Consider the following 57,671-nt stretch of genomic DNA (forward strand, 5'->3'; position numbering starts at 1 on the left):
ATGACCAAACCGTTTGAGATCCGCGAACTACTCGCCCGAGTAAAGGCGCTGATGCGGCGCGTGGAAAAAGCAGCCCATCTCCTGACGATCCTAAGAATCAGGCCATTGTCAATGGAACACTACGCATCCATATCGCTCACCGCACGGTCATGGTGAATGAGGAGAAGCTTGATCTGACACCAAAAGAGTTCGACTTACTCACCATTCTGATGTCCAATCCTGAGCGTGTATATACGCGGGATGATCTGCTGGACCGGGTGTGGGGCATGGAATATGCCGGGGCACACGCACGGTGGATATTCATATTCAGCGCCTGCGCAAAAAAATCGGCGATACCGACCAGCAAAAATTGCAGACGGTATATGGAATTGGCTATAAAGCATCAGCCCCTGATCCAGGCATTTCGGTATGAGAGTCAGTATAAAACTGAAGTTCAGCGTCTTTCTGGCGGCGCTGCTGATCCTGACCGTGGTTGTACTCAGTTCCCTTGTATTACGCGGAATTGAGCGCAACCAGCAGACACAGATTGAGACCATTCTGTCCCAGCAGACCCGTTTGGTCAATCTGAATGTGCGGCAGTCTTATTATACCGAGTCTGTTCGTCTGGAGCAGGAGGTTTTTTTACAGCAAAATGGCCGCAGGCTGGCTCAGGAGCTAGCGAGCTCCACAGGTTTGCCCATCGCGCTTTATGATATGAAGGGGCAGCAGGTCGGTTCATCCATTGCGTCTGAGGAAAGTGCTGATATCAAAGAGACGCTAAGCTATGCGCTGCAAAATAAAATTGCTTATCACGAACAGGGGGATACGCTGCTGTATGCTGCGCCCCTGGATGGACCGGATGGGCAGATGGGTGCTGTGCGTATGCAATATCCGGTTCAGAGCTATCATGAGTTCTATGCTCGTATCCTTCAGCTGTTCATGTGGGCGGGTATTGCCGTGGTTGGGCTTAGCTTCATTCTGGGATACCTCTTCTACAATCGTTTTGCCGTCGCCATAACTCGCTTGAAGAAGTCCGCTGATTCCATCCGTGAGGGACATTATATTGCCGAATCGCCTGTGAGACGCAAGGATGAATTAGGTGAGCTGGGACAGGGCATTTATTATATGAGCACATCCATTCAGCAGAATATTGAAGCCATGCATGATGAGCAGCAGAAGCTCCAGCTCGCGATTGAGAAGCTCCAGGTACTGGAGCAGCAGCAGAAACAATATATCGGGAATATTAGCCATGAGTTCAAAACGCCGCTTACAGCGATCAAGGCGTATGTGGAACTGCTGGACATGTATAAGGATGATCCGCAATTGCTGGATGATGCCACGAACAACATCGGCAAAGAAACCGAGCGGTTATACGAAATGGTTGAAAAGGTTCTTCATCTGTCTGCTCTGGAAAAATATGATTTTGAGAATCAGGCGGAGGATGTGGAGGTACGCGCTTTGCTGGAGGACGCCTGTGGCCGAATGCGGGGCAAAGCCGAGAAGTTTGCGCTCACGATGGAGCTGGACCTGCAGCCTGCGATCATTCGCAGTGATCGGGAGAGCCTGATGCATATTTTCATTAACCTGCTGGATAATGCCATTAAATATAACGTGCCGGGAGGTGTCATCCGTGTACGAAATGAACTGCGAATGCAGGAGCGGCAAGCGGTTATTCGCATCTTTAACTCGGGTACGCCGATCCCGGAAGAGGCGCAGGAGAAAATCTTTGAACCCTTTTACACCGTCAACAAAGACAGGGCCAGAAAAACCGGGGGAACCGGGCTGGGACTATCACTCGTCAAGCAATTTGTAGAGAAGCAGGGCGGTACGATTACATTGCTGTCTAACGATCCGAAGCATAAGGAAGGAACGACGTTCCAGTTGATTTTTCCTCTGGCGGATTCGAGTTTACAAGTTGGAAACAAGTCTGAATAACTTTGGAAGTATGCGTTGTGTATGCTTGGTCTATAGAAAGCAATCAGGAGGGACCATGATGAATTGGAAACAGGCGGCTATGGGCACACTCGGGGCAATCGTCCTATTGTCGGCAACAGCATGCGGGGAACAACGGAGCCAGGGGGCAATATACAGAACGGGAAATCAGGCACGGATATTACGGTGAAGGATAATACAAATACGTCGGTGTACCAGAGCTTTAAGCTGGAGAAAATCGATAAACTGCCGAATATGCGCGGGGTAGCGTGGCTAAGCAATGACTGGATTTTGTCGGATAAAGTAAACGAGTCCATGAAGCCTGTCACTGTAGAGGGTGAGAAACGTTATCCGCATAACTTATACATGTATGATTTGACGAAGGGCACCGATTCACCTGTAAAAGAAAGTGAAGTAAGTCTGGGCTCACCACTCGTGTCCCCGGATAGTCAGTATATTTTCTACAGAGAACCAGAGGAATCGACAGGCAAAGGTTTCATTCTGAATCTGAACAACGGGGAAGTGATACCGGCTGGTCAGGACGACGGTTTTGTATTCGAAGGTGCATGGCTGGATAAGGAGCATGTCGTTTTCCCAAACATGAATGGGGATATCGTATCAGCGAGTGTGGATGGAACGACGAAAGTGCTGGTCAAGACGGGGAACTTCAATGTAAGGAGCGTCCGCGTTTCGGGGAATGTGATTTACTACATCACAGGCACGGACGGGCAGCTGAACGCCTACGATACGAAGACCGGTGAAGAGAAGCAGGTGCTAAAAAGTGTGGAATGGGTGATTCCATCCAATGATGGTTCAAGACTGGCAATTGTGAAAAAAACAGCCGATACCAAACGGGCGCTGGTGCTGACCGATCTCGATGGAAATGAGAAAGCCACACTCGCCAGAGGCACGCAAATTTTCGGTACGAGTTGGTCTGGTGACGATTCCAAAATCGCCTATACAATCAATTCGGAGAGTGATGATGAGAAGGGGCTGTTCGTCTCCAATACGGAATCGGCGGAGCAGTTCCAGATCTCGGCTGATATGGATAACGCATCTGATCCGCTGAGCTGGAGTCCGGAAGGCAACCGGATTTTGCTGTCACAGTCCGTGCAGGAAAATGAATCCTACCACTTTGTTACCTCGGTCATTACGATTTCGCAGTAAACATCATTGAACAGAAGCAGATCAGCAGAGCGAGCCTGACTCATAAGGAGTTGGGCTTTTTCTGTACCTTTAACGCAGGTGTTCTGGGTTATACTGAGGAGACGAGAAGTGAAGGGGGACATGATCATGGATGAAAAAGACTGCCGTTTGCTGTTGAGCATTTCGGAAGAGAGTAGTCTGACCAAGGCTGCGGAGCGCATGTTTATGACCCAGCCGGCTTTGACATACCGTTTGCAGCAATTGGAGAAGGCATTTGGCGTACCACTCATCGATAAAACGTTAAAAGGTGCCAGATTTACTCCCGAAGGAGAGCATCTTGCAAGCTATGCTCGTAAAATGCTCCATGAGCTTAATCAAGTCAAGGAACAGCTGTCGAACATTCGTAATGAGGTTAAGGGAACGCTGCGCCTCGGGATTGCCAATCATTATTCATTGTACAAGCTTCCTCCGTTGTTAAAGCAGTTCAAGGAGCTGTACCCTGAGGTTCAGTTTGCGGTAACCTGTGCTCTGAGTGTAGAGGTTATGGAATTGTTGATGCGGGATGAAATTCAGGTGGGTGTCATTCGGGGGAGCATCCATGGTATGAAGGGAAACATCTGCTGCACGATGAACCAGTCTGCATTGTATCCCGTGAACCCATTGACTTGGACCAGCTTCCAGAGCTTCCGCAAATTGCATTTCAGGAACCCTTGACGAAAACAGGCGGTTCTCCCGTGAGCCCATTCCGAGAAGGCGTAGCGGCCTGGTGGTATGAGCGCTATGAATGTGCACCAACCGTAGCGATGCGTGTAGACAGCTATGAGACCTGCAAGGAGATGGTGCGGTATGGCCTTGGCTATGCGATTATCCCGGGCATCTTCGTGTCAGCTTCGGATGGCCTCCATCAGCAGGAACTGATCCGTCGAAACGGACAGGCAGTGAGGCGGAATACGTGGCTTGTGTATAAGGAAGGTGTGCTGCAGCAGGCAACGGTGGGCCGCTTTGTAGACTTGATGAGAACGGCAGGGACACAGCATGTTGTGGAGGGTGGTTAGATACAGGCATAGTTAGTAGATGCATTGATTTATGCATAATTATCCGTTATTTTCTCCTCGCAAAAGGCACCTTACTGTTCTTGGACAGTATCAATCTCGTGACGAATACCCATTTGGACGATGTACATATATTCAAAATGTTTAAATACGTAGTCTTATTTTATGTGCAAATAAACCAGTGATTTACTGACATCTGATGATATCCATATGTTAATTTCAAGCAAGCCCATAAAATTTTTTATGGGCTATTCCTTAATTTTTTTGAATTTACTTATGGCTCGGTCACACATACAATATATCCAATCTGATTGTATATTTATTCGATTAAGTTGAATATAGAAATGCTGTATTTGAAGAAAGGCGGCAAAATAATATGTATCCTGACCCTGCTCATATGAAGCAAAAGATCAAAGAAACCGTAGATCGGCTGGACCCGACTTGCGGGAATTATCCCTGCGTATTCACGCTAACCCTGAGCTTAGCTTTCAGGAAGTCCAAGCCCAACAATGGTTAACCGAGCCGCTGGAAGCAGCCGGATTTCAGGTGGAAAAAGGTATATCCGGCCTTGATACCTCGTTCCGCGCTGTATGGGAAGGCCAACCTGGCGGACCCACGATTGCACTGCTCGCCGAGTATGATGCGCTGCCTCGCATCGGACATGCCTGCGGACACAATCTGATCGGAGCCTCTGCTGTAGGTGCAGCACTGGCGCTCAAGGAAGCATGCCCTGATCTTCCGGGACGTATCATCGTTCTTGGCACACCGGCAGAGGAAGAAGGCGGCGGCAAAATCATTATGGTGAACGATGGCGTATTCGATGAGATCGATGCCGTCATGATGTGTCACCCGCAGCAAAAAACGATGGTACTGAGAGGTGCGCTGGCTTGTGTGGATGCAACCTTTACGTTCCACGGTAAACAGGCTCATGCAGCCTCGTCTCCTGAGAAAGGCATTAGTGCACTGGATGCCTTGGTCAATGCGTATGCGGGAATTAACTCGCTGCGTCCGTATTTAAAGGATGATGTTCGGGTGAACGGGATTATCACCAAGGGTGGGGATGCGCCAAATGTGGTGCCTGAGCTGGCTGAAGCTGTATATATCATCCGGGCGAAGACCGTCGAAGAGCTGAAAGTCGTCATGGACAAAGTATATCGTGTCGTACGCCATGCTGCGGAAGGTGTTGGAGCTGCGGTAGATATTACGGAAGGCCTCATCTATGCTGAGCGAAATAATAACAAGGCTCTGGCAGGTCTGTTCCAGCAAAATTTGGAGGACATGGGCATTGAAGTGCATGATCCACCGCAAACGGGCGGTGTCGGTTCATCGGATATTGGTAACGTAAGCCAAATCACTGCCGCGATCCATCCGTATATTCGTTTAGGTGACGCGACAACACACACGCCTGAATTTGCCCGGCTTGCCGGAGCAGAGGAAGGCATGATCGAGCTGAACCGTGCTGCGAAGGCACTTGCACTTACGGCGTTCGATCTGTACGCAGACAAGGCAGCATTGCAGCAGGTACGGGATGAGTTTGAAGCGTGGAAACAACAGAAGGGCGAGGGATGATGAATTGGAAAACATAACAAAACAACCACAACAACGGCGCAAATGGTTCAAGATGCCTCACACCTTCGTCATTTTGTTCATTTTGGTACTGGTCGCTACGGTTCTTACCTACATCATTCCCGCCGGAGAATTCGATCGTGTGAAGGATGAAACCACAGGCAAATCATTGCTTGTCCCGGGTTCGTACCATCATGTAGAAGCCAATCCAACGGGATTATGGGATATTCCCAAGTCCATTGTTCGCGGACTGGTGGATTCCGCTGACGTTGTATTCTTTATTTTTATCATCGGCGGAGCGTTTCAGATCATTACGAGCACCGGCACGATTGAAGCTCTAACAGGCCGGGTAGCCCGTTCGTTCTCGAATAAGGGGTTATGGGTCATCCCGGTGTTTATTACCTTGTTCTCTGTGGGCGGGTTCACGATGGGCATGTCCACAGAGGTGATGGTCTTTGTACCGATAGGTATCGCCATCGCGCGTGCGCTGGGGTATGACGCTCTGACCGGTACGGCGATGATCTCATTGGGAGCCTCATGTGGTTTTACCGCCGGACTGCTTAATCCGTTCAACGTAGGACTGGCTCAGGCTATTGCAGAAGTTCCGATTTTCTCGGGCATGTGGCTGCGCGCAATTATTCTGGTGTGTCTTATCGCCGTTACCAGTATCTATATTATGCGTTATGCGTCCAAAGTGAAATCTGATCCCACCCGCGGTTTGGTGCACGAACTGGAGCAGGAGCAGGCAGCAGATGCGCCTGCGGTAGATCTGAACAAGCTGCCAACGATTCGCATCACACATATTCTGACCATCATTACCATTGTAGCCGGATTTGCCCTGTTGATCTGGGGTGTATCGAAAGAAGGCTGGTGGATGGAGGAGCTGGCGGCTCTATTCCTGAGCATGGGTGTGATCGCTGGTCTTGTCTCCGGGTTCGGTCCTAGTCGGATTGCAAGTGAATTCGTCAAGGGGGCAAGCGGCATTGCCTATGGAGCCTTTATCATCGGTCTGGCAAGAGGCATTATGGTTGTACTTGACCAGGGGAACGTGATTGATTCCGTTGTATACGGAATGTCTACGCTGGTTGGCGAGCTGCCATCATCCGTTCAGGTGCTGGGCATGTACTTCTTCCAAAATGTGATGAACGTGTTCATCACATCGGGTACAGGCATGGCCGTGACTACGATGCCAATTATGGTTCCATTATCGGATCTGCTCGGGGTTACCCGTCAGACTGCCGTACTGGCTTTCCAGTTCGGAGACGGATTCACCAACATGATTCTGCCAACGTCTTCTGCCTTGATGGGAAGTCTCGCGGTATCTGGCATTCCGTATCAGAAATGGGTTAGATTTTTCTGGCCGTTGATGGTGATGTGGATTGCTATGGGAATCGTATTTATGCTTATCGCCAATGCCATTCAGTATTCTTAAAAAGCAAAAAGCCTGTGTTCTTGCGCAGCTCCCTCAAACTGCTATGTACAGTTTCGAGAGGCTGCTGTTAGAACACAGGCTCTTTTATTTTATAATTGGTTATTTTGGCATACTCAGCAATAACTTTACCGCTTCTGCACGCGTAGTGTTATCTCTAGGAGCAAAGGTATTCAGTTCTTTGCCGTTTAGTAGCCCGGACTTTTGCAAGCCAGCGACTGCTGCTCTGGCCCACACCGGAATCTCTTGATTATCTGCAAAGATGGATTCGGTGCCGGATTCTGCTTCTAACTGCAAAGCGTGGGCGACCATAACAGCCATTTCTGCACGGGTTACCGCTTCATTGGGACGAAAAGCCCCACCCGTGTCTCCTTGAATGAATCCCGCTTGTACAGCACGCGCTATAGCAGACTGTGCCCATGCTCCTATTTGTGAATAGTCGGTAAAAGATAACGTCGCTTCCGTGTAATCGGTTTGCAATGTATTCATCAGCATTACCGTAAATTCTGCACGTGTAATGGATGCGTCCGGCTTAAATGATCCATCGACATACCCTTTCACAATACCTTCACGGACAGCTTGCTGAATAACTTCTTTCGCCCAGTGATCCTCAATATCGCTAAACATAATCTCGGCTGGGGAAAGGGGTTGATCTACTGCAAATACGGCATATTTGGTGAAATGGTCCACGTCCACCCGAATTTGCTTCCCATCCACAGAAGATTCACCCGCGGAGAGCCAAACCTGTTCTTGTTCATCAAAATAAAATAGCTCAGCCTGCTGATTACTCTGTAACCCTGATGAATCAAATGTCAGTGATAAGGTTACGGGGACATTGAAGTTTTGCGGAACATTTTTGAGCAATTCATATACCGGGCTGAGTAGTTGGGTCTGATTGGTCAGCAGGGCAGAAGAATCTGTAAGCTGATCAATGGTGACCGTCAGTTTCTGATTCATCGCTCCGGTAGGGATGTTTACAGCAATGGCATTACCCAAGCTCACTTGGCCTGCCTGACCCGCTGCAAGTGTTAAGCGTCCATTGTTGGACGAATTTGATGTATTAGGTGGCGTAGGGTTAACGTTGGAGCTGTTGTTGTTCTGGTTGTCCGAGCCACTATTGCCATTATTACCTGACGGTGGCGTGGAATGAACAGTCCATTTGGCATATAAGGTCAGATCGGCTGTAATCTCCGTTTGATCAAAGTTGAATGGAGTCTTCAACTCGGGGTCCGTATACCAACCTGCAAACGTATAGCCGGAACGGCTTGGTGAAGCAGGTGCTGAAAGTTTCTTCCCATACTCAACAGCTACATCGGTAACTGCCGATCCTCCAAGTGTATTGAAAGCTACCGTATATGTGTATGGTGTCCATTTTGCAAACAGAGTGAGATTGTTGGTTATGGTTGTGTTATTGAAATCAAAAGCTTGGCTCAAAGCTGAATCCGTATACCAGCCAGCGAAAGTGTGACCTGTTTTGGTAGGATCAGAAGGTGCTGTTACCAGCTCACCATAATCAACCGCCTGATCAGCGACCTCTGTGCCACCACTAGATTCGAAATTAACGTTAAAGGAATCGATTGCCCATTTTGCAAACAGAGTGAGATTGCTGGTTATGATTGTGTTATTGAAATCAAAAGCCTGACTCAAAGCTGAATCCGTATACCAGCCGACGAAAGTATGGCCTGCTTTGGTTGGATCAGTTGGAGCAATAGCTTTTTCACCGTAATTCACCGTTTGTTGCGTTACTTCAGAACCGCCGTTACTGTTAAATGTCAGAGTCCGTGGCGCATAAAAGCTGAATTGAATGGTTGTCGTATTGCCTGCCGCATCGGTAACGACGAGTACATGTTCACCTTCCACACTGAATGTCTCTCCACTGAGGAACGGAGAGCCATCAAGGGTGGCTGTTCCCTCATTAAAGGTGATTATCCGGCTCGCACTGTATATTCCATTATTGATGACCCCCGTTACAACAGGGGGGACCTTATCAATGGAAAAGTGAACTGTTGTACTGCCAATGTGGTTGGTTACCACCAATATATAATCTCCATCTTCCGTAACTGCAGTGCCGCTCGTGAATGCAGCATCATTCAGGAGTGCCGTACCGCTATTAAATGTCGGCGTGACCGTTTGATTATACACACTCTCGTCGATTACCCCGCTGACAATCGGCGCCAAGTCCTGCTCAACTGTTATGGTAACAAACGCTGGTTCACTCGAGCCCGTTGCATTGATTGCAGCATAAGTAAAGCTGTCATTACCCACATAATTGTTATTCGGCGTGTATACAAACGAACCGTTAGCATTAAGGGTCAGTTGACCGTTCATGGGCGCACTTCTCTGTATGGCAGCAGAAGCATCACTATCATTGATTAGCACACCCGGAGAGTTGATGGTCAGCGGGGTGTTCTGCTTGGTGATATAGTTGTCTGTCACTGCATTTGGCAGTGGCATATCTACAATGTGAGGGATTTGTCCAGAGTTCGAAACGTAATACACCAGAAGCGGTTGATTGCTGTTCAGATTAGGCAATCTAAAATCAGTTGACCCATTGCCGCCAAATCTGTTGCCTATTAGGCTAAACAAGGATTGATTATTGGTGGTGGAAAGTAAGGAGCCATCAGCCAATATCCAGTTACTCAAAGGAAGTTGTACTAGAAGGGGAATGAGTTCTCCTACGTATTCGGAATCCGTCCCCCACTCCCGGCACGGTAAGACGGATCAATAGATATGGCATAATGGATGATATCACCCTTGATTTTGGGTAACTTGGGCAATTGGAATGTCTCCAGACCGTCTCCACCAAAGGTTGTACCAATCATTTGATACAAATCGTTGTATTGAGAGATAAGGAGATTTTGACCATTTGCCTCTAGCCAGCCCTTGGGGGTAAAGTAATACGGGAACAGGCGAACCTCACCAAGCACAGCATTATCGGCGCCGTACGTACCCTCTTCACGAGAGGGGAAGTCTCCATTTATGGATATGTAGTAGCCCATTCCCTCTGGTGCGGCATCTGAAAGATCGGGCACCGCAAATGTGTTTTTGCCGTCACCTCCAAAGTTGGTGCCCAGCAGGGAGAAAAGAGCGGAATTCTGAGCGATCGGCATGGTCTGTCCGGCAGCATACACCCAACCGGAGGGAGCTTTCGTGTAGGGGAATAATTGAATTTCACCCATATAGGGTTTTGCTCCTGCGGCATTGGCTTTTTGGACAAAGTGAGAATTGGTTCCCAACCCACTCAGCCCAATAAGAACTATTAACCATATGATGCTTACTTTCCTAAATAGTGTTAAACTCACGTTCTCATCCCCATTTTCCTCCTAATATATTCACAGTATGCTTTTTCAAATCCACATCTTTTGCTAGTCGGTGTGGGTAAGCCATATAATGATGAGCATAGTGTAATGGATACGAAAGCAAAAATGAATACGATTTTCGTTTGAATTTAAAATAAATTAAGATATTTTCCAGCTTCACATCATTTATGGTTCAATTGTTCCATAACTTTCATCCCTTTCTATACATTTATATTGACTAAGCTATTCCGCTTCCGATAAACTAGAATGCAGGAATAAAAGTCGAATGTTCAAAGCAGCAGTTCGAGACATTGTTTCGGACGGCTGTTTCTTTTCTTTTCATAAGCAAGGTTGCAACGTTGTAGTCTTGTCGGATGATCCGGCCAATAACAACATGGAATAGGAACAGGTGATACACATGTGTAACAGCGCGTACCGCGTGCTTTTATATTATAAGTTCGTGAAGATTGAAGACCCTGAGACGTTTACGCAAGAACATCTGCAATATTGCAAAGACTTGGGTGTGAAAGGCCGTATTCTGATTGCATCGGAAGGCATTAACGGCACTGTATCCGGTACGCCGGAGCAAACGGAGCAATACATGAAGGATATGCACGCCAATCCGCTGTTCAGCGATATGGTGTTCAAGATTGATGATGTCGAAGAGCATGCGTTCAAAAAAATATTTGTTCGTCACAAAGCTGAGCTGGTTACGTTCCGCGTGGAGGACGATTTGGACCCTAACGTCATTAGCGGTAAACGGTTGTCGCCAAAAGAATTTTACGAGCATCTTCAACAGGAGGATGTCATTGTAATTGACGGGCGTAATGACTACGAGTACGAGATTGGTCATTTCAGGGGAGCGATCCGTCCTGACGTGGAATCGTTCCGTGAATTCCCAGAGTGGATTCGGGAGAACCTGGGTGACATGAAGGACAAAAAGATCATCACCTACTGTACTGGCGGTATCCGTTGTGAGAAGCTGACCGGGTTCATGATTAACGAAGGTTTCCAAGACGTGGCACAACTTGAGGGCGGAATCGTGACCTACGGCAAGGATGATGAGGTACAAGGTCGTCTGTTTGATGGCAAATGTTATGTATTTGACGAGCGTATTTCCGTGCCGATTAACCGGACGGATGAAGATATCGTGATTGCCAGCTGTTATCACTGTGGCACGACGCATGACCGTTACATTAACTGTCCAACCTGCAACCTGCAGCATGTATGCTGTGAGGATTGCGAAGAGACGCATAACCGCTTTTGCTCGGATGCCTGCCGGGAGGCAGCACCGGTAACCGCATAAGCAGGGAGAGCAGGTGCTGATCGTGAAGCGCGAAGAGGAACGAACGACGCGTGAACGGATTTTGTTCATGCTGAAGCAGCAAGGCACAATGACCGCAAGGGAAATGACAGCCGAGCTTGGTCTGACCGGCATGGCGATTCGCCGTCATCTGACGGCACTGGAGCAGGATGGATGGATTGAGGTTCGGGAAGCAAGAGCCACAGCCGGACGCCCATCTTCCGTATACCATTTGACGGTACGCGGGGATAATTTTTTTCCAAAATCATATTCATCACTGACCCTGGAACTTCTGGAGGAACTGTCCGATTCAGCGGGTAGCGGTGTCGTGGATGCGTTGTTCGAGAGCCGCCGGGACAAGCTGCTTCGTAGTGGACAGCCACAGATGGAAGGTCAGGATCTGGCCGGACGTGTCGAGGAACTCGCGCGCATTCAGAATGCAAACGGATATATGGCCGATGCTTCCACGGAAGAGGATGGCACCTATGTACTGACCGAGCTGAACTGCCCCATTGTGCAGGTAGCGAGTGTTTATAAACAGGCTTGCCGCTGTGAGCTGGAGCTGTTCCGTTCATTGCTGCAGGCGGATGTGGAGCGCACTGAATGCTATGCGGACGGTGGTAAGAAATGTACGTATCAGATTCGCGAGGCGGCTGGGAATTGATAGGTTTGAGAGAAAAAGGGATTGTTTCGATTCGTCGAAGCAGTCTTTTTTTGTTTAAAAATGACGTAATAACGTTATCAATAGTATTAGACACGTGTTATAATTGAATTTAACATCCGGTGCATCTACATCCTTATATTTGTTTGGAAATTCAACAAATATATATTGTTAATTTTGCGCATAGGAGTGAACAATGATGAATGAACTGCTTGATCCCAAGAACGATTATGTGTTCAAACGAATTTTTGGAAGTGAAGAGAACAAGGATGTGCTTCTGGCTTTTCTGAATCACACCTTCAAAAATGCAGGTGAATCCTTACTGACCGAGATTGTGTTGATCAACCCTTACCTGGACAAGGATACCCCGAGAGATAAACAGTCCATTCTTGACATACGGGCCAAAACAGATCAAGGTGAGCTAATTAATGTTGAAATGCAGTTGTTTAATCAGTATGATTTAGAGAAGAGGACTTTGTTCTATTGGGGTAAACAATACTCCGGACAATTACTTGAGGGACAGAGATATAGCCAACTCAAAAAATGTGTTGCGATTAATATTGTTAATTTCAAAATGCTCGATAATGACCAGTACCACAACGTATTTCATTTAAGAGAAGATCATACCGATATTCCACTGACGGATGTTATAGAGATTCATTTTATGGAAATACCAAAGCTGAATGATGAAAATATTCAAATGAAGGATGGACTGGTGCGTTGGCTGTTATTTCTGAAAGGAATGACTAAATCAAGCTGGGAGGCGTTAATGATGCACGAACCGGAACCGGCTTTGAAAAAAGCCATGAGTGTATTGGAGTTTCTGAGCCAGGATGAGCAAGCACGTCAACGATACATCGACCGTCAGAAATTTCTATGGGATGAAGCTTCCATGATTGAGGGCGCACGAGAAGAAGGTCTCAAGAAAGGCCTGGAGGAAGGCATCCAAAAAGGAATTCAAAAAGGAATCGAAAAAGGCATCAAAGAAGGCATCAAAGAAGGCATCAAAGAAGGAGAAGCAGAGAGTAAACGAAAAATTGCACTCAATATGCTGTCTCTGGGCATTGAGTTGGATCTCATCATCAAAGCTACCGGGTTAACACCTGTTGAAATTGAAGAATTACAGACAGAACAAAAATAAGCTGAGGCCAGTATTCATCGGGAGAGATGGACAGTGGCCGTTCCCCTAAGACTTTCCGCTTGATTTGCGGAGGTCTTTTTTTGTTTTATGTAATGTTTTCTCTCACGCATCTGCAATGAAACCAAATTGGAAGCGGTTCAACCATTGACGGGAAACAGGTCGCACCTTAATATTAGGGAAACAATGAAATATCAACACGGGTCATGGACTTCAGTCGCATGAGGAAAGTCTATATTTGTCTGCTTTTGTCGGTCAAAGCAACAATGCGTTGAAGCGTTCGTTTTGTCCCGCCCTATCGTGTCACTTGGATAACGATGAGAGTATCAATATTTTAGAAGATGGAGAGGGGTTTCACACATGAAAAAGAAATTCTGGATGTCCTTAATGATGGTTGCATCAATGATCGTAGCGGCTGGTTGCGGAAATAACAGCGGCGGTAGCACAACGACCGAGGGATCAGGCAGCACAACAAGTGAAGGCACTGCGGAGAAATCGTATCGCATCGCGATCTCGCAGATCGTTGAGCATCCATCGCTGGATGCCACACGTGAAGGATTTATTGCAGCGCTGAAGGATGCAGGCCTTGAAGAGAACAAAAACCTGACGATTGATTACAATAACGCGCAAGGGGATTCAACGAACAACCTGTCCATTGCCCAGAAGATTGCGGGAGATTCCAAAAATGACCTGGTCCTTGGGATTGCAACACCATCCGCATTGGCTTTGGCTCAACAAGTAAAGGACAAGCCATTGCTGTTCGCAGCGGTGACGGACCCGCTGGGTGCCAAGCTGGTGAGTGACATGGACAAGCCAGGTGGTAACGTAACGGGTGCATCGGATACGAATCCAGAGGCCATCGTGCAGTTGGCTGATTTTATCGCCAAATATTTGCCGGATGTGAAGACGGTAGGTCTGGTTATCAACGAGGGCGAACCGAATGCGGTTGTAATGGCGAACAATGCGGAGAAAGCGCTGGCGACACACAATATCAAGCTAGTCAAGGCACCCGTAACGAACACATCCGAAGTTAAACAGGCAACCGATTCTCTGGTTGGAAAAGTAGATGCCTTCTATATCACGTTGGATAACTCGGTGGTTAGTGCAGTGGATACAATCATCCAGACAGCGAACAAAAATAAAATTCCGTTCTTCTCCAGTGACCGCGATACCGTGGAAAAGGGGCTTTCGCAACCGTAGGCTTCAAATACTACGATCACGGATATCAGGTTGGTGAAATGGCTGCGGACATTTTGAAAAATGGTACAAAACCAGGTGACATGAAAGTCACTGTACCGGACAAGCTGGATCTGATCCTGAACCTGAAGGCTGCTGAAGCTCAAGGCATCACCGTTACTGATGAGATGAAGGCAGAAGTGAAGGATCAGGACAACAACATTATTCAATAACCTGACCGGACGATCCTCCGGCAGTACGGATGCGAGGCGGACGTGAAACGGGTTCGCCTCATTCTTTTCGATAGACAGGGAGGAAGCAATGTGAATTTGACTTGGGGTTCAATTGAAGGGGCAATCGAGCTTGGATTGTTGTATGCACTGATGGCACTGGGTGTATATATTACATTCCGTATACTGGACTTCCCCGATCTCACCGTAGACGGAAGTTTTACAACAGGAGGCGCAATCGCGGCGGTCATGATATCCAACGACTTCTCTCCTTGGCTCGCTTGCTTGGCAGCAATGGCTGGAGGTATGTTGGCTGGAGCTTGTACAGGTCTGCTGCACACCAAAGGCAAAATTAACGGGCTGTTATCCGGTATTTTGATGATGATTGCCTTATATTCGATTAATATGCGTATTCTTGGCGCACCGAACAAATCCATTATGGGTATGGACAACCCCTTCTCGGGTGAGCATGTCATGATCATCATTATTGTGGTTGTGCTGGTGTTCAAAATCATGCTGGATCTGTTCATGAAAACAGATATTGGTCTGGCCCTGCGCGCAACAGGTGACAACAAACGCATGATCCGCAGCTTTGGTGCAAATACGGATGTCACCACCATTGTTGGTGTTAGTCTGTCCAACGGACTTGTTGCCCTGTCTGGAGCATTTATTGCGCAGCAATCCGGTTTTGCAGACATTACGATGGGGATTGGGATGATTGTCATCGGACTGGCCTCCGTTATTATCGGGGAAGCCATTCTGGGTGCAAGAACCGTATTTTGGGCCACACTGGCGGCCGTCGTCGGTTCAATTATTTACCGGATTGTGGTCGCGATTGCACTCCAGGTCGAATGGTTCGACACATCCGATCTGAAGCTGATTACCGCGGTGATCGTTATTATCGCACTTGTTTTCCCAACTATGCAGCGCTCCATGAAGCAGAAAAGTTTGGCTCGCAAACGAACTGAAGAGCTTATGGGCTCGTCGGGCCAACAGGCGAAGGGAGGCATGTGATCATGCTTGAGATTACACAAGTGACCAAGCTCTTTAATCCGGGAACTACGGACGAGAAAACGGCGCTGGTCGGCGTGAACCTGACGATGAATCCGGGAGACTTTGTGACGGTGATTGGCAGTAACGGCGCGGGCAAATCAACGTTAATGAACATTATCTCAGGCGTTATGAAACCCGACATGGGTGATGTGCTGATTAATGACCGTTCCATCAAAAGCCTGCCGGAGCATAAGCGCAGCAGCTGGATTGGCCGCGTCTTTCAGGACCCGATGGCGGGTACGGCACCGCATATGTCTATTGAGGAGAACATGGCGATGGCGTACAAACGAGGCAAAGGCCGCGGACTGGGCTTCGGAGTTACCCGCGCCAGACGGGAGATTTTCAACGCCCAGTTGGAGAAGCTCGGTATTGGGCTAGACAAACGCCCCAATGCCAAGGTTGGTCTGCTATCCGGTGGTGAACGCCAGGCGCTCAGCCTGCTGATGGCGACATTCACTCAGCCGCAGATTCTGCTGTTGGATGAGCACACGGCTGCGCTTGACCCCTCCCGTGCGGAGCTGATTACTGAATTGACCGAAACGCTTGTACGTGAGATGAGACTCACCACCCTGATGGTCACTCACAATATGGAACAGGCCATTCGTCTGGGCAATCGTCTAATTATGATGGATAAAGGCCGGATTATTCTGGACGTTAGCGAGGAGCGAAAGCGCACGCTGACTGTACCGGAGCTGTTGGGTGAATTTGAACGTATCAGCGGCAAAAAAATGGCGGATGATCGCGTAGTGCTGGGTTAAATTCTGGGGTCACCTTGCTTGCGATCAGCGAAGAGAGCCCGTCCATCTCAATACAAAACCTTTTGCGTTCTCGCAAAGGGTTTTTGTGGTATGTTGAAACAGAATAAGGACTACAATTAGTTAGCATACATAGGAGGGCCAAGCATGTCGTTACAATTCGATGAAGGAACATACACCGTAACCCGGCGTACCGATTCCATTCGCCTGCTCGCGAAGGAATTTGCGCTGCTGCATTTTCTGTATGAGAACAAGGAAAAAGCCTTTACTCGCAGTCAACTCCTGGACCGGGTATGGCCCTTGGAATATCCGGTCGAACGCACTGTGGATGATCACGTGTACCGTCTGCGCAAGAAACTGAAGCGTTGGGAAGAAATTGCAGTGGAGACCGTGCGGGGCTATGGTTACAGGCTTAATATTCGAGCTAATATGGCAATACTGCCCTCTAACCCTTCCGCACAAGATCAGGAGATGCGAGAAGCGATTCATGGATTGTTCCGCAAATATCATCTGTACGGGCAGGGTAAATCGATGCTCACGCTGCTGGATCAGCAAGAAGCGCTGGGCATTGAGGTTGATTCATTCTATCAGCTGTACATCCATTTTATTGTGGGAGATCTGGAATGGCTGATTACAACGACGGAAATTCCTTTGGAAGAACGTTTGTATTGGCTGCTGATTTTTACACATGCCCTGATTGAACCCTCGGAGAGTTTGCTATTGTACGAAAAGGCTCTGAATTCATCCGCATTGTCTGCGGATCAGCATCGTGAACTTCGTATTCTGAACATTGTTGAAGTCTACGCAGAGGTGGGTCAGTATGAACGAGCCAAAGCCCGACTCATGGAAACATATCATGTAATGGAGAAAGATGAATTGATCCATTTCAGACTTCCGGTCAAGCTCTCAGCGTTGTATGTGGAACTGTGGGGTGGCAGCGGCGAAGCGGTAGAGGATCAGATGGCTGTCCTGCATTCCGGGTTGAAAGATGCGCCATACTTGCGGGAAATCGGACGTTTTCAGATTATGGAAGGCCTATGGCTGCTCAGACAGGGTCGAATCCGTGAGGCAGAGCCAAGAATGGACGATGGTCTCGACGTATTGAAAATGACACTGAACGCACCGCTATATCTTAATTCCGCTTACCAGATATTGTTGTTCATGGCACATCACCGGATAGAGGGGCGCCTTCAAAGCAAATACCGTCAAGTCCATGCGGAAATCTCCAAAAGTTACGGTGTGCCTGCTTATGGGCAGCAAATTTTGACCGAAATCTCCACTTTTTTATCCCCCTTTCCTCCAGCCTCTGATCTTCCTCTGATATAACGCCCTTATGATTACAGCCAAGGAACATACAAGCCAGCTAACAAGGCTGTAATCAAGGGAGGAAGCATAACGTATGACCGTCATTTCAAATGACCCCAATTCATCATCCATTCCGTCCAATGGTTCATCCAAAAGCCTATGGGCCAACTTCCGCTTCATGCGGATGTTTATTGCGTATGCGCTCGCGACCTTTGGCGATTGGTTTGATGCACTGGCGATCCAAGTAATGGTCGCTTATCGTTGGGGTGCTGATCCGCTGATCATTGCCCTTATTCCGGTATGTATGGCTGTTCCGGGTATATTGTTGGGTTCTGTTGCAGGGGCACTCGCCGATCGGCTGCATAAGGTGAAAATCATGATGATATGTGATGTGATCACCGTTCTGCTTACGATTGCTATTCTCTTTGCGCCAAGTGCGGGCTGGCTGCTCCCGCTGCTTGCTCTTCGGGCCATGATGGGCGTATTCCATGTGCCAGCCCAGCAGGCGTTGACACGTCAGGTAGTGGCAGAGGAACATCTGTTTCAGGCATCGTCGCTGAATGGTTTTGTGAACCAATGCTCCAAAGTGGCGGGACCGCTGCTGGGCGCAGTCATTCTGGCCGTATTTTCACCACAAGTCTGTATTTTAATCAATGCTTGTACGCGCCTGTTGTCCGGAGCCGTGTTATGGCCTTTACGGCGTTTAACCGAGGAATCGGAACCATCTGCATCGGACGGAATTCCTTTGGGGGCGGCCGAGACCACGGAATCCCTATTCACCCAATGGCAGAAAGGCTGGCATTTTATCCATAAGAGTCGTACCCTTCTGAGTACAATTCTGTTTGGTTGTTTTGGATTAATGGCGATCCTCATGATCGATTATCAGTTTACAACACTATTTCGGGAGATCAAGCCGGGCAATGAAGCTCTGATCGGCTGGCTGGGATCATCTGCGGGAGCCGGCGCGGTTCTGGTTATTTTGCTATTGAATCGGCTTCCTCGAATCGGGTATGGCTGGGGGCTCGGTGGAGGATATGTGCTGATTGGTGCCGGAATTGGTGCGCTGGGCTGGATCGGTCCACAGACGTCTGAGATCTGGGTTATCATATGGGGGCTCTGCATCGGGCTGGGCAATGGCCTGTTTATGGTGACGTTGAATTACCTGCTGCAAAAGAAACCCCTCCTGCCTATGTAGGCCGTGTATTCGGTATTCAAAACTCGCTTTCCAGTGTCGTGCTGGTCGCTGCTCCACTTGCTGGCGGTGCCTTGATTCGGAGTGTGGGACCCAGTCCCACATTTCAATATATCGGCATGGCGACACTGGCCATTGGTGTGGCAGGCATGCTGCTGCAACGGATCTTATGGGAGGGGAACAGCCGCATCCAGCAGAGTCGACTGGAGGAGAGCTTGGACAAAAATCCATCAGACAGCCGTGATATCATTGTTGCGGTAAAAGAAGAGGAACGAGGAGCAGCCGCTTCGGTTACTTAACCGAAAGCGGCTGTTTCCATGGAATAGGTCAGTATATCATGCTTCCCACCAAGAGAAATAAGAAGTGGAGGCCATGAGTCCCCCACAGTAAGAGAGCCGCTGACGGATAAATTAATGGACTGGCCTGGAGGAACCACGTAACGTCCTAACTCATTAGATAGAAATGGACCTACATGCGGCTAGTTGCTGTGCCGTGATTTGGGCCCATTCGAATCATTCCTTACGAATAACAGCACGAAAACAACGAATCGCCGGGCCATACATGTCAGACCAGATGGCATCCTCGGGTTCATTCACACTTAGCTTGCCCTCGATTGTCAGCCCGGTGACAGCCATAATCGTCTCCAGCAGATCCGGGCGCATCTCGGGCACATCAAACGTGGCAATCAACCGTCCGTCTGGCTTCAGCACCCTGGCGAATTCGCGAAAGGCCCGCAGCATCGTGCCTGTATCCAGATGCTCCAACACGGAGATGCAGAATACGCTGTCAAATTTCTCGGATTCATACGGAAGCTGGGCCAGATTGGCCTGTGCAAGATGTAATCTGTCCAGGCTCGATTCTGGCAGGTCACGTGCTGCCTGCTCGCCAAAATCAGAAGCGATATCCAGCCTGATTGCTTCTCTGGACATAATACGCTCATCCCAATCACAGGCATGAACTTCCCGGCAGTACTCTGCCAGCCAAAATTTGAAGGGATGGGATATACCACAGGCGGCGTCGAGTACGACGTCCTCCTGACGTGCAAACTGGCGCGCCCATTCGTATTCATACGGACGGCTCCACCACGCTGGATGCAGTGGAAAGACCAATGTATCCGTTTTGGGGTCACCCTCCCGAATGTATCTTGATTCCATGAAATCCGTTGCATTTGGCGTATCCATCATCCCCGAATTCCCTCCTTTAATCCTGCTTCTGCCAGAAAAGATTCCAATACCGTACTCCACCTGCTCCGCCAATGGGATATGTCGTAGGACAGTGCCGTCTCACGAGCATAGATACCCAATCGCTCCCGCTCTGCCCTGTCCTGAACGAGACGCACCAGCGCGGCGGTCAGCGCTTCTTCACCTGGAGGTATCAGCAGGCCGTTGAAGCCATCCTGAATCAGATCATTCAGCCCGCCAACATTGGAAGCAACGACCGGAAGCCCGCAGCTCATCGCCTCCAGACAAGCGTAGGACGTTCCTTCCGAGAAAACGGTAGGAATCACAGCGATGTCTGCCTGATGGTAGGCCTCGCGGATATCCCGAAAATCATACGTGCGATGTTTGATTCGGTCTGCATGAGGGTGCGTGCGATGCCAATAACGGAAGGAACTACCTACCGTGCTGCCTTCGACCAGTTCTCCGGCAAATTCGACCTCCAGGTCGGGAAAAGCACCGAGTAGTCGGTCAGCTGCCAGCATCATTGGAATAATGCCCCGTTCCATGCTGATGCGGCGCGGATACAGGATGCGCAGGGGACGCGGAGGGTTCCCATGAATTGCAGCGGTTGTAACTTCGGCCTGCTTCTTCAAATATTCATCCGTCAGCTCATTTGGCTGCCAGCCAGCCACATTCTGTCTGATATCCCCGAGTCCAGTTCCTCAGCGATTACGGTCACCTCGGATCGATCCGTCCGTAACACGCCGTCTCCATCGTTTCTTTTCCTGACGAGTGATGCAGCATTCAACCCGGAGATGATGGCTCCAGCATGATCTTCATAGCTCGCAAGATCTTTCTTCCATGCAGCCAGCCATTCCTCTTCCTGTTCATGCTCGAACGTACGCCTTGGCGGAGCAGGCGTGAAGTAGGAGGTATCCACTGCATTGGGAATGAGTACAACCTGACCAGGATCGGTAAACGTACAAGCAGCACGGCAAAAGGTCTGAAAATGCGAATCTACCGACACAATGCGTACAAGTCCATCCAGTGCCAGCTGGATATGTTCAGCAACTTGCTGCTTGGTTTCGAGCGGCAACGCAGGACGATCCCAGTTAATCCCGTGGCAGATGCCGAGACTGCCCGGCTTGTAAGCAATGGGCTGCCACAGGCAGCTTGCATAGATTACAGGTCCCCGTGCTGCTGCGGCCATTCGGGCAAAAGCTTCAGGCACATCATTCATATCGTAGGCATATCCATATACATCAATCTGTTCCGTACGAGTCTGAAATGCTTCAAAATAGGACAACTGGTGCACCTCGGGAATGTGTCCCAATCCGCGGATTACGCTGCACAAATCAAGGACGTATCGCTCCAGCCCGCCCCCGAACACCCGGCTGAATTCGCGGTTATATCCATCGGTGAAGCTGTGTGTCAATATGCTGACCACGCCCATCTCACTGCTCCTCCTTCCACGGAATCAGTCGGGGCTCCGGATCAAGAATCGATTCATAGTGCTCCAGGCTGCCCCACTCGCCGTGTGGATCAATTCGTTTGTAACGCAAGTATTTCCGAACCCGATCCTCCAGACTTCCTGCCCAGCCAAGATGCTGAACCTTCAACTCCGTGCTGATTCCGGGCAATACGGTGCAGGGCAAGGGAAGGCGAGGCACATGATGATTTTGCTGCGGATAAAAGTAGGGATAACCCGGCATATAACGGACCAAGGAAGCGGTATGCCGTCGGTGAAGCCCCCAAAGATCATCTTCCCGATAGTGGGTTCGGCCGCCCCACATATCGTAGAAACGGAAAGCAATCCAGTCCGAATGATCCTGGTTAATCAGAGCGCGTATCGCTTTCTTGGCTTCCGCACTGTACAGCTCATCGGCATCGACCGAGAGCAACCAGTCCGGCGAGGTTCCTGCCGCTGCCTGCCACAGAGCGTTACGTAAGCGCCATTCCTCCGCAAATAACGGCTTTTCCAACACTTCCAGGCGAACGACCTTTGGATAGGCCCTGCATATATCTGGTGTTCCATCTGTGCTGGCATCATCCACAATGACAATTTCATCCACGAATTCACTCAGATCGTCCAGCACTTCCTCCAGATATCGTCCGCGCTCGTTACGCACCTGTAGCATGGCGGTCAGTTTATTGTCCTGACTTTTACGAACCCGACGAATCGAGAACGGCTCTCTGAATACGCCTGTATCCTTGTGCTTTACAGCATCCTGATTTCCTGGGTGCTCTGTGCTATATCTTTGATGGGTTTCACTTCGGATATCCAACGGACTCAGCGCATTTTCCAGATGGCTATCGCCAGTTTCCAGTGGCTCAGCGTGCGGTGATTGCGGCGCTTCCGTTAGAGTACGAGTTGTCTCGGATCGTATATCCCTATGCACAATTGGTCCATTCACATGTTGTCTGCGTTTCTTCGGGTCCAGCATCATTATGGCACCTCCCCCAGCAATTGCTGGACGGCATGATCCAGCAGCTCCATCTCGACGATCTGGGCAAGAGCATCTTCATCCTCCAGCGCCATCTCCAAAAATTGTCTCACCGCTCCGTGCCGTTCTCCTCGCAGAGCCAGGGTTAGACCCGATAACTGCCGATAGTCCTGTCGGCTGGCATTATCCTGAATATCCACTGTGTGCACCAAATCCAATGCATCTTCCACACGCCCAGTCTCCTGATAGATACGAAATTTCCAATGTCGTGCCGTTTCGCCGCCGAGTTCATCCAAAATGTGCAATGCGTTTCCGTAATCATCATTCAGACGCAGCAGTTCAGCCTGGACGAGCTGGTTCTCCCCGGCCTCCAGCCAGCGGCAGAGCTGTTCATAATGGTGTCGTTCCTGCTCGTTGCCAGCGCTGATTCCATACACCTGCAACGCATTCTCGATTTCCCCGGTCCTCGCATGAATAGCGGATAGGAATCGATAGTGGGAGCTCACACAATCATTGCGGCCGTTTAATACTGCGTGGGAGAAGGCCTCCTTGAGCGAAGCGACCGCTCTGGAATCTTCGAGCATATATTCATAGGCGGCCAGCAAAAAGGAAATCGTCTCATGCGCTCCTGCTTTGGAGCGAAGCTGACGATAGAAGTCGGCGCGCACACTGCATTGCAGCTGGGTAACCGTATCCTGAACACCCGAGAGGGTCTGTCGCAGCGCATGCAGGAATAGCAGTTCATAGTCCCGGAGAGGCACTTCGAGATCATCCTTTTGCATGACACCAGCAGGAGAGGTATCTTCTCCATTTAGCCAGATGGCACGTACACCCTGGAATACCAGCTTCATATAGCGTGTTTCTGAAGTGGTGCCCACCAGATCGGCGATTCCGACCAGTCTTGAAATGCAGCTTTCCCACAAGGGGGACTCCGCTTCTTCACCAACCGGCTCGGGAAGAAGTACAATACAAAGCTCCGGATTGAGTGAGGCTGAGGCGGTCAGCCAGTAGGGATGAGCAACCACTGCAACCGTTCGGGGCTCCTGCAACAATTGTTCAGCTTCGGGAAGTGTGATGACAGTGATATTCGCAGGCATTTCCTCGGAGCGCTCCAGGCAGCTGACATAGTAGACAGGCCCTTCCGCGACCATCAGAGCAGCGATGTCTGGATAGGGAAAAGCAGACCACCCTCCCTTTCGGGGGAAAAGAACATAACGAAAGGCAGGCAGAGCCGTACCTGATTCTGCAACTACCCCGTAATACGGCTCCGCGTCCGGGATTGGGGACAACTCTTCCATCAATAAATCACCTCACTTGATTTGCATTTTTGTCCGTTCAAGAATTGAAGCAACGTCATCGCAGATTTTTGGATCGTCGTTGCTTTGAATGATATCAATGAAACCAATGGTTCAATATGTAATGCCTTTTTTGCACAGTGTATTTTATGCCTGACACTAACATATGGGCGTTCCGTCCCAAACATGAGCATCTTCCGCGAATAGAGGAAGCTGGCAAGCCCAAAGAATAGGCTTAATTTTTTCTATTGTGTGACCATCGTCACTTTTTTTGTTGTCATGGCAGGGTTTGTGATAATTGTCACATGTATAAAATAGTCTATCTGGCACAATACGTTCATCAATACGTGTTTGGCTGACAGAAACTGAAGAAGGGGCTTCAATGCCAAATACGAAAACTGCGAAGGAACAGAAAGAAGGGGTAACGGTATGGATCCGATCATGTTATCGCGTATCCAATATGCGCTCACAACGATTTTCCATTTCTTTTTGTGCCGCTGTCCATCGGTCTTGTGCTGCTGGTAGCGATTATGGAGACGTTGTACGTAGTGAAGGGTAAGGAAGTTTACAAAACGATGGCCAAATTCTGGGCAAATTGTTTCTGATTAACTTTGCTGTCGGTGTGGTCACAGGCATTCTGCAAGAATTCCAGTTCGGCATGAACTGGTCGGAGTACTCCCGCTTTGTTGGGGACGTATTTGGTGCGCCACTGGCTGTGGAAGCCCTGCTGGCGTTTTTTATGGAGTCTACCTTTATTGGCCTCTGGATTTTCGGATGGGATCGCTTGTCCAAGAAAGTGCACTTGGCCTGTATCTGGCTGGTATTTGTCGGCACATTTCTGTCTGCGCTCTGGATTCTGGCAGCCAATTCATTCATGCAGCACCCGGTAGGCTTCGAGATTAATAATGGCCGTGCCGAGATGAATGATTTCTTTGCACTGATTACCAATGGTCAACTGCTGGTGGAGTTCCCGCACACGATTTTTGGTGCCTTGATGACAGGGGCATTTGTCGTAACCGGCATTAGTGCTTACAAGCTGATGAAGAAGCAGGATGTGGAGATTTTCCGCAAATCATTTAACATTGCCATCATTATTGGCCTGGTTTCCTCGTTGGGGGTTGCTTTCTCGGGTCACTTCCAGGCGCAATATCTGGTGGAGACGCAGCCGATGAAAATGGCCGCCAGTGAAGGAACATGGACGACGACGGAAGACCCTGCACCATGGACGGTGGTGGCTTTTATCGATCCGAACAAACAGGAGAATTCCGGCGAGATCAAGATCCCTGGATTACTCAGTTATCTGTCCTATAGCAAGTTCTCCGGCAGTGTCAAAGGCATGAAAGAACTGCAAGCGGAGTACGAGCAAACGTATGGACCAGGCGACTATATTCCACCAGTCCGGACGACATTCTGGAGCTTCCGCATCATGATTGCTGCGGGTGGATTGATGATTTTGCTGGCTATATACGGTACATTCCTGACGATGCGCCGGAGGTTAGAGGGAGCAGGCAAGTGGTTTATGCGTCTGATGGTGTTCGCCATCTCCCTGCCGTTTATCGCCAATACGTCAGGCTGGATTATGACTGAGGTAGGAAGGCAGCCTTGGACGGTATTCGGCTACATGACGACTGCAGCCGGGGTATCCCCGAACGTAAGCGCAGGACAGATATTGTTCTCCACCATTGCGTTTACAGCAGCTTATACGGTTCTCGGCATTGTGATGGTTTATCTGTTCGTTCGTGAAATCAAGGCCGGGCCATATGCAGTCGAAAAGCCGGAGGAGCATGATGAATCGGCCGATCCGTTCGGCGTGGATGGGGGTTATTCTGTTGTCACTAAGTGAGTTGTGGTTTTTGCTGATTGCCGTCTTGTTTGTTGGTTTTTTCTTTCTGGAAGGTTTTGATTTTGGTGTGGGCATGTCCACTGCAATCATCGGCAAAACGGATCGTGAACGTCGTACGCTGATCAACTCGATCGGTCCGTTCTGGGATGGCAATGAGGTTTGGCTGATTACGGCGGGGGGTGCAATGTTTGCTGCCTTCCCGCACTGGTACGCCACGCTGTTCAGCGGTTTTTATCTGCCGCTGGTGGTGGTGCTGCTGGCCTTGATCGGCCGCGGAGTTGCCTTTGAGTTCCGCAGCAAGATGAGACATGAACGCTGGCGCAAAACTTGGGACATCATCATCGTAGTCTCCAGTGCGTTACTGCCGTTCTTGTTCGGGGTTGTTTTCGCTACCTTGATGAAAGGCCTACCTATTGATGCGCAGATGCAGCTTCGCCCCGGCTTCCTGGACATCGTCAATCCGTATACGGTGGTAGGTGGGTTGAGCGTGACGTTGTTATGTCTGGTCCATGGTCTGCTGTTTGCTTCCTTGCGGACCGTCGGAGATCTTAGAGAACGTGCCCTGAATATGGCCAAAAAGCTGATGCTACCGCTGGCCGCGATCCTCGCGATCTACGCTGTGATGACATACTTCATGACCGATGTGTTCGCCGTACGCGGCTGGGCACTCTGGATTATGGTTGTCCTGGGTGCTGCTGCATTGGGTTTGGCGGCTTACTTCGTGCGTCAGAAGCGTGAAGCATGGGCCTTCGGCATGACAGGAGCCGTGATTGCGATCGCGTTTGCCTCCGTATTCATCGGTCTGTTCCCAAGGGTCATGGTGAGTTCAATGGGTTCGGCGTTTGACCTGACGGTCTATAATGCTTCATCCGGTGCATATTCGCTGAAAGTGATGACAATTGTGGCTTGTACGCTGCTTCCGTTTGTACTCGGCTATCAGATCTGGAGTTATTACATTTTCCGCAAACGTCTGAACGATCAGCATCACCTGGAGTACTGAGATGGGACGGGGGCTGCTGAAGCTGCCGGGCATCCGTCCGGTACTCGCGCTGGCCTCAGCGCTGGTGCTGTTGCAGGCGATGACGATTATCATGCAGGCCAAATGGCTGGCACAGTCCATTACGGCATTGTTTGAAGGTTCAACCGTAACGGAGCAGTACCCGGTGCTGCTGTGGTTCCTGGCTGCTTTTGCCGCCCGCTATGCCATCTCCTTCTGGTTGCAGCTCATTGCTTCAAGATTTGCGGAGAAGACAGGAAACGATCTGCGCCAGCAGATGGTGCTTCAGTGGTTTCGGCTGGGGCCGCGTTATGCCAAAACGGAGGGAACAGGGCACCTGGTAACGTTGGCGCGCGAAGGAACAGCCCAGTATAAGACGTATCTGGAACTGTTTATTCCTCGAATGCTGGGGATGGGATTCACGCCAATCGTTATTCTGTTGTACGTCTTCAAGCTGGATATGATGTCCGGGGTGATTTTGACGCTGACGCTGCCTATCCTGATCGTGTTTATGATTCTGGTGGGTTTGGCTGCACAGCGAAAGATCGACGGACAGTTCAAGTCCTACAAAGCGTTGGCGAACCATTTCGTGGATACGCTGCGAGGATTGGAGACATTGAAAACACTGGGACAGAGCAGCAGACATGGCGAGACAATTATTCGGGTCAGCCAGCGTTATCGTAAGGCTACGATGTCTACCCTGCGCATGGCTTTTCTGTCCTCATTCGCACTCGATTTCTTCACCATGCTGTCGGTGGCTTCGGTGGCGGTTGGTTTGGGGCTGCGGCTGACGGAAGGGCATATGCTGATTGGGCCGGCGCTGACTGTACTCATTCTCGCACCCGAATACTTCCTGCCTGTACGAATGGTAGGCGCAGATTACCACGCCACATTGGATGGCAAGGAGGCCGGGGAAACGATCAGTCAGATGATTGAACGAGGGAAATTGGCCGAACGTAAGCAAAAGGAAGAATACACGAGTGCTGTTCTGCATGATGTGTCAGAAAAGAACGGGGAATCCTCTTCGCCTGAGCCTTTTTCTGGCCCATGCGATGTGCCTCCATCCACTATAAGGGTGGTTTTGGGTAAGGTAAGTGATCGGAGTGGCGTCGCTGCTTCCTCATCGAAACCGTTCTGGGAGGCGACCTGTAGAGTAGCGCTCACCAACGTACAGGTGCGGCATGAGGAAGATGGGCCATGCTCGCTGAATGATGTGACGTTTCAGGTTTCCGGTCTTGGCAAAGTAGGCATTATTGGAGCCAGCGGAGCAGGGAAATCAACCTTGATTGATGTATTGGCAGGCTTCCAGCCACTTACTTCAGGCCAATTCTTATACAACGGCCAGCCCTTATCTCCAGAGATGATGGAGGATTGGCGCAAACAAACGGCTGCTATCCCGCAGCATCCATACATTTTCAGTGGCAGTCTGGCGGATAACATTCGATTTTATAAGCCGGAAGCTTCGGATGCGGAGGTGGCAGAAGCCATTCGCGCAGCTGGTTTGCACAAGCTTGCTTCCTCATTGCCGAATGGGTTGCAGGAGCTGATTGGGGCCGGGGAAGGCAGCTCAGCGGCGGGCAGGAACAGCGGGTGGCTTTGGCGAGAGCCCTGCTTAGTGCGCGCCCGATTCTCCTACTGGATGAGCCGACCGCTCATCTGGATGTGGAGACCGAGTATGAACTGAAACAGACGATGCTGCCGCTGTTTGAGGGCAAGCTGGTGTTTCTGGCAACACATCGACTGCACTGGATGCCCCATATGGACAGGATAATCGTAATGGATGGCGGCACGGTTGCAGAGACAGGAACACATGAGGAATTGTTGGCACGACAAGGCGTATATTACCAGATGATTCAGGCCCAGATGGAGGCGGTATGAGATGAAAGCCGGATACGAGCAGACAGAAACAGCCCATAGCGGGAGCGAAAAGAATAGTTGGATCACTCCGTACGTGGCACAGTACCGCTGGAGATTGGTGGCAGTCATTGCGCTGGGGTTATGCGCTACGCTATGTGCTGTCATGCTGCTCTTCACCTCCGGGTTTCTGATCTCCAAGTCAGCGCTCCGTCCTGAAAATATTTTGATGGTATATGTACCGATTGTGGGTGTTCGTGCATTTGGGATTTTCCGTGCCGTATTCCGGTATGTCGAACGTCTGGCCGGACATGATGCCGTTTTGCGTGTGCTTGCGGATCAGCGCGTGAAGCTGTATCGGATTTTGGAGCCGCAAGCACTGTTTCTGCGCTCCCGCATGCAGACAGGAGACGTACTTGGTGCTCTCGCAGAGGACGTGGAACGACTGCAGGATATTTACCTGCGTACGGTGTTTCCGGCGGTTACGGCGCTCGTGATGTACGGTGGAGCTGTTGTAGCTTTTGGCAGCGTTGATCTGGGGTTTGCACTGTGGATGGGTTTATATATGCTTTTTCTGGTGGCCGTGCTGCCTGACATCTCACTCCGTGTGACGTGGAAATTGCGGGTGCGACTGAAGCGGGAGAATGCTAAATTGTACACTCGGCTGACAGATGGTGTGCTTGGCCTTGGGGATTGGGTAGCGAGTGGACGAGCCGCTGAATTTGTACGTCGGCAGGGAGAGGCAGAAGGACAGGCAGATATTATTCAGCTCCGATTACGGCAATGGACGCGCTGGCGTGATCTGTTAGCTCAGTGCGTGATTGGATTAATGGTCGTATCCGTGACGTTATGGGCGGGAAGTTCGGCTTCTGCCGGGCAGCTGCCTGCGGTCATGATTGCTGCATTTGTGTTGGTGCTGTTTCCACTCACGGAAGCATTGCTGCCCGTAGGCGATGCCGTAGAGCATATCCCGCAGTATCGTGAATCGCTGGAACGATTGCAGCACTTGGAAGGTGAAGAGCATACGTCAGAACAGTCTGGAATTGAAGAATTGAATGCAGCAGCCAGAGTGAAAGAGGATATGACCTCAGGTGTATCAGGCAGCAATTCGGTAGCTGGACAGCAGCCGGGTTCCCTGGAGCGCACAGAGAGTGCATCGGATCGACGTATTCGCTTGCGCATTCCGCCCAGGCTGCGAGCTGATATTCAGATCGATCAGGTGAGTTATCGTTATACGCCAGATGCTCCATTTGCAGTGCAGGATGTATCCCTTCATCTTCCTCAGGGCAAACGTTTGGCTATTCTCGGTCGCAGTGGCGGAGGAAAGTCGACCCTTCTGAAGCTGATTCAGGGCGCGTTGCTTCCATCCGCCGGGAACGTGTTAATCAATGATCTTCCAGTACAAACGCTAGGCGAGAATGTACCGGATGTTATTGCCGTGCTGAATCAAAGCCCGCATTTATTTGATACGACGGTAGCCAACAACTTGCGAATTGGCCGTCCGCATGCAACAGACGAGGAGATCCAGCGAGTGGCCGCGCAAGTAGGTCTATCCGATCTCATTGAATCTTTACCACAGGGGTACGATACTCCGATGCTGGAGACCGGTCTTCGTTTCTCTGGTGGAGAAAGACAGCGGATTGCGCTGGCCCGGGTGCTGCTTCGCGAAACGCCTGTCGTTATTTTCGATGAGCCGACGGTAGGACTTGATCCTGTGACGGAACGAGCGCTCATGCGAACGATTCTGGACAGCATGCAGGGCAAAACGATGATCTGGGTCACCCATCACCTGATGGGAGCGGAACGGATGGATGAAGTTATTTTTATGGAAAATGGACAGATCACCATGCAGGGTTCTCACGAACAATTGCTGGCTCGGGAAGAGCGTTATCGCCGTCTGATCGAACTCGATCGACCGGGATGGGTAGATGGGCAGAAACCTGCGGTTCCACTGTCATCTGTAGCTCCAAGATAAGAGCGAATATAAGGTCCAGATGCAGGCAGGGGCGGGTATCGGATAGGGTAGAGTGCGTAGACAGAGGTTTGTGCACGACAAGATAGCTACTCCGTTAGAAGGTTAATTCGCTTCGTTAGTGACATAGCAAGAGACGAGCCACAAAATTATTGGGCTCGTCTCTTTTTTACAACCTTATGTTGTAACGTTTGTTTCTAACATTTACATCTCCACCAGCATCAAAATAATGGACGAGAGGCAAAGGCAGGTACTGATGAGGTACAGGACCCCAACTACCTGTTTGTGATTCAGACCAGCACGCAGCAAGCGATAATGTGCTTGACTCGCATCTGCCTGATAGATGGCTTTGCCTTGGATAAAACGTTTGATGACCACAAAAATGTTGTCGAAGATCGGCACACCGAGCGCCAAAATAGGGATAAAAATGGACAGCATGGTCGCTTGTTTGAATGCACCGTCCAAGGCGATTACCGCCAGAATAAAGCCGAGAAACGTAGCTCCTGCATCGCCCATGAACACCTTAGCGGGAGCTTTGTTATATTTCAGATAACCAAGGGTTACACCAACCAGCGTAATGGCCATGAGGGCAGAATCCGTTTGTCCTTTGGTCATTGCAACGATGAACAATGTAATGGCCGAGATAGCGGACAAACCGCCTGCCAGCCCATCCATGCCATCCGTGAAGTTAATGACTGTCGTCACACCGAAGATCCACAGGATCGTCAGAATGAATTGCAGCCAGATCGGGAGCATGATGTATTCGGAGTTGAAGGGATTCACGAATCCCGTGAAAGCAATGCCGGAAGCAAATACGAGCACGGCCGCCGAGACCTGAATAATCATCTTGGGCAGGGCAGGGAAGTCTTTGCCTTTGGTTTTGTACCAGTCATCGACTGTGCCAATCGTTAACAGCAGCATACCGCCAGCGACCAGGGCCGCCGTTTCCCATGAGATTTCTTTCGTCAGAACAATGTATGTCAGGAAGAATCCAGTAAATATCGCGTAACTCGCCGTCAGTGGAATGGGCTGCCTGTGCAGCTTGCGCTCCACGTCTTGCCGGGGCTTGTCCACAAAATCGAGCCGATGTGCCAGTCGACCAAGCGGCGGAATAAGCAGAACCACGACAGCAAAAGACAGCATAAAAGCCAGTATGTATACCATAAATTCGCTTGATTCACTCCTATCTAGCAATTTCCCCCTATTATACGAGCTAAACAGGAAATCTGTCGATGTCATTATTGTAACCTAAGCTTGATTCAAACTTGTACGAGAGCCAAATTTAGCTTAGAGTCTCTGTGGCAGATAGGAGCCGAAGATAGCAATTGTGGTATCATTCCTCGGTGGTATTCAGAATCAGTTCAACAAGACCGGGAAAACGGGTGTTCAAATCGTCCTTACGCAAAGAGTAAAAATGTTGTTTGCCTTCAATGCGAGGCTGGATAAGGCCTGCTTCACGCAGGATTTTAATGTGATGAGACAACGTTGATTTGGAAATATGGTCTACTTCGAAGGCGGAACAGTTTTTCTCACCAGAGCTGGCCAGACAGTGTGCAATTTTCATCCGTACCGGATCACCGAGTGCGTTGCAGACCGTAGTCAGATTCAATTCCGAAGCCATAGGTATCGTTGGAGTTTTCATATCTATGACGGTAGCATATTCGACAATCTCTTTCAATGTTTGATTTTTTTCGAACTGAGGGTTGTCCTGGGAATGGAAAGTGTGATACATTTCATCTCAGTTGTTAGTTTGAAATTTTTCGAACTATATAATGCAAAAGCGGATTGTATAATTTTAGGAGGAATATGAATGAGCACAACAAGCAATACGACAATGTTAAACAACTATTTCCGTTTATTTGACGCTTCCCGTACGGACGAACGTGCAATGCAGGATCTGTTATCCCTGTTTACACCGGATGCAGAGATTGTTCTGAACGGCACCAGCAGAACAGGTTTCGATGGTTTTATGAATGCATTTTACGAATACAATAGCGATGTGAAACACATGTGGGATCGTTGGGAGCTTCAACCGGACGGCAGCTATCAGACGAACTGGGCCTTATGTGGGCTAGCGACAGATGGTACCGTATATGCCAAAACAGGCATCGATATTGCTCGTGTGAATGAGGCGGGGCAGATTGCATATTTGGAAAACGTGCAGTCCGATAAGGATGCATTCAGCAAATATAACCAGTAATTTTCATGTACCTGTAGACAACCTAAAACTTCACAGCAGCTTCATGCTGTGGAGTTTTGTTATGCCCATATGTCAATCATTTTATATTCAGCATGCTGATTGCCACTATTTTGCTTAACATACTCATCAGCACGTTATTAAGTGTGAGGTGAGCGGAGGAGTAACGAGGAACATTCTTATTATATTTTGTGGAAAAAAAGCCTGCATGAAAAAGGCCGTCCCCATTGCACTAGGGGACGGCCCTCATGAAATTGCATCTGACTGGTCATCGGGGTGTCATATGTTATTACGAACCGGGCGCAGCCCCCAGCGACCATCCATAGCATGGATAGGGTGAACGGCTACTTCCAACGAATCTCACACACGCTATTGGAGGGTATTCGGCATAATCAAATTTTTAACGAATCTCAGGCACGCTATTGCCCTGTATTTTCAACTTATAGGCAGATATATGCTGCAATTACCCGGTATAAGGTGGCTGAAGTTCGTTAGAATACTAAACCAAGCTTTAAACCTCTAATAAGGTGCGTACGGTTCGTTAGCGTATGGCGTTTGGCAGAAGGAAGGCGGTCCTGTAATGAACTCGCCGACTTGCCTGCTTACTCACTCACCATTCACCCAATCCACTCACTTCTGCATCGTTTTGTTCTGAAAAGCAGCGATATCGGCATACTCCTCTTCAAACTTACGGGAGATGCGGATGAAGATCGGCAGCAGTTCGCGATAGACGCGCACGCTATCCAGGTCTGGCTGATGCCGATGGGTCGATCCAATCATGCCGGAGACGGCACTGAGGGAATCGATGCGGCCAAGGGCATACAGCCCCAGTACGGCTGCCCCGAGGCAGGAACTCTCGATGCTTTCGGGAATGATGACATCCTGATCGAAAATATCAGCCATCATCTGGCGCCATAGTTCAGAGCGGGCGAAGCCGCCTGTGGCCTGGATCTTTTTCGGACGACCGATTTTCTCTTCAATTGCCAACATGACGGTGTACAGATTAAACAAGACACCTTCCAGAGCAGCGCGGATCATGTGCTCCTTCTTGTGATGCAGCGTCAGGCCAAAGAACGAGCCGCGAGCATTAGGGTTCCACAGTGGAGCCCGCTCACCCGTCATGTATGGATGGAACAACAGGCCTTCTGAGCCTGGCGGTACATTTTCGGCAACACGTGTCAATACTTCATATGGATCAATCCCAAGGCGTTTCGCGGTCTCTACCTCGGATGCTGCAAACTCATCCCGAATCCAGCGGAATATAACCCCGCCATTATTCACTGGACCTCCAATCACCCACGCATCCTCGGTGAGCGCATAACAGAAGAAGCGTCCTTTCGGATCGGTGACCGGCTTGTCCACAACGGTACGAATCGCTCCGCTGGTCCCGATGGTAACGGCCACGACGCCTGGATCAATGGCGTTTACGCCCAGATTGGAGAGCACGCCGTCACTTGCTCCGATGACAAATGGCGTCGTGTCCGCAACACCCATCTCTTTGGCATACTCAGGATTTAAGCCTTTCTTGAGCAGATGAGTCGTCGGCACAAGGCGGGACAGGTGATTCGGAGTGATGCCTGCGACATGTAGTGCTTCCTCGTCCCAGTCAAGCTTTTCGAGATTCATCAGTCCGGTGGCGGAGGCCATGGAATGGTCAATCACATACTCGGAGAACAATTTATAAAAAACATATTCTTTCATTGAAATGAACTTGTGCGTCTGTTTGGACAGTTCCGGTTGATCTCGGGTCAACCACATGATTTTGGTCAGGGGTGACATGGGATGAATCGGTGTGCCTGTTCTTAAATAAATTTCGTGACCGTTCATTTCGGTTTTGAGTGCTTCCGTCCACTCGGCACTGCGATTGTCTGCCCATGTCATCGCCCGCATCAGCGGTTTGCCATGTTCATCGACGGGCAGAATGCTGTGCATGGCTGAACTGAACGAGACAAACAGAATTTCATCCGGTTTGATGCCCGCCTTGGAGGTCGCCTGTTTAACCGATTCTACGACGGCTTTAAAAATATCTTCCGCATCCTGCTCTGCAATCGCAGGAGTAGGGGTATACAGCGGGTAATCGGCACCGCCTTGAGCCACGATGGTTCCGTTCTCTTCAAACAGGACGGCCTTCGTGGAGGTGGTGCCGATATCTACGCCGATCATATAGGGTGAAGAAGCCATTTTGTCATCCCTCTTTCTTGAATATATAAGTTAAATGAATACTGTTACACGTTTACACTCCGGGTACAGAAAGCCTTCCGATCGCCGTTATCCCCAAATTTCTTTGATCCCTCTTCAAAGGGAGAAATTTAGTTATAAATGCGAACATTTCATTTCTCCAGGCCCTTTCTGTCCCCTCCGTCCACGTGGCGCTATTCACCCAACTTATATGGCATCTGTTATTTATCTATAGATAAGAATATCAGACTTGAGGGATGGATCAAAATGCAGCTGTCCCTAATCCTTTACCGCCCCTGCGGCAATATCGGAGATAAACTGGCGGCTGATGAACAGGAACATCACGATCAGCGGAATAACGGCCAGCAGTGTACCTGCGATAACCATTGCATAATCCGTATTGTACAATCCGTTTAATTGAGACAGCGCAATCTGCAGTGTATACTTTCGCACATCCGTCAAGACAATCAGGGGCCAGAGATAATCATTCCATACGCCAATAAATGTGAACGCCCCGAGGAAGGCGAAGGCAGGCCGCAGAATGGGCAATGCCACGTTCCAATAGAGCCGGAAGAAATTACAGCCATCGATGCGTCCGGCATCCAGCAGGTCATTCGGAATAGACTCCGTGGCATACTGGCGAATCCAGAAGATGCCGAAGGCGTTCACCATGCCCGGAATAATGAGGGCTTTGAAGGAACCGACCCATCCGAACGTCGCCATGAGCACGAAGGAAGGCACCAGCGACAGCTGGGAAGGCACCATCATGGTGGCGAGCAGCAGGACGAAGAGCCATTTTTTGCCCGGAAATTCAAACTTCGCAAACGCAAACCCTGCCAGTGAATCAAAAAACAGCACCAGTATCGTCACCAAACCCGCCACAAACAACGTATTCATGAATGCGCCCAGAAGTCAATCTGCTGAAGCACCCGACTAACATTGTTCCACAGTTCGCCCCCAAACCAGAGCTGAGGTGGGAACTTATAGATATCGGACGTCGTCCGGGTGGACATTACAATCAGCCAATAGAACGGGAACATGGAAATGAGCATGCCCCCGATAAGACCGGTATACAACACCAGCGATTTGAGAGATTTGGACGTCATGAGCGCTCCCCCTTGTCACATCAGGATGACTTGCCTTGAACGAGCTTCCAGTTCACGATCGAGAACAGGGCGATGATGAGGAACATGCCCAGCCAACCGCAGCACCATAGCCGAAGTAGTTGTTAATGAACGATTCGCGGTAAAGGTACAATACAATGGTCATCCCGGCTGCACCTGCGCCGCCATCGTTGCCCACGAGAATTTGTGGTTCGGTGAACAGCTGCATGCCGCCGATCGTCGATGTGATTACAGTGAACAGAATGACGGGTCGCAGCATCGGAATTGTAATGCGGAAAAAGGACTGTATTCCGGATGCGCCGTCAATCTTGGCAGCCTCGTACAATGTCTGGGGGATGCTCTGAAGTCCGGCCAGATAGATGACCGCGTTGTATCCCGTCCAGCGCCAGACGACCATGGAGGAGATCGCTACCTTAATGCCCCATGGCGCATTAAGCCATTCCACTACCGGAAGTCCGACGGACTGTAACAGGTAGTTAAGAAACCCATAGTTGTTGGCAAACAGGGCACCGAAGATAATGGCGACGGCCACGATGGACGTCACGTTCGGCAGGAAATAGCCCACGCGAAACAGGGTACGGAATTTTACAAAAGGTGCATGCAGCAAAAATGCCACAATTAGGGCAAAGAACAGCATCGGAATGGTGGAGTAAATCCAGATCATGAACGTGTTGCCCACCGCTTGCCAGAATTCTGCATCAGTCAGCATATATTTAAAGTTGTTTAGTCCGTTATAGGTCATTACGCCAATGCCATCCCATTTGTGGAAGGCCAGATATAAGGAAAACCCGATCGGAAACAGTCCAAATACGGCAAACAGAATGTAAAACGGGGAGATCGCCACATAGAGTGCGCGATGTTCCCACATCCGGGACAAGAGTGATTTCTGCCGATCCAAATCCGGACGTACCTTTCCGGGATCCGGGGTGAGGCGAGGTTCCGTTACAGCCATATGAATTCCTCCTTTGCGGATTGCCATCTCGTAAGAGTGTCTGAATTAACGCTGTAACTCCCGCTCAACACGGTGGACCGTATCGGGCCAGACCTGCTCCGGGTTGGCATTTTGCTTCGCAATATCATTCAGCCGCCGAGTTATGATGTTGTGTACCGAAGGGTATCGTTCGCCAAAGAATGCTTCTGGCACATGCTGTGCCGATTCGGCAAATACAGGCCCTGTCGCCTGTCCGCCGAAGAAGGGTTCTTCTTCTTTCATCGCCGGTGTATCAAACACACCCGGTGCCGATGGAAACAGGTTCAACGTTGTATACTGTTCAAGCTGGTTTTCCGGGCTTTGCAGCCACTGGATGACTTCGAACGCTTCTTTTGGATGTTTGCTCGATTTCAAAATGGACAGGAATGACCCGCCGTTATTGCCGTCTCCCCCAGGAGCGCGAGTGACTCGCCACTGGCCTGATGTATCCGGCGCGGCTTCCTGCAATACCTGCTTCATCCAGACCGCTCCCACAAAGGAGGCAATCTCACCATTATTCATCGCTGCGTTCCAGCCCGGGTCCAGCCGTCTGCATTGGCGAGCAGCCCTTTTTGTTTGAAGGATACGGCGATATCCCAGCTCTGCTTGACGAGTGGCGAATCCATGCCGATAAACGAGCCGTCCGGACGGAAATACCGTTCGGTTCCTTGCGACAATACTTGATTGTAAACGGTTCCAATATTATCGGTTAGAAATACCTTGCCTCCGAACTTCTCTTTGATCTTTTCTCCGGCAGCAGAATAGGCATCCCAGTTGTTGATCTGACGAGCCACTTCTTCAGGCTCGGAAGGCAATCCGGCCTCCTTAAACAGATCTGCACGGTAGAAGAGAGCTGTCGGTCCCGTATCCATGGGGAAGCCGATCATCTGCCCGTCTGGCGTAACACCTTGCTTCCATTTCCAATCCAGATATTGGTCTTCGACGTCACCTGCGCCGAGATCATACAGATTATAGAAACGGTCCTCGCTGGGAAAAAGCTCCATGATCCAATCGTTCAATGCGACAATGTCGGGCTCACCTGAGCGCGCAGCGAGTGTCGTTTTGAGTTTTGCCTTGAAATCACCGCCGATTTTCTGGGCGGTCAGTTCAATATTGGGGAACTTTTCCTTGGCCTTGGCAATTAGCTTATCATCGATGGAACGGTTCCAGTACCATAATGTAAGCGCTACCTTTTTGTTGCTCGTTGAATCGTTCTGTCCCGGCCAGATGGAGCATCCGCTCACCAGCATGACACAGACTAGCAGAATGGCTGTCCAGCATGTTCTTTTCCGGCGGATCATGTGATAACCCCCTCATCGTTAAGTTCGAGGCATGAAGTGCGATGGACTACAACATAAGTGTATGAGCAGTTTATAAACTCATACCCAATATTCCTGAAATGAAACACAAATTTGTGTCGGTTACGTATCATGAATTTAGTAGTTACTTTAGAAACAAAAGTTACTTGACACAACATAATTTTTATTTTAAACTTGCTTACATAAAGTAACTAATGATGATGACAATAATATAGATGCGTACGATATGCCGTTCAGTGATCCATTTTCCGTCAAAATGCGAATCCATTCCTAACCAAAGATGGCTTAACAGGAGGAACTTACTAATGATTAATTCACATATTATTCAACTGCTTGCCCCAAAATTCAGACTTTTCCTAGTGGAAAAGAATTCATATACCTCGTGGGTCCGATTAAGCTCCCGGTGAATCTTGATGGAGAGACACATACCTTCCAGTGGTACAGCTGGATGAAATCGGAGAAGGCCATGGAAAGCGGTGAGCTGATTGAATCGCTCGCTACTGCCGAACTGGCTGAACGCCAGCAATCCAGTGTATTGGTATACGGTGACTTTGCCGAAGCACAGGAAGCGCTGATTCGGATGCACAGCATCTGTCATACAGGCGACATTTTTGGCAGCAAACGTTGTGACTGCGGCTTCCAGCTGGAGCAATCGATGAAGATGATTGCTGCCCACGGAGCAGGCGCGCTGTTCTACTTGGCGAATCATGAAGGCCGCGGTATAGGTCTGTTCAGCAAAGCGATGGCATACCTGCTGCAAGAGGAAGGTTTGGATACCGTTGATGCGAACCTGCAACTTGGATTCACAGATGATGCGCGTAATTATGATGATGCCATTGCTGTATTGCGTGCATTGCGTTCAGCACCCGTTACATTGATCACCAACAATCCACGTAAGCTCGCTGCTTTGCAGGAAGCGGGATTGAATGTGGGTGGACGTGTTCCACTGTGGGGAGATCGGTCGGCCTTCAACGAAAAATATTTGCAGACCAAAGTGAGCCGTTCCGGCCACTTGGCAGAGAAGGATGGCTGGGCTGGAGAAGAAACCTTGCTTCCGCATGCCCAGGCTTAAAAGGATGATCCTGATGGAACATTCAGCATAATTTGCCATGAAGTCGATTTGTTCTACTGTTCAATAGACAGGATAATTTAAGCTGTTCGTGTATGCTCCTTCCGGGGTTACATGAACAGCTTTTTTGAGTTTAGACAACGAAATAGTCCATTCTTACGTCAAGAAATGTTCTTTCGACCCTGACTTCCCTTGCCGTTCCACCATGTGAACTATACAATATAGGCATCTGATTTATGCGGGAGGAACGAGGGTGCCATTTGAGGGACAGTATGTGTTACCGGCTGCCAAGAGCATGAAGCAGTTCGAAGCAATGATTGAAGGCCCTTACACCTATGGGGTTGTACTGGATACACACATCGCGCAGCTTCACAGTGTGATGGAGGAAGCGCGGCGGCGTGACAAGAAAATATTACTGCATGCCGATCTGGTGCAGGGGCTGAAGAACGATGAATATGCCGCAGAGTATTTATGCCAGCATATTCGCCCGGCAGGACTGATCTCAACGCGAGCCAGTGTAATTCAGAAGGCAAAACAGAAAGGGATTACAGCCATTCAGCGCATTTTTTTGCTGGATACCAATGCGCTGGAGAAAAGTTATCTTTTGCTGTCCAAGACCCAGCCGGATTATATTGAAGTACTGCCTGGTGTTATCTCGCATATTATTGCAGAAGTATCCATACGGACAGGTATCCCCATCATTGCAGGCGGGTTGATCCGCTCACCGGAAGAGGTTGAACTGGCTTTGGAAGCCGGAGCTACCGCCGTAACCACTTCCAACGTGGACCTGATTCGGCACTACAAGAAATCGCATACAGCGTAAAAGCAGTAATCCCACAACAGGAGGTTGTCTGTATGGAAAAATATATATTGGCCCTTGATCAGGGAACGACGAGTTCCCGGGCTATTCTGTTTAACCAAAGCGGGGAGATTGTGCATATTGCACAGCAGGAATTTCCGCAATACTTTCCCAAGCCGGGATGGGTGGAGCAGAACGCCAATGAAATCTGGAGTTCCATTCTGGCAGTGATGGCTTCATGTCTGGCCGAAAGTGGAATCAAGCCGGTTCAGATTGCCGGCATCGGTATTACGAACCAGCGGGAAACGGTTGTGGTATGGGACAAAGAAACAGGCCGACCCATCTATAATGCTGTAGTTTGGCAGTCCAGACAAACGGCTGGAATTTGTGATGAGTTGAAGGCGAAGGGACTGGGTGATCTTTTTCATCGCAAAACGGGACTGCTCATTGACCCTTACTTCTCGGGAACCAAGGTAAAGTGGATTCTGGATCATGTGCCTGGTGCCCAGGAGCGTGCAGAGAAGGGTGAGCTTCTATTTGGTACGATCGATAGCTGGCTAATCTGGAAGCTGAGCGGCGGTACACATGTCACCGATGTATCCAATGCTTCCCGAACCTTAATGTACAACATCTATGATCTGCAATGGGATGACGAATTGCTGCAGATTCTGGACATTCCCAAAGCGATGCTGCCGGAAGTACGCGGTTCATCCGAGGTGTATGCACATACAGTTGACTATCACTTCTTCGGTCATCGGATTCCGATTGCCGGAGCAGCAGGAGATCAGCAGTCGGCCTTATTCGGTCAAGGCTGTTACACAAAGGGAAGCATGAAAAATACGTACGGAACCGGATGTTTCATGCTCATGAATACCGGAGATCAGCCAGTGCAGTCCGATCACGGGCTGATTACAACCATTGCCTGGGGAATGAATGGTAAAATCGAGTATGCATTGGAAGGTAGCATTTTTGTCGCGGGTTCGGCGGTACAGTGGCTGCGTGACGGTTTAAGGATGCTTCGTTCCTCCAAAGATAGTGAGGACTATGCGGCACGCGTACCCTCTACAGACGGCGTTTATATGGTGCCAGCATTTGTCGGTCTGGGAAGCCCTTATTGGGACAGTGAGGTTAAGGGAGCGGTATTTGGCTTGACGCGAGGAACGACCAAAGAACATTTTATCCGTGCAACACTGGAAGCACTGGCGTACCAAACCAAGGATGTATTGGCGGCTATGGAATCCGATTCAGGTATTTCGGTCAATGCCTTGCGCGTGGATGGGGGAGCGGCGGCCAATGATTTTCTGATGCAATTCCAGAGTGACATTCTGAATATCCCTGTTGAGCGTCCCACTGTGAACGAAACGACGGCATTAGGTGCGGCTTATTTGGCAGGACTTGCAGTCGGATATTGGAATAGTGCGGATGAATTGATGGATCACGAGAATACGGAACGTGTCTTCCATCCGGTTATGGCTGAAGAAGAGCGATCAGAACTGTATGCAGGGTGGCAACGTGCCGTGAAGGCAGCGATGGTTTTCAAATGAGTAGAGAATACGTGAAATGGGCATTTGTACTTTTTCGTTAAACTTATACAATAAATGATATTTATTGGTGGAAAATGATGCATAACTTACAGGGGTTATTTTCCTGGAGAAGAGAAAACAACTATCCACTTTAAGGGAAAATAAATGATTAATGGATCAGCTTGAAATTCCCTCCGCAGGCAGAACAACTTTTTGAAATTTTTTTGAATAATGTGTCATTTCAGGCCTTCACGCCGCCGGAAATGTGTGATAGGATTAACTCACAAGTTAAAAAATGATGTCTGGAGATCGGGAGAGACCACGTACCGCTCAGCAATTGCTGCAGCGAATGACGTGGTCTTTTTTTTGTGCTTTTGTGAGTAAAACAAAGGTAAGGAAAGGGAGGAATCGGGATGACAGCATCGTTCTCGGCAGAAAAACGTACCGAATATTTGGATTGTATGGCGAATGCACATTTTGACATATTGATTATTGGCGGAGGAATCACGGGTGCTGGTATTGCACTGGATGCAGCATCCCGTGGATTAAAGACAGCGCTGGTGGAAATGCAGGATTTTGCAGCAGGAACCTCAAGTCGATCCACCAAGCTGGTGCATGGCGGTCTGCGGTATCTGAAGCAGCTTGAAGTGAAGATGGTTGCTGAGGTGGGACGGGAGCGAGCAGTGGTGTACGAAAATGGGCCGCATGTGACGACACCCGAACCGATGCTGCTTCCCATCTATACTGCAGGTACATTTGGCCGCTTCAGCACATCCATTGGCCTGATGGTGTACGACTGGCTTGCCGGAGTAAAGCGTAGTGAACGACGTAAAATGTTAAATGCCGGAGCTGTCTTGGACAATGAGCCTTTGCTGCGCAAAGATGGGCTGCTCGGTGGTGGACGCTATGTGGAGTACCGGACGGACGATGCCCGGCTTACCATTGAAGTAATGAAGGAAGCGGTACGGCGCGGCGTTCAGGCCGTCAACTATGTAAAGGCAGCCGCATTCCTGAAGGAGAATGGGGTGGTTACAGGCATTCAGGCGGTGGATCAGATTAGCGGTCAATCGTATGATCTGCGGGCAACCAAAGTGATTAATTCCTCCGGTCCATGGGTGGATGAGCTGCGCAAGATCGATGGGTCCCGTCAAGGAAAAACATTGCAGATGACGAAAGGTATTCATCTGGTATTCGACGGCACACGTTTCCCGTTAAGGCAGGCTGTATATTTTGATACACCGGATGGACGAATGGTCTTTGCTGTCCCGCGGGAGGGTAAAACCTATGTAGGAACCACAGATACCGTCTTTGAAGATGATCCCGCACACCCGTTAATCTCCCAGGCAGATCGGGATTATGTCATCGATGCCGTCAACGGGATGTTCCCGGACGTACGGATTCGTGTTGAGGATGTGGAGTCCGGTTGGGCGGGTGTGCGTCCGCTGATTCATGAAGAAGGCAAGGGGCCTTCTGAAATTTCACGCAAGGACGAAGTCTGGGTAGCCCCGTCGGGGTTAATTACGATTGCCGGGGGCAAATTAACAGGGTATCGCAAAATGGCCGAGATGGTTGTTGATCTGGCTGCCCGCCAGTTAGAACAGGAGACAGGAAGATCCGTTGGGCCATGTATAACGAAAGAAATGCCAATCTCAGGGGAGATGTCGGAGGTTCTGCTAACTTTGGTGCGTATGCTGAACGCAAGATTAAGGACGGCGTTGCACTTGGACTTGATCGATCTGCTGCGGAGCGATTAGCCCGAGTATATGGTTCCAATGTGGATGCACTGTACGAGCGGATGCCTGAACCGCGGGCTAAGGCCGAGCTGCATGGTCTGCCTCAGGAGCTGCTGCTGATGCTGAGTTATGCGATCGACGAGGAGATGTCTGTAACACCGGCGGACTTTTTTGTGAGACGTACCGGGACCTGTTTTTCCGCATTGACGAAGTACGTCAGTATAAAGCAGCGGTAATTCAGTATATAGCTGAACGCATGGATTGGCTTGAGGAGCAAGTAACATGGTATACGCAGGAGCTGGATCAGTTGCTCTTGGAGGCATCGGGCCAAAATTAATGCAGGAATTCGCATCCGGGGTCGAATGGAACATGTAAGCGTGTAACAGGAGAGGGGATTACATCTATGACTTTACAGATCGGAATCATTGGAACAGGTTGGTTCAGCAAGGTACATGCGGATATTCTGGCACGAATGGAAGGCGTTCGTGTAGCAGCTGTCTGTGGAACAGCGCTGGAGAAGGCGGAGGCCATGGCTTCCGTCTATGATGCTGCTGGCTACGGTGAACTTGAACATATGTTAGATGGTGAGAAGCTGGATGCAGTCTATATCTGTGTTCCTCCGATGTCTCACGGAACGATTGAAACCGAATTAATTCGTCGGGGTATCCCGTTCCTGGTAGAGAAACCGCTGAGTACAGGCATGGATATTCCCCGTCAGGTGCTGGACCAGGTACAGAAGTCCGGATTGTTGACGTCTGTAGGTTATCATTTCCGTTATCAGGAGGCCGCACAGGTGCTGCAACAAGCGATGAAGGAGCAGACCATCGGTATGGCGCTTGGTCGCTGGATGGGCGGGATGCCAGGAGTCGCCTGGTGGCGTCGTCAGGAAGGCTCCGGGGACAGTTTGTGGAACAGACGACTCATATCGTGGATCTGCTGCGGTACTGTGCTGGCGAAGTAACAGAGGTATACGCAGTAGCGGCCCAGCGCAGCATGCATGAGAAGCATGAACATGTCACGGTAGCTGATGTAGCGAATGTAACGCTTAAGCTGGAGAGTGGGGCCATCGCAAGCATTGCCAACACTTGCCTGCTGCCAGACGGTGAGGGCGGCGCAGGGCTCCAGTTCTACACGGATGCCGGAGTCTGGGATTGGACGCCTGAACGTCTTCTTCTGCCAAGTGCTGCCCCTCATGCGATGGCAGGTCTGGAGATTCCAGCAGGACATAACCCGTATGAGCGGGAAAATGAAGCGTTTATTCACGCCCTTCGTACCGGCGATCGCTCACGGATTTTGTCCGATTATGCAGATGCCTGTCGCACACAAGAGATTACAACGGCGGCATTGGTTTCGGCAGATTCGGGTTTGCCGGTACAGCTTCAGCACTCCAAACATCTCTCTCATTAATCCTTGTATAACGTAACAAGAACTATAAATCCATGACAAAGACGCCTGAATCTGGACTGATCCGAAGATCAGTTCAATTCAGGCGTCCTTGTGTTGAGCATGAATCAGCATATAGCTACTTAGTAGACTGCTGCTGTTTCAACCAGTCGGAGGACCAGTTGTATATCTGATTAATGACAGGTTCAATGGCTCTGCCTTTGGGCGTCAATTCATACTCTACGCGGGGTGGAATTTCAGGATACATATGCCGGGTTACGATACCTTCCATTTCCATTTCCTTCAGGCGCTCAGACAACAAACGACCGCTAATCGCCATTTCTGCTTCCAGCTCTGTGAATCGTTTGGGTCCGGATAACAGTTGGTACATAATAAGCAGCACCCACTTCTTACCAATGATATCCATGGCTTGAGTAATCATACAGGGACTTGGCGATTTTACTTTTCTCAGTTTCAACGTGTTCACCTCGATTCAAGTATTAAGGTTTTTTTCGTATATATAAAAGTGCGTGGCTTTCTGCCGCTCTGACCAAAGTAAGGGACAATGAAGTCAACCTGTTACTACAAATTGTACTGTAACATACCTTTTGTAATGTATTATACACTATTCGTCAAAAAATTACTTGAATAAATAATGTTATTATTATATACTCACTTCATAAAAGTAAGTTAATGATTATTAATATGAATAATATCAGCACATACTAATTTCGCAGTGCAAAACGGCTATTTTTTAAAAATAGAGTTACGTTGTAACTTTTACATAGATTGCTTTTTAAATACAACAGATGGATATGGACATTCATTTTCAGGAGGATTATACATATGAACAAAGGTTTAAGAATTTTGGGGTATATTGCGTTGGTTGTGCTTGCAGGTGTGTTCGTAATGGCAGGGTTTAACAAGGTTAGTGGAGCAGAGATGATGATACAGACTTTCGAAGGGTTCTCCTATCCTACATGGACGATGTATCTCATTGGTGCAGTGGAGCTGCTCAGTGCGGTGGGATTGTTGATTCCGCGTACTCGTCTTCTGGCTTCAGGAGTACTGACGTTCATTCTGATTGGGGCTGTGGGAAGTCATCTGATTTATGGACAATATACGGCTGTTCCTTTCCCGGCGATGCTATTGGTTGCTAACATTGTCGTTCTGATTATGGGCATGCGTAAACTGGAAGCAGAAGAATTGGATATGGATCTCGTGCAGGTCTAAGGGCAGAACTCTGTGGAGTACAGATATTGAAAAAGATGACCATTGTGATGTAGCGATAGTCATCTTTTTTTCGTCTTTCAAATTGCCGGGGGAGTGTCCTGTATAAGGATTACTTAAAGATTAAAGGCTTCGTTGACCACGTTCGACGATCCGCAGTGTATGCTTGGTATCCGATTGCTGAATCCAGGTGTCACACACCTGACGAACCCACTCCGGGTTGGTTTTGCCTGCGTCGTTCAGCCAGTTGCTGACAGAGTCCTGCACATATTTATGAGCATCGGATTTCACATGATCGAGCAGGGGAGGAGCGATGGCTGGATTTTCTTTTAACTCCTGAATATGCTTGGCCCACACACCGTGCGGTCTTGTTGATTCTATAGCAAACCGACGGATCAGCGGGTCAGGATCTATCGTCCATTCCACCAGAAGCGCTACAGCGTCTGATAGCTCAGCCGTAATTGGCTCACGAACAGCCATCCAGGCGATCTCTCTTACACCAAAGTGATGATCTGCTGCGAAAGGTCTGATCCAATTCAACTTTTCACTCAGATTCAAGCGGGAATCCAATCCGATCATATAGGCTGCCCAGCAGCGTACACTATCTGATCTATGATCTGCAAGGAATCGGAAATGATGCATTCGCTCATTGTCTCCCAGGCGCTCCAGAAGTGCGAGCCACTGATTGGCGATAGCGGGGATGATTTTCATAATTCGCTGTTCATTCATCTGTGTTAACTGCTCCGTAATCTCGCGGGTTTCGGCATCCATTCGAAGTTCCTGGGCGACCTGCTGAAAAAGGAGAATGTGGTCCACAGCGAGCCATTCCGTCAGATTCACCGATTCGATATGTCCGGCTTGAAGAAGGCTGCGTATCTGATCCGGAATGTCAGCTGCTTTGCGGGCGCCTTTGCGTAGAAGAACGTCCTCGGATATATCTAGGTCTGTCTTTGCATCCATTACCGTACTCCTCCTTGTTTATCAGCATTTTGCATAATTCTTTGGGATTGTGAAAAATGCTGATATTATGTAGATTCATTCATCTACACGATACAATTAGCAGCAGAAACAAGATGTAATGCACCTTACAACTGACCGTTTAACCTGTTTGATACGAACATTTCATCGTGATGCAGGGATACTGACTTGAATCCAGTGCGAATGCGTCCGGTTCTCGTAAGCACTTGCAAAGCAGCACTAACGGATTCTCGTGTTGCTCCAGCCATCCAGGCAATCTCCTGATGGGTGAGCGCAAGATTGATTCGACAATACTCTTCCTCTTCCAACCATCCAATCTGATTGGCCAGTCGAACGAGATTATGCATAATTTTGTCATGCAGGTTGCCGAGTGCCAGCTTCTGTGTCAACTCACTCATTCCCATGATTCGCTCACTCAGCACTCTCATCAGATTCATCATAAACTGGGGATGTTCAATCAGAAACTGTTCAAAACGCTGCCTGTCCATCAGACAAATGTCGCATTCTTCCATGGTATCGATATAAACGGTACGTGTGCCGAGTGAAATGCCGTTCATTTCGCCAAACACATTCCCTTCTCCCAAAATATCAAATGTAAACTGTTTTCCCTCTTCATTTAACGTATACAGACGGACTCTTCCCTTTTTGACAAAATAGAAGCCTTCTGCAAATGTATCGGGTGTCTGGATGATTGTATTCTTCGGCATGGTTGTAATGGACGTCATGCTGTCCATTTCCGCTAGGTCTGCTTCTGACAGGCAGGACATGAGGTTAAATTGTGACAAATACCGGATTTTATCCATAGAACTCCTTTCCATTATTAACGTATGAATATAAAAAAAAGAAGAACCCACAGTGATCAAAGGGTTCTCTTGCAGTAGGACTTCCTTCGTTCGGAAGGTCTCCTGATTATAAATAATCAAAAAAGTCACTCGAAAGACGTTTTTCTTATAGCAATTTTTTTAATTGGGAGACGCGTCCTTGGCTAATACCAAGCTTTTCCGCAATTTGCTGTTGAGCCAAACCGGGATTCTGTTCAACAATTTCCTTCATCTGTTGCAACATTCGTGCCGTTTTCGGCCGCAGGTCCGGGTACTCTTGGTTGGCAGCTGTAGCCCCTTCTTCCAATACGGGAGACGAGACTGTGGCGGATTCAGTAGCAGGACGCTCCACGGGTGCAGGAGCCTGTTTGTTCTGAGGAACGAACCATTCGGGAGTGTCATCCGGGTGTTTTAATTGATTTGCACAAGTCCGGCAGATGAATTGCTCTTTGAAATACATTTCCGTATCCACATCACCGCAAAACACACACAACGTTGATTTGTACTTTCTCAAAATCAACTCTTTCCCTTCAATGAAAAACTCAAGCGGATCGCCGATATGGATTTCCATCGTATCCCGCATTTCTTTGGGAAGGACAATTCGTCCAAGGCGGTCCAGAGATCTCTTCATTCCGGTTCTTTTCATCGCATCTCCCCCGCAGTATTCTCAATTAAAACCTGTCCTTATTGTAAGGAAGAAAGGGCTTTAATACAACAATAATATTTCAAATAAAAGGGATCTTTCCAGCTATTATGGGAAAATAAGTTTAGAAAGTATAGGTGCAACTGCTAAAGTGAACAACGCAGCTAGCACCATGGAGATGCTGGAGATCGTTCCCGTCAGCGAACTGAGCTCAAATGCCTTGGATGTGCCTGTTCCGTGGGCACCGGTTCCAAACAGCGTTCCACGTGCGATCTCGCCATCAATACGCAGCATTTTCACAATGGACGGCCCCATAATTGCCCCCAGCAGACCAGTCATGATGACAAAAACCGCTGTAATAGCCGGAATGCCGCCAATCGTAGCCGATACGTTCATCGCAATTGGAGTCGTAATCGATCTCGGGATCAGACTATGAATGAGTCCTGAATCCAGGCGCAGCCATTTGGCGAGCAGGGCAGAAGAGAGGACCGCCACCACAGAGCCTGTCATTACACTAAAGACGATCTCGGAAATATGTTTTTTGAGTACATGGAAAAACGTATAAAGCGGTATGGCAAAGGCTACCGTAGCCGGTTGAAGCAGAAGACTTAGCCATTTGCCGCCACTGCTGTAGGCTGCGTAATCCGTACCTGTTGCGAGCAGCACGCCAACGACAAGCAGCGGCGTAATCAGCAGCGGAGAGAGATAAACTTTGGGCAGGTTACGATACATGCGTTTGGCGACCCAATATATACCGACGGTTAACAAGAGACAGAGAAATCCAATCATCCGGTGTGACGCTCCTTTCGTTTGGCGATTCGGGTGGCAACAAGTCCCGTGCAGGCCATGACCAAAAATGTGCTGAGCAGAACAATAAACAGAATTTGCAATCCGTCTTGCTCCAACATGGGCATGTAGTTCATAATACCGACGGCTGAGGGGATAAAAAACAGCAATAGCTCACCGAGCAGCCAGGCAGCTCCAATTTCAATCCAACGCAGCTTCACGACCCCGGTCTGAAGCAAAATGAACAGCACGACCATGCCAAGTATGGAACCGGGTATAGGTAGATGGAGAGCACGGGCCAACTGGTCCATGAGCAGTGAAAAGGCCATTAAGAGTGCAACTTGCAAAATGCCAAGGCCCCATTTCTTCACTTTAATCCCTCCTTGTATAATTAACGTGATGATTTTGAAATGTTTATGAAAATGAATGGAAACATTGTTTGATATCACAAATTTTACATCGCATTCTTTCATGAGTAAAATGCATATTAAGAATGTTTACCATTCCATTTATCTATGAAGGATGGGGATCAGACGATGGATATCCGCCATTTGCAATATTTTCTCGAAGTTGCCCGGCAGCAAAGCTTCACCAAAGCAGCCGAAGTGTTGTTCATTACACAACCGACGATTAGCAAAACGGTCAAAAGTCTTGAAGATGAATTGGGCGTAACTCTGTTGGATCGTTATGGCAAGAAGGTTGCGCTGACGGATGCGGGGCATGTCTTTTCCGGCAGGCGCTGGAGATTGAAAAATCATTTCGCAGTCTGTCGTCCGAGCTGGACGATCTGATGAATCTGAAGAAGGGACATCTTCGAATTGGTCTGCCACCGATGGTGGGATCCAGCTTTTTTCCGATGATTATCGGTGAATTCCATAAAGCTTACCCTCAGGTAACCATTCAGCTATTTGAGGATGGTGCCAAAAAAGTGGAGGCTGATGTCATCAGCGGTGCACTGGATATTGGTGTTGCTGTACTGCCAACAGTGGATGAACTGGTGGATCATTTTGTTTTTGTAAAAGAGAAGCTGAATCTGCTCGTACACCCTTCGCACCCGCTTGCGGGTAAAGAGTCGGTCGCTCTGCGTGAACTGGAGCATGATGCGTTTGTGCTGTTTCGAGAAGATTTTGCACTACATGACCGGATTATTGCAGCCTGCCAGCATGTGGGATTTCAACCCCGGGTAGTGTATGAGAGCTCCCAGTGGGATCTGCTCAGTGCGATGGTAGCGGCCAATTTGGGTGTGGCGTTGCTGCCAGAGACAATCTGCCGTGAGGTGGATCATATGCGTGTACGCATTATACCCGTGATGGAGCCCGTAATTCCGTGGCAGCTCGGCATGATCTGGCGGAGGGATCGATACTTATCCTTCGCAACCCGCGAGTGGATCAGTTTTACACAGTCCATGCTGAGTGAATAAGAATTCCGATCTTAACTCCAACTTAAAGCTATGGAAGCTATAGAAAAAGACCCTCAACACGTGTTGAGGGTCTTTTTACTGTCTATTTATAGAACTTGTAATATTAATGCTCCTATATATGAACACTAAAGTAGGGTGCTGTGTACAAGCTAATGCTGTTCCTGAAGTTCGGGTTGTGTTTTCTTCAAATATGCACGCCAAGTAATACACCACTGCTTCGGATCGTCCAAAGATGATTCATCATTGCGATGCACCGTGCTGCTGTGCGGAGCCGATTTGACGATATCTGGCTGTGTATAAGCTTCATTCGAGATATGCTCCAGCGCATGGATATATTCGTCGAGATCTTCCTTGGAATAGGATTCGGTTGGCTCCAGTGTGAAAGGCTGTGGAACAATATATGGGTGATGTGAGGTCCAGTAATGCAGGCCGAAGTCGCACATTCTCCGCGTAATATCCTCGGTCGTCACTCCGGTCTCATCGGTTAGCTGCTTCCAGCTGTAGCGGACCTGCTCTAAACGACGTCCTTGAACATACGGGGCACTCGCTCCGCGTATTTGAACAATTTTATGATATAAATAGTTGTTATTCAGCACCGCAACCTGGGCGACATCCTTCAGACCATCGGGTCCCAGACTCATAATCCAGGCGTAGGAGCGGAGTACGGTTTGGGCTACACCGTGAAAACTACGCACCTTACCAATGCTGACTTCAGTCTGATCTTTCAAGAGATACCGTCCGCCCGCTTCCTTATCCACCAATGGCCCAGGCATGAAACTCTTAAGGGCGTCTGTCACCCCGAGAGCACCTGTCGCAGGACCGCCGCACATATGGGGCGCAGCAAAGGTTTTGTGGAGATTGAAGAAGCACATATCAAAACCCGCTTCCTTCGCTCGTGTTATCCCGAGTAGACCATTCGCGTTAGCCTGATCATAATAGCAGACGCCACCCGCTGCGTGCACCACATCCGTAAACTCGCGGATACGATGGTTATAGATGCCTGTGTCCTCTGGATTAGCCACGACGAATCCGGCTGTCCGCTCGGAGACAACGCTCTTCAGCTTCTCAAGGTCCGGGAATCCATCCTCGTCGGGATGCAACGTAATGATCTTATATCCCTTAACGGCAGCTGTAGCGGCCTGAGAAGGATGAGAGAAGATCGTTGTAATGATCTCATCACGCTGCTCACCTTCACCACGCGAATCATGATAGGCGCGGACGATAGAGGCCATAGCCAGAAGTGCCTGGGTTCCGCTACTCGGCTGAAAGGAGAATGCATCCATACCGGAAATCTCTCGCATTGCCAGATCAAGATTATGGAATATTTCGAGCATGCCCTGAACAGAATCCACATCCTGTAGTGGATGAAGCTCAGTCATACGTGGATTGCGGATAAGCATTTCGTTAATCCGGGAATATATTTCATCGTGCAGGTTCCCTGCCCGATTTCCACGTTCATATCTGATCCCAGCGTTTCCTGGGATAATCTCAGATAATGCCGCAGTACCTTGGCCTGCCCGATTTCTGGCAAAGCCGGTGTATTGCGCCGCCACATGGACGCCGGTATGCTGTCTTCCGCGCTACCTACATCAGCGGCTACAGCTGCTTCCGTTCCCGGCGGGATGACGCCCCGCTCTCCTGGCCGATGAAGTTCAAAGATAACGGGCTCATCCCATTTCGCTTGGTGAAACTTACGAACTTTATGATCTCTGCGAATCCGTTTCATGGCGTTCAGTCCTCCTCTATATAATCATTATGATGTGCTGACAATGGAACGAAGAGCATCGACAAGTCGGTCCAAATCCGCCTGGGTATGCGTTTCCGTGACGCAGTAGAGTGCACATTGACCCCACGCAGGGTAGGATGAAGATAAATCCTTGCCTCCAAAAATCCCTGTCTTCATTAGTCTCTGGTTGATCTCGTCAACGGTTAGACCTGTATCATTAAAATCAACAACAAACTCTTTGAAAAAGGTGCCGTTTTCGAAGCGAAGAGACACACCTGGAATTCGTGATATCTGTTTCGCAGCGTAATGCGATTTCTGGATAATGGTACTGCCGACCTCCTGCATACCGTTGGGACCGAGGAGGGCTAGATATACTCCTGCCGTAATACCCCATAAAGCGGTCTGAGTTCCTACCGATTCCTTGCCTTTCTCCCGAAGAGCGAATGAGGTACGTTCATAGGCAACATCCCCGAAGCCATATTCGCCTTCCACCTCGGTTGGCACGATGCCAAATAGTCGCGAAGGGTATTCCATTACGTATTTTTCCTCATCACGTGTTGCGATAAAGCCAGCCTGCCCACCGCCAAAGTTCATATGCATACCCAGCGGCTGCAAATCTCCGCAAATGATATCCGCTCCGTAACGGCTTGGTGGCTCCAGAACTCCAAGTGAAATGGGATCAACACCTACAATAGATACCGCATTTATTTTATGAGCAAGCTCAGATATTTCAGCTCCCTGATCCTCAATGATTCCAAGGTAACCGGGATTTTCAAAATATATCGCTGCCGTATCGTCACTTAATTTGTTACGCAGATCATTCAGATCCATTCGTCCTGTCACCTGATCGATGTCAACATACTGGATATCCATGACCGGGGTGCAGTAATTCCGAATAATTGCTGCCTTATCAGGATCTACAGAACGAGGGAGCAGCACGATTTTGCGCCCTGTAATACGTCCCGCCATGCGGATTGCAGTGGAAGCCGCCTGAGCCCAGTCGAAGGTTGGAACGTTTACGACATCCATATCCACGAGTTCGGCAAGCAGGCTCTGATATTCGAACAGGGCCTGGAACCGACCATGGTCCTCGTAAGGTTCTCCAGCATAGGCTGTCACGAATTCAGAACGCTGATTGATCTCGTCGCATACAGCCGGGATGAAATGCTGCCAGCATCCTGCACCCAGAAAATTAAGATAATCTCCACCATGCTTGTTCTTCGCTAGCAGTCCATCAATATGTCGGCGCAGTTCATACTCGTTCATGGCTGGCGGAAGATCCATCTTCCGCTGCAGCTTCAGGCTGTCAGGAATCGCGTCATGGAGCTGCTCCATAGACGTGAGACCTATTTCTTTCAGCATCGCGTCCCGGACCTCCGGAACGGTATTTGGAATATAGGGATGGGCATATGTTTTGTTGTGAGCCACAATTAACGCCTCCGTTCATATGTTGAGAAAATATTCTTACTTATCCGCCCTAAGCAATTCCGCCTCCGTCAACAACGAGCACACTACCTGTTACCCATGAGGACAAGTCACTCGCCAGGAATAATACGGCATTCGCGATATCACGCGGTGTGCCTAGACGCTCCAGTGGTCTGCCTCCTGCAGAGGCAACCAGAAATGCGGACTCATCTTGCTGCAGCTGCTTCGCTTCGTCACGCAGGAGCGGTGTATCCGTATCCCCTGGTGAAACACAGTTGACTCGAATGTTCGCTGCGCCATGGTCGATAGCCATCGCACGCGTGAGATTGACAACGCCTGCTTTTGCGGCGCAATAAGCTGCTGCGCGGTCTCCACCTTTCAGTCCCCAACCTGAGCCTGTGTTAATGATGCTGCCTCCGCCGCTATGCTCCATAATGGGAATTACATATTTAGAGAGGAGAAAGACACCTTTGAGCGAGACATCCAGTACAAGATCCCAGTCTCTTTCATCCAACTCGGTAACCGTTTTGCGGCGGATGACGCCTGCGTTATTGAACAGGATGTGAATCCCTCCAAGCACTGATTCAATCTCTGATGCTGTGCGTTCACAGTCTGCGGAAGAGGTCACGTTGCAGCAGTAAAAGCTGGCCTGACCTCCCTGTTGACGGATACTGGCGACTGCCTCTTTACCCGCAGCCTCATTGATATCAATCAAGGCAACATGTGCCCCGAAGCTCGCCAGAAGCTCAGCGGTGGCCAGCCCAATGCCTGATGCCCCACCAGTAACGACGGCTACCTTGCCAGATAAATTCAAAACGTCCTGTGTATTAAGCATGTTTATTCTCCTCCATTTCATGTTGCATCGCTTCTATACTCATTCGGCGGCTAAGCCGTTCAGGAGAGCTATCCTCTGCCATATATGCCTGAAGCAAGATGCGGAACTGGAACGCTTCCGGCGTAATCGTATTCTCTGGGGACTGTGCTGGGCCGCAGCTGTTGCTTCCCAGTCCGTTCTGTCTGTAATCCAGGTTCAGTGTGATGAAATCACGAGGTGCCAAATCACTCATATGCTGCGCCTTCTCCAGATCACTGTCGGTGTAACGTCTGGCGCTGAAATCAAGCGTTGGGGCTCCTGCTGCCAGCAGACCCATTCCTGCTCCATCAGCGATCGACACCCATCTTACATCTGTCCGATTTCCGTTCTCCTGAGGATAAATATATGACGTGAATAATCCATCTACACTGCTCTGATATACGCCGAAGCGTCCGGCCTCCCGGCTATCCGAATAGCTCTCACCCGGTCCACGGCCATACCATTTCACCCGGTCTATATCACCTGGAACTTCCATTTGAAGACCGATCTTCGGGAGCATAGCAGGGGGTGTTCCTTCCGGCATTCCCTTCACATCTATAATGATTAGTCCACTTGCAGTAACCGTATAGGACGTTTCACAGCGGAAGCCCCAATCGTAGACAGGGGGTGCTATGCGTGAAGTCCAAGTCATACGCACAGACGTTTCATCCAATCGATCCCAGCGGAAATCGTCTATCCGCTCGGTCAGTCGATCGAGGTGTGCCTTGCGCCAATCTGGGAGCACATACATATCGTTATCAATCGGAGCGCGCCAGAAATTCAGTCGTGGTCCAAGTTGAATGAGCTCCTTTCCGTTCAGGCGAAGGGACGTAAACCCTGCATGTAGACGATTAAAAGAAATGCGGAAACAGTCATTCGCAAGAACTAGCTGGCGTCCTTCTTCGGTGACTGACAATTTCTGCTCTGCAGGCAGTTGCGATGGGGAAGAGACAGTCGAACTTGAATGACTTGGCAGTGCAAACTGTGCCCAGGCTACTTCATGCCCTTGCGCCGCCCAAGCACAGTCAGCTGCCAGCGTGAAGCCGACATTCAGCCACATCTCTGTAGCCGGAGCGAGAAGGATCGACCGCTCATCTATCAAATTTGGAATGAATAAGTCTGTGCTATCACCTGGGCCCACCTGTGGAAGTACGAGTACATCGCTGTTAAACGTTCGTCCATCAGCCGTGACACTGTAGTGGACCTGCAGATGATCCAGTGTCACGAAATCATACCGATTCGTTACGCGAATCTTTCCTGCGTCTATCATTTCTACCTTCACAGGCTCGATAATTTTCTTATATTCAATGAGCCCCGGAGAGGGGGTGCGGTCTGGACGAACCAGCCCATCAATAACAAAATTACTGTTATTCGGTACATCACCGTAATCGCCGCCGTAAGCATAATCAGTCTTGCCATCGATTGTTGTTCTGCTAAGCCCATGGTCGATCCATTCCCAGACAAATCCGCCTTGAAGGCGCCGATAAGCATCAAAGGTGTCAAAATACGTTCGTAACCCTCCGGGTCCATTGCCCATCGCATGGGCAAACTCACATAGGATATGCGGCTTCGGATGATCGGTTAGCTGGCCGAAGCCTTCCATTTTCTCCACAGAAGAATACATCGTGCTCACCACATCACATACTTCCGCTTCACGGTCTTCTTCATAATGGATAAGTCGTGTGGAATCATTGGCTTTGCACCACTCAGACATCGCGCGGAAATTGCAGCCGAAGCCCGATTCATTGCCGAGAGACCAGAAAATCACGGAAGGGTGATTTTTGTCGCGCTCCACCATACGGCGGATACGGTCAACATAAGCATCCTTCCAAGCCGGGTCGTCGCTAAGACGTGAAATATTGCCCAGCGGCTCGAAGCCGTGCGTCTCCAGGTCCGTCTCTTCCATAACGTATAGCCCGTACTCATCACATAGATCATAGAACCGCGGGTCATTCGGATAATGTGCTGTCCGCACCGCATTGATATTGTGCTGCTTCATCATTTGGATATCTTCGCGCATGGTGGATACCGTAACGGTTCGCCCCGTATCTGGATGATGGTCATGTCGGTTTACACCTTTGAGAAGGATTGCTACGCCATTCACCAAGAACTGTCCATCCCTGACCTCCACACGGCGGAACCCGACACGTTGGGCAACAGTCTCTATAACCTGATTGTTCGAATCGACCAATGAAATGATCAGATGATATAAATAAGGAGATTCGGCATTCCATAAGGAAGGCTTCGCCACCGGCAGATTGAACTCAACGCTTGAAGAATGGCTTAGATTCTTCTCAGCAGACAGGATCTGCGTTCCAACTTTATTCAGCAGTTGCAACTGTACCTTGCCCTGAACTTCTTCTCCATTAAGGTCTAAGCGAACGGACAGTACCGCATTTGTAAACTCGGTATCTAGCTCGGTTATAACTCGATAATCTGTAATGCGTAACGCTGAAGGCTCGGAGACCAGATAGACATCGCGGAAAATGCCACTCATCCACCACATATCCTGGTCCTCCAAATAACTACCGTCGGACCACTGGTAAACCCGGACTGCCAGACGGTTAACTCCTGTCTGCAGGTGAGGGGTCAGATCAAATTCTGATGTCAGACGGCTGCCTTGGCTGTACCCGACAAACGAACCATTCAGCCATACATGAAATGCGCTATCTACACCGTCGAACTTAAGTGAAATAACTCTTCCGTCCCAATG

The 57,671-nt window shown here is 49.4% G+C and carries 42 protein-coding genes and 10 pseudogenes (2 of these 52 cut by a window edge); 28 read left to right on the forward strand and 24 right to left on the reverse strand.

Annotated features, from left to right (window positions below):
- The 6 genes and pseudogenes from ACTWJ7_RS03860 to ACTWJ7_RS03885 all read left to right on the forward strand — a co-directional run.
- Positions 1–412: pseudogene (locus ACTWJ7_RS03860) on the forward strand (response regulator transcription factor); it begins 297 nt to the left of the window's first position.
- A complete protein-coding gene (locus ACTWJ7_RS03865) occupies positions 409–1,914 on the forward strand; it encodes a sensor histidine kinase (RefSeq protein WP_301880383.1) in 1,506 nt (501 codons plus the stop codon). Before ACTWJ7_RS03860 ends, ACTWJ7_RS03865 begins: the two are co-directional and overlap by 4 nt.
- Before the next feature lie 63 nt (positions 1,915–1,977).
- A complete protein-coding gene (locus ACTWJ7_RS03870; protein ID WP_443145138.1) occupies positions 1,978–3,078 on the forward strand; it encodes a hypothetical protein in 1,101 nt (366 codons plus the stop codon).
- A 198-nt stretch (positions 3,079–3,276) separates the two neighbouring features.
- A pseudogene (locus ACTWJ7_RS03875) lies at positions 3,277–4,112 on the forward strand (LysR family transcriptional regulator).
- A 438-nt stretch (positions 4,113–4,550) separates the two neighbouring features.
- Positions 4,551–5,678: a M20 family metallopeptidase gene (locus ACTWJ7_RS03880; protein ID WP_443145139.1), complete on the forward strand. Its 1,128-nt coding sequence runs from the start codon at positions 4,551–4,553 to the stop codon at positions 5,676–5,678.
- 4 nt (positions 5,679–5,682) lie between these two features.
- Positions 5,683–7,107 (forward strand): YfcC family protein, encoded by a 1,425-nt coding sequence (locus ACTWJ7_RS03885; RefSeq protein ID WP_301880381.1) that lies wholly within the window; start codon positions 5,683–5,685, stop codon positions 7,105–7,107.
- Between the two features lie 99 nt (positions 7,108–7,206).
- On the opposite strand, the gene ACTWJ7_RS03890 is transcribed toward ACTWJ7_RS03885, so the two are convergent.
- Both ACTWJ7_RS03890 and ACTWJ7_RS03895 read right to left on the reverse strand, forming a co-directional pair.
- On the reverse strand, positions 7,207–9,771 hold the full coding sequence (locus ACTWJ7_RS03890) for an InlB B-repeat-containing protein (RefSeq protein WP_443146338.1): 2,565 nt from the start codon (positions 9,769–9,771) through the stop codon (positions 7,207–7,209).
- Positions 9,772–9,779: 8 nt separating this feature from the next.
- Positions 9,780–10,283: a phage tail protein gene (locus ACTWJ7_RS03895; RefSeq protein ID WP_443145140.1), complete on the reverse strand. Its 504-nt coding sequence runs from the start codon at positions 10,281–10,283 to the stop codon at positions 9,780–9,782.
- 538 nt (positions 10,284–10,821) lie between these two features.
- Between ACTWJ7_RS03895 and trhO the strand changes: the two genes are divergently transcribed.
- The 9 genes and pseudogenes from trhO to ACTWJ7_RS03940 all read left to right on the forward strand — a co-directional run bounded on the left by trhO (position 10,822) and on the right by ACTWJ7_RS03940 (position 19,515).
- Complete coding sequence (gene trhO / locus ACTWJ7_RS03900) at positions 10,822–11,709, forward strand: oxygen-dependent tRNA uridine(34) hydroxylase TrhO (protein ID WP_024629833.1); 888 nt, start codon at positions 10,822–10,824, stop codon at positions 11,707–11,709.
- A gap of 13 nt (positions 11,710–11,722) precedes the next feature.
- Positions 11,723–12,370: a helix-turn-helix transcriptional regulator gene (locus tag ACTWJ7_RS03905; protein WP_094938072.1), complete on the forward strand. Its 648-nt coding sequence runs from the start codon at positions 11,723–11,725 to the stop codon at positions 12,368–12,370.
- A gap of 196 nt (positions 12,371–12,566) precedes the next feature.
- A complete protein-coding gene (locus tag ACTWJ7_RS03910) occupies positions 12,567–13,508 on the forward strand; it encodes an Rpn family recombination-promoting nuclease/putative transposase (protein WP_079347946.1) in 942 nt (313 codons plus the stop codon).
- A gap of 357 nt (positions 13,509–13,865) precedes the next feature.
- Positions 13,866–14,914: pseudogene (locus tag ACTWJ7_RS03915) on the forward strand (ABC transporter substrate-binding protein).
- A gap of 150 nt (positions 14,915–15,064) precedes the next feature.
- Positions 15,065–15,925: an ABC transporter permease gene (locus ACTWJ7_RS03920; RefSeq protein ID WP_052016574.1), complete on the forward strand. Its 861-nt coding sequence runs from the start codon at positions 15,065–15,067 to the stop codon at positions 15,923–15,925.
- Positions 15,926–15,927: 2 nt separating this feature from the next.
- Entirely contained in the window at positions 15,928–16,722 is a 795-nt protein-coding gene (locus ACTWJ7_RS03925) for an ABC transporter ATP-binding protein (protein WP_063567603.1), read from the forward strand.
- A 144-nt stretch (positions 16,723–16,866) separates the two neighbouring features.
- Positions 16,867–18,045: a winged helix-turn-helix domain-containing protein gene (locus tag ACTWJ7_RS03930; protein WP_301880375.1), complete on the forward strand. Its 1,179-nt coding sequence runs from the start codon at positions 16,867–16,869 to the stop codon at positions 18,043–18,045.
- Between the two features lie 73 nt (positions 18,046–18,118).
- The gene (locus ACTWJ7_RS03935) at positions 18,119–19,219 is read left to right on the forward strand and encodes an MFS transporter (RefSeq protein WP_443145141.1); all 1,101 of its coding nucleotides are present in this window, start codon (positions 18,119–18,121) and stop codon (positions 19,217–19,219) included.
- Entirely contained in the window at positions 19,132–19,515 is a 384-nt protein-coding gene (locus ACTWJ7_RS03940; RefSeq protein ID WP_443145142.1) for a hypothetical protein, read from the forward strand. Before ACTWJ7_RS03935 ends, ACTWJ7_RS03940 begins: the two co-directional genes overlap by 88 nt.
- Positions 19,516–19,728: 213 nt before the next feature.
- Here the strand turns inward: ACTWJ7_RS03940 and ACTWJ7_RS03945 are convergent, their stop codons facing one another.
- The 5 genes from ACTWJ7_RS03945 to ACTWJ7_RS03965 are packed head-to-tail and all read right to left on the reverse strand — an operon-like array spanning position 19,729 to position 24,118.
- The gene (locus ACTWJ7_RS03945; protein ID WP_301246056.1) at positions 19,729–20,400 is read right to left on the reverse strand and encodes a class I SAM-dependent methyltransferase; all 672 of its coding nucleotides are present in this window, start codon (positions 20,398–20,400) and stop codon (positions 19,729–19,731) included.
- Positions 20,397–21,068, reverse strand: a complete 672-nt coding sequence (locus ACTWJ7_RS03950; protein WP_443145143.1) for a glycosyltransferase family 4 protein — start codon at positions 21,066–21,068, stop codon at positions 20,397–20,399. Before ACTWJ7_RS03950 ends, ACTWJ7_RS03945 begins: the two co-directional genes overlap by 4 nt.
- A complete protein-coding gene (locus ACTWJ7_RS03955; protein ID WP_443145144.1) occupies positions 21,041–21,829 on the reverse strand; it encodes a hypothetical protein in 789 nt (262 codons plus the stop codon). The genes ACTWJ7_RS03950 and ACTWJ7_RS03955 overlap by 28 nt, the downstream gene beginning before the upstream one ends.
- Position 21,830: 1 nt before the next feature.
- Positions 21,831–22,823: a glycosyltransferase gene (locus ACTWJ7_RS03960; protein WP_301880368.1), complete on the reverse strand. Its 993-nt coding sequence runs from the start codon at positions 22,821–22,823 to the stop codon at positions 21,831–21,833.
- A complete protein-coding gene (locus ACTWJ7_RS03965) occupies positions 22,823–24,118 on the reverse strand; it encodes a hypothetical protein (RefSeq protein ID WP_301880367.1) in 1,296 nt (431 codons plus the stop codon). The genes ACTWJ7_RS03960 and ACTWJ7_RS03965 overlap by 1 nt, the downstream gene beginning before the upstream one ends.
- A gap of 426 nt (positions 24,119–24,544) precedes the next feature.
- On the opposite strand from ACTWJ7_RS03965, the pseudogene ACTWJ7_RS03970 reads away from it, so the two are divergent.
- The 4 genes and pseudogenes from ACTWJ7_RS03970 to cydC all read left to right on the forward strand — a co-directional run bounded on the left by ACTWJ7_RS03970 (position 24,545) and on the right by cydC (position 30,784).
- A pseudogene (locus ACTWJ7_RS03970) lies at positions 24,545–25,958 on the forward strand (cytochrome ubiquinol oxidase subunit I).
- On the forward strand, positions 25,942–26,958 hold the full coding sequence (gene cydB / locus ACTWJ7_RS03975; RefSeq protein WP_301880638.1) for a cytochrome d ubiquinol oxidase subunit II: 1,017 nt from the start codon (positions 25,942–25,944) through the stop codon (positions 26,956–26,958). Before ACTWJ7_RS03970 ends, cydB begins: the two are co-directional and overlap by 17 nt.
- 1 nt (position 26,959) lies before the next feature.
- A pseudogene (cydD, locus tag ACTWJ7_RS03980) lies at positions 26,960–28,833 on the forward strand (thiol reductant ABC exporter subunit CydD).
- A gap of 1 nt (position 28,834) precedes the next feature.
- A complete protein-coding gene (gene cydC, locus ACTWJ7_RS03985) occupies positions 28,835–30,784 on the forward strand; it encodes a thiol reductant ABC exporter subunit CydC (RefSeq protein ID WP_301880364.1) in 1,950 nt (649 codons plus the stop codon).
- Between the two features lie 201 nt (positions 30,785–30,985).
- On the opposite strand, the gene ACTWJ7_RS03990 is transcribed toward cydC, so the two are convergent.
- Both ACTWJ7_RS03990 and ACTWJ7_RS03995 read right to left on the reverse strand, forming a co-directional pair.
- The gene (locus ACTWJ7_RS03990) at positions 30,986–31,945 is read right to left on the reverse strand and encodes an MraY family glycosyltransferase (protein WP_053782675.1); all 960 of its coding nucleotides are present in this window, start codon (positions 31,943–31,945) and stop codon (positions 30,986–30,988) included.
- A 169-nt stretch (positions 31,946–32,114) separates the two neighbouring features.
- A complete protein-coding gene (locus ACTWJ7_RS03995) occupies positions 32,115–32,423 on the reverse strand; it encodes an ArsR/SmtB family transcription factor (RefSeq protein WP_301880637.1) in 309 nt (102 codons plus the stop codon).
- 168 nt (positions 32,424–32,591) lie between these two features.
- Here ACTWJ7_RS03995 and ACTWJ7_RS04000 point away from each other — a divergent pair, with 168 nt between their 5' ends.
- Positions 32,592–32,981 carry a nuclear transport factor 2 family protein gene (locus tag ACTWJ7_RS04000; protein ID WP_301880361.1) on the forward strand — a complete coding sequence of 130 codons (390 nt, stop codon included), beginning with the start codon at positions 32,592–32,594 and terminating at the stop codon, positions 32,979–32,981.
- A gap of 627 nt (positions 32,982–33,608) precedes the next feature.
- Here the strand turns inward: ACTWJ7_RS04000 and gntK are convergent.
- From gntK to ACTWJ7_RS04025, 5 genes and pseudogenes are all read right to left on the reverse strand, one after another.
- Positions 33,609–35,159: a gluconokinase gene (gene gntK, locus ACTWJ7_RS04005; RefSeq protein WP_301880359.1), complete on the reverse strand. Its 1,551-nt coding sequence runs from the start codon at positions 35,157–35,159 to the stop codon at positions 33,609–33,611.
- Positions 35,160–35,435: 276 nt separating this feature from the next.
- Positions 35,436–36,262, reverse strand: a pseudogene (locus ACTWJ7_RS04010) (carbohydrate ABC transporter permease).
- A gap of 20 nt (positions 36,263–36,282) precedes the next feature.
- A pseudogene (locus tag ACTWJ7_RS04015) lies at positions 36,283–37,148 on the reverse strand (carbohydrate ABC transporter permease).
- Positions 37,149–37,277: 129 nt separating this feature from the next.
- Complete coding sequence (locus ACTWJ7_RS04020; protein WP_443145145.1) at positions 37,278–37,772, reverse strand: extracellular solute-binding protein; 495 nt, start codon at positions 37,770–37,772, stop codon at positions 37,278–37,280.
- A complete protein-coding gene (locus tag ACTWJ7_RS04025; RefSeq protein ID WP_443145146.1) occupies positions 37,769–38,551 on the reverse strand; it encodes an ABC transporter substrate-binding protein in 783 nt (260 codons plus the stop codon). Before ACTWJ7_RS04025 ends, ACTWJ7_RS04020 begins: the two co-directional genes overlap by 4 nt.
- 361 nt (positions 38,552–38,912) lie before the next feature.
- Between ACTWJ7_RS04025 and ACTWJ7_RS04030 the strand changes: the two genes are divergently transcribed.
- The 6 genes and pseudogenes from ACTWJ7_RS04030 (at position 38,913) to ACTWJ7_RS04055 (ending at position 45,100) form a co-directional block, all read left to right on the forward strand.
- A complete protein-coding gene (locus ACTWJ7_RS04030) occupies positions 38,913–39,641 on the forward strand; it encodes a GTP cyclohydrolase II (protein ID WP_443146339.1) in 729 nt (242 codons plus the stop codon).
- A 250-nt stretch (positions 39,642–39,891) separates the two neighbouring features.
- Entirely contained in the window at positions 39,892–40,461 is a 570-nt protein-coding gene (locus tag ACTWJ7_RS04035) for a glycerol-3-phosphate responsive antiterminator (RefSeq protein WP_094938060.1), read from the forward strand.
- Positions 40,462–40,493: 32 nt separating this feature from the next.
- The gene (gene glpK / locus ACTWJ7_RS04040) at positions 40,494–41,981 is read left to right on the forward strand and encodes a glycerol kinase GlpK (protein WP_301880354.1); all 1,488 of its coding nucleotides are present in this window, start codon (positions 40,494–40,496) and stop codon (positions 41,979–41,981) included.
- A gap of 392 nt (positions 41,982–42,373) precedes the next feature.
- Positions 42,374–44,030, forward strand: a pseudogene (locus ACTWJ7_RS04045) (glycerol-3-phosphate dehydrogenase/oxidase).
- A gap of 66 nt (positions 44,031–44,096) precedes the next feature.
- Positions 44,097–44,654: a Gfo/Idh/MocA family protein gene (locus tag ACTWJ7_RS04050; protein ID WP_443145147.1), complete on the forward strand. Its 558-nt coding sequence runs from the start codon at positions 44,097–44,099 to the stop codon at positions 44,652–44,654.
- Complete coding sequence (locus ACTWJ7_RS04055) at positions 44,600–45,100, forward strand: Gfo/Idh/MocA family protein (protein ID WP_443145148.1); 501 nt, start codon at positions 44,600–44,602, stop codon at positions 45,098–45,100. The genes ACTWJ7_RS04050 and ACTWJ7_RS04055 overlap by 55 nt, the downstream gene beginning before the upstream one ends.
- A gap of 115 nt (positions 45,101–45,215) precedes the next feature.
- Here the strand turns inward: ACTWJ7_RS04055 and ACTWJ7_RS04060 are convergent, their stop codons facing one another.
- Positions 45,216–45,518 (reverse strand): winged helix-turn-helix transcriptional regulator, encoded by a 303-nt coding sequence (locus ACTWJ7_RS04060; protein WP_029880866.1) that lies wholly within the window; start codon positions 45,516–45,518, stop codon positions 45,216–45,218.
- A 404-nt stretch (positions 45,519–45,922) separates the two neighbouring features.
- Here ACTWJ7_RS04060 and ACTWJ7_RS04065 point away from each other — a divergent pair, with 404 nt between their 5' ends.
- Positions 45,923–46,309 (forward strand): DoxX family protein, encoded by a 387-nt coding sequence (locus ACTWJ7_RS04065; RefSeq protein WP_301880351.1) that lies wholly within the window; start codon positions 45,923–45,925, stop codon positions 46,307–46,309.
- Between the two features lie 120 nt (positions 46,310–46,429).
- On the opposite strand, the gene ACTWJ7_RS04070 is transcribed toward ACTWJ7_RS04065, so the two are convergent.
- From ACTWJ7_RS04070 to ACTWJ7_RS04090, 5 genes are all read right to left on the reverse strand, one after another.
- The gene (locus tag ACTWJ7_RS04070) at positions 46,430–47,266 is read right to left on the reverse strand and encodes a DNA alkylation repair protein (protein WP_301880350.1); all 837 of its coding nucleotides are present in this window, start codon (positions 47,264–47,266) and stop codon (positions 46,430–46,432) included.
- Positions 47,267–47,391: 125 nt separating this feature from the next.
- Positions 47,392–48,087 carry a Crp/Fnr family transcriptional regulator gene (locus tag ACTWJ7_RS04075; protein ID WP_301880349.1) on the reverse strand — a complete coding sequence of 232 codons (696 nt, stop codon included), beginning with the start codon at positions 48,085–48,087 and terminating at the stop codon, positions 47,392–47,394.
- Positions 48,088–48,232: 145 nt separating this feature from the next.
- Positions 48,233–48,751, reverse strand: coding sequence for an AbrB/MazE/SpoVT family DNA-binding domain-containing protein (locus ACTWJ7_RS04080; protein WP_301880348.1), 519 nt, complete (start codon positions 48,749–48,751; stop codon positions 48,233–48,235).
- A 105-nt stretch (positions 48,752–48,856) separates the two neighbouring features.
- Positions 48,857–49,537: a CidB/LrgB family autolysis modulator gene (locus tag ACTWJ7_RS04085; RefSeq protein ID WP_024629871.1), complete on the reverse strand. Its 681-nt coding sequence runs from the start codon at positions 49,535–49,537 to the stop codon at positions 48,857–48,859.
- Positions 49,534–49,905 carry a CidA/LrgA family protein gene (locus ACTWJ7_RS04090; RefSeq protein ID WP_024629872.1) on the reverse strand — a complete coding sequence of 124 codons (372 nt, stop codon included), beginning with the start codon at positions 49,903–49,905 and terminating at the stop codon, positions 49,534–49,536. The genes ACTWJ7_RS04085 and ACTWJ7_RS04090 overlap by 4 nt, the downstream gene beginning before the upstream one ends.
- Before the next feature lie 165 nt (positions 49,906–50,070).
- Between ACTWJ7_RS04090 and cidR the strand changes: the two are divergent.
- A pseudogene (cidR, locus tag ACTWJ7_RS04095) lies at positions 50,071–50,954 on the forward strand (cidABC operon transcriptional activator CidR).
- Positions 50,955–51,103: 149 nt separating this feature from the next.
- Here the strand turns inward: cidR and gcvPB are convergent.
- The 4 genes and pseudogenes from gcvPB to ebgA all read right to left on the reverse strand — a co-directional run.
- A pseudogene (gcvPB, locus tag ACTWJ7_RS04100) lies at positions 51,104–52,680 on the reverse strand (aminomethyl-transferring glycine dehydrogenase subunit GcvPB).
- Positions 52,681–52,707: 27 nt separating this feature from the next.
- On the reverse strand, positions 52,708–54,108 hold the full coding sequence (gene gcvPA, locus ACTWJ7_RS04105; protein ID WP_301880343.1) for an aminomethyl-transferring glycine dehydrogenase subunit GcvPA: 1,401 nt from the start codon (positions 54,106–54,108) through the stop codon (positions 52,708–52,710).
- 49 nt (positions 54,109–54,157) lie between these two features.
- Positions 54,158–54,940: an SDR family NAD(P)-dependent oxidoreductase gene (locus tag ACTWJ7_RS04110; protein WP_301880342.1), complete on the reverse strand. Its 783-nt coding sequence runs from the start codon at positions 54,938–54,940 to the stop codon at positions 54,158–54,160.
- A protein-coding gene (ebgA, locus tag ACTWJ7_RS04115; RefSeq protein ID WP_301880341.1) for a beta-galactosidase subunit alpha crosses the window boundary here: on the reverse strand, positions 54,933–57,671 show its 3' portion. The gene runs 387 nt beyond the window's last position; only the last 2,739 of its 3,126 coding nucleotides appear in the window; the start codon falls outside the window, past its right edge; it ends in the stop codon at positions 54,933–54,935. The genes ACTWJ7_RS04110 and ebgA overlap by 8 nt, the downstream gene beginning before the upstream one ends.

Origin of the sequence: Paenibacillus sp. 1A_MP2 (assembly GCF_052244825.1) — a bacterium.
GTDB classification, from domain to species: Bacteria; Bacillota; Bacilli; order Paenibacillales; family Paenibacillaceae; genus Paenibacillus; species Paenibacillus vandeheii.

What these genes read in the sequence shown, in the direction of transcription:
- ACTWJ7_RS04080 (WP_301880348.1), bottom strand. Translation starts at nt 48,751, where the DNA reads ATGAAAAGAACCGGAATGAAGAGATCTCTGGACCGCCTTGGACGAATT.
- ACTWJ7_RS04060 (WP_029880866.1), bottom strand. Translation starts at nt 45,518, where the DNA reads ATGATTACTCAAGCCATGGATATCATTGGTAAGAAGTGGGTGCTGCTT.
- ACTWJ7_RS03990 (WP_053782675.1), bottom strand. Translation starts at nt 31,945, where the DNA reads ATGGTATACATACTGGCTTTTATGCTGTCTTTTGCTGTCGTGGTTCTG.
- ACTWJ7_RS03965 (WP_301880367.1), bottom strand. Translation starts at nt 24,118, where the DNA reads ATGGAAGAGTTGTCCCCAATCCCGGACGCGGAGCCGTATTACGGGGTA.
- ACTWJ7_RS03925 (WP_063567603.1), top strand. Translation starts at nt 15,928, where the DNA reads ATGCTTGAGATTACACAAGTGACCAAGCTCTTTAATCCGGGAACTACG.
- ACTWJ7_RS04025 (WP_443145146.1), bottom strand. Translation starts at nt 38,551, where the DNA reads ATGATCCGCCGGAAAAGAACATGCTGGACAGCCATTCTGCTAGTCTGT.
- ACTWJ7_RS03945 (WP_301246056.1), bottom strand. Translation starts at nt 20,400, where the DNA reads ATGATGGATACGCCAAATGCAACGGATTTCATGGAATCAAGATACATT.
- gntK (WP_301880359.1), bottom strand. Translation starts at nt 35,159, where the DNA reads ATGGCTTCTTCACCCTATATGATCGGCGTAGATATCGGCACCACCTCC.
- ACTWJ7_RS04085 (WP_024629871.1), bottom strand. Translation starts at nt 49,537, where the DNA reads ATGATTGGATTTCTCTGTCTCTTGTTAACCGTCGGTATATATTGGGTC.
- trhO (WP_024629833.1), top strand. Translation starts at nt 10,822, where the DNA reads ATGTGTAACAGCGCGTACCGCGTGCTTTTATATTATAAGTTCGTGAAG.
- ACTWJ7_RS04000 (WP_301880361.1), top strand. Translation starts at nt 32,592, where the DNA reads ATGAGCACAACAAGCAATACGACAATGTTAAACAACTATTTCCGTTTA.
- ACTWJ7_RS03935 (WP_443145141.1), top strand. Translation starts at nt 18,119, where the DNA reads ATGACCGTCATTTCAAATGACCCCAATTCATCATCCATTCCGTCCAAT.
- ACTWJ7_RS04075 (WP_301880349.1), bottom strand. Translation starts at nt 48,087, where the DNA reads ATGGATAAAATCCGGTATTTGTCACAATTTAACCTCATGTCCTGCCTG.
- ACTWJ7_RS03865 (WP_301880383.1), top strand. Translation starts at nt 409, where the DNA reads ATGAGAGTCAGTATAAAACTGAAGTTCAGCGTCTTTCTGGCGGCGCTG.
- ACTWJ7_RS04020 (WP_443145145.1), bottom strand. Translation starts at nt 37,772, where the DNA reads ATGAATAATGGTGAGATTGCCTCCTTTGTGGGAGCGGTCTGGATGAAG.
- ACTWJ7_RS03895 (WP_443145140.1), bottom strand. Translation starts at nt 10,283, where the DNA reads ATGGGTGAAATTCAATTATTCCCCTACACGAAAGCTCCCTCCGGTTGG.
- ACTWJ7_RS04050 (WP_443145147.1), top strand. Translation starts at nt 44,097, where the DNA reads ATGACTTTACAGATCGGAATCATTGGAACAGGTTGGTTCAGCAAGGTA.
- ACTWJ7_RS04065 (WP_301880351.1), top strand. Translation starts at nt 45,923, where the DNA reads ATGAACAAAGGTTTAAGAATTTTGGGGTATATTGCGTTGGTTGTGCTT.
- ACTWJ7_RS03960 (WP_301880368.1), bottom strand. Translation starts at nt 22,823, where the DNA reads ATGATGCTGGACCCGAAGAAACGCAGACAACATGTGAATGGACCAATT.
- ACTWJ7_RS03995 (WP_301880637.1), bottom strand. Translation starts at nt 32,423, where the DNA reads ATGAAAACTCCAACGATACCTATGGCTTCGGAATTGAATCTGACTACG.
- glpK (WP_301880354.1), top strand. Translation starts at nt 40,494, where the DNA reads ATGGAAAAATATATATTGGCCCTTGATCAGGGAACGACGAGTTCCCGG.
- ACTWJ7_RS03955 (WP_443145144.1), bottom strand. Translation starts at nt 21,829, where the DNA reads ATGGGCGTGGTCAGCATATTGACACACAGCTTCACCGATGGATATAAC.
- ACTWJ7_RS03910 (WP_079347946.1), top strand. Translation starts at nt 12,567, where the DNA reads ATGAATGAACTGCTTGATCCCAAGAACGATTATGTGTTCAAACGAATT.
- ACTWJ7_RS03940 (WP_443145142.1), top strand. Translation starts at nt 19,132, where the DNA reads ATGGGGGCTCTGCATCGGGCTGGGCAATGGCCTGTTTATGGTGACGTT.
- ACTWJ7_RS04110 (WP_301880342.1), bottom strand. Translation starts at nt 54,940, where the DNA reads ATGCTTAATACACAGGACGTTTTGAATTTATCTGGCAAGGTAGCCGTC.
- ACTWJ7_RS03920 (WP_052016574.1), top strand. Translation starts at nt 15,065, where the DNA reads ATGGCACTGGGTGTATATATTACATTCCGTATACTGGACTTCCCCGAT.
- ACTWJ7_RS03930 (WP_301880375.1), top strand. Translation starts at nt 16,867, where the DNA reads ATGTCGTTACAATTCGATGAAGGAACATACACCGTAACCCGGCGTACC.
- ACTWJ7_RS04070 (WP_301880350.1), bottom strand. Translation starts at nt 47,266, where the DNA reads ATGGATGCAAAGACAGACCTAGATATATCCGAGGACGTTCTTCTACGC.
- cydC (WP_301880364.1), top strand. Translation starts at nt 28,835, where the DNA reads ATGAAAGCCGGATACGAGCAGACAGAAACAGCCCATAGCGGGAGCGAA.